This window comes from Larkinella sp. (genome assembly GCF_965227735.1).
Classification (GTDB): Bacteria; Bacteroidota; Bacteroidia; order Cytophagales; family Spirosomataceae; genus Larkinella.
Map to the genome: position 1 here is coordinate 3,748,390 of NZ_OZ245776.1, position 57,671 is coordinate 3,806,060.

The 57,671-nt window shown below is 52.2% G+C and carries 42 protein-coding genes (2 of these 42 only partly in view); 13 read left to right on the forward strand and 29 right to left on the reverse strand.

Features of this window, described 5'->3' with window-relative positions; translation table 11 throughout:
* Window positions 1–3,307 carry the 3' portion of a VCBS repeat-containing protein gene (locus ACO064_RS14580; protein ID WP_421828007.1) on the forward strand. Its footprint begins 5 nt before the window's first position, so only the last 3,307 of its 3,312 coding nucleotides appear in the window; the start codon falls outside the window, past its left edge; its stop codon occupies window positions 3,305–3,307.
* Here ACO064_RS14580 and ACO064_RS14585 read toward each other — a convergent pair.
* Window positions 3,304–3,645, reverse strand: a complete 342-nt coding sequence (locus ACO064_RS14585; RefSeq protein ID WP_421828008.1) for a winged helix-turn-helix transcriptional regulator — start codon at window positions 3,643–3,645, stop codon at window positions 3,304–3,306. The two genes, ACO064_RS14580 and ACO064_RS14585, sit on opposite strands and share 4 nt — an antisense overlap.
* A 100-nt stretch (window positions 3,646–3,745) precedes the next feature.
* On the opposite strand from ACO064_RS14585, the gene ACO064_RS14590 reads away from it, so the two are divergent.
* The 3 genes from ACO064_RS14590 to ACO064_RS14600 all read left to right on the forward strand — a co-directional run bounded on the left by ACO064_RS14590 (window position 3,746) and on the right by ACO064_RS14600 (window position 8,911).
* A complete protein-coding gene (locus ACO064_RS14590) occupies window positions 3,746–4,495 on the forward strand; it encodes an SDR family oxidoreductase (RefSeq protein ID WP_421828009.1) in 750 nt (249 codons plus the stop codon).
* 113 nt (window positions 4,496–4,608) lie between these two features.
* The gene (locus ACO064_RS14595; RefSeq protein ID WP_421828010.1) at window positions 4,609–7,395 is read left to right on the forward strand and encodes a DUF1553 domain-containing protein; all 2,787 of its coding nucleotides are present in this window, start codon (window positions 4,609–4,611) and stop codon (window positions 7,393–7,395) included.
* A 1-nt stretch (window position 7,396) separates the two neighbouring features.
* Complete coding sequence (locus ACO064_RS14600; protein WP_421828011.1) at window positions 7,397–8,911, forward strand: DUF1501 domain-containing protein; 1,515 nt, start codon at window positions 7,397–7,399, stop codon at window positions 8,909–8,911.
* On the opposite strand, the gene ACO064_RS14605 is transcribed toward ACO064_RS14600, so the two are convergent.
* The 11 genes from ACO064_RS14605 to ACO064_RS14655 form a co-directional block, all read right to left on the reverse strand.
* Window positions 8,892–10,190: an aspartate kinase gene (locus ACO064_RS14605; RefSeq protein ID WP_421828012.1), complete on the reverse strand. Its 1,299-nt coding sequence runs from the start codon at window positions 10,188–10,190 to the stop codon at window positions 8,892–8,894. The genes ACO064_RS14600 and ACO064_RS14605 overlap by 20 nt on opposite strands.
* Before the next feature lie 138 nt (window positions 10,191–10,328).
* Entirely contained in the window at window positions 10,329–12,263 is a 1,935-nt protein-coding gene (gene dxs / locus ACO064_RS14610; protein WP_421828013.1) for a 1-deoxy-D-xylulose-5-phosphate synthase, read from the reverse strand.
* A gap of 284 nt (window positions 12,264–12,547) precedes the next feature.
* Complete coding sequence (locus tag ACO064_RS14615) at window positions 12,548–13,468, reverse strand: rhomboid family intramembrane serine protease (protein ID WP_114407557.1); 921 nt, start codon at window positions 13,466–13,468, stop codon at window positions 12,548–12,550.
* Between the two features lie 3 nt (window positions 13,469–13,471).
* On the reverse strand, window positions 13,472–14,248 hold the full coding sequence (locus ACO064_RS14620; protein ID WP_114407558.1) for a rhomboid family intramembrane serine protease: 777 nt from the start codon (window positions 14,246–14,248) through the stop codon (window positions 13,472–13,474).
* Window positions 14,249–14,281: 33 nt separating this feature from the next.
* A complete protein-coding gene (gene mutL, locus ACO064_RS14625; RefSeq protein ID WP_421828014.1) occupies window positions 14,282–16,231 on the reverse strand; it encodes a DNA mismatch repair endonuclease MutL in 1,950 nt (649 codons plus the stop codon).
* Window positions 16,232–16,767: 536 nt separating this feature from the next.
* Window positions 16,768–17,493 (reverse strand): RluA family pseudouridine synthase, encoded by a 726-nt coding sequence (locus ACO064_RS14630; RefSeq protein WP_138992890.1) that lies wholly within the window; start codon window positions 17,491–17,493, stop codon window positions 16,768–16,770.
* Between the two features lie 70 nt (window positions 17,494–17,563).
* Window positions 17,564–18,382, reverse strand: a complete 819-nt coding sequence (gene panB, locus ACO064_RS14635; protein WP_421828015.1) for a 3-methyl-2-oxobutanoate hydroxymethyltransferase — start codon at window positions 18,380–18,382, stop codon at window positions 17,564–17,566.
* Window positions 18,383–18,515: 133 nt separating this feature from the next.
* Window positions 18,516–19,907: a murein hydrolase activator EnvC family protein gene (locus ACO064_RS14640; protein ID WP_421828016.1), complete on the reverse strand. Its 1,392-nt coding sequence runs from the start codon at window positions 19,905–19,907 to the stop codon at window positions 18,516–18,518.
* Between the two features lie 72 nt (window positions 19,908–19,979).
* Window positions 19,980–20,831, reverse strand: a complete 852-nt coding sequence (locus ACO064_RS14645; protein WP_421828017.1) for a DUF4292 domain-containing protein — start codon at window positions 20,829–20,831, stop codon at window positions 19,980–19,982.
* Window positions 20,824–22,581: a tetratricopeptide repeat protein gene (locus tag ACO064_RS14650; protein ID WP_421828018.1), complete on the reverse strand. Its 1,758-nt coding sequence runs from the start codon at window positions 22,579–22,581 to the stop codon at window positions 20,824–20,826. Before ACO064_RS14650 ends, ACO064_RS14645 begins: the two co-directional genes overlap by 8 nt.
* Before the next feature lie 284 nt (window positions 22,582–22,865).
* Window positions 22,866–23,510, reverse strand: a complete 645-nt coding sequence (locus ACO064_RS14655) for a helix-turn-helix domain-containing protein (RefSeq protein WP_114407565.1) — start codon at window positions 23,508–23,510, stop codon at window positions 22,866–22,868.
* 204 nt (window positions 23,511–23,714) lie between these two features.
* On the opposite strand from ACO064_RS14655, the gene ACO064_RS14660 reads away from it, so the two are divergent.
* Window positions 23,715–24,158, forward strand: coding sequence for a beta-carotene hydroxylase (locus ACO064_RS14660; RefSeq protein ID WP_421828019.1), 444 nt, complete (start codon window positions 23,715–23,717; stop codon window positions 24,156–24,158).
* Between the two features lie 79 nt (window positions 24,159–24,237).
* Here the strand turns inward: ACO064_RS14660 and ACO064_RS14665 are convergent, their stop codons facing one another.
* Window positions 24,238–24,459, reverse strand: coding sequence for a DUF2795 domain-containing protein (locus ACO064_RS14665; RefSeq protein WP_009284883.1), 222 nt, complete (start codon window positions 24,457–24,459; stop codon window positions 24,238–24,240).
* 197 nt (window positions 24,460–24,656) lie between these two features.
* Here ACO064_RS14665 and ACO064_RS14670 point away from each other — a divergent pair, with 197 nt between their 5' ends.
* A complete protein-coding gene (locus ACO064_RS14670) occupies window positions 24,657–25,382 on the forward strand; it encodes a copper homeostasis protein CutC (RefSeq protein WP_421828020.1) in 726 nt (241 codons plus the stop codon).
* 103 nt (window positions 25,383–25,485) lie between these two features.
* On the opposite strand, the gene ACO064_RS14675 is transcribed toward ACO064_RS14670, so the two are convergent.
* The 4 genes from ACO064_RS14675 to purU all read right to left on the reverse strand — a co-directional run bounded on the left by ACO064_RS14675 (window position 25,486) and on the right by purU (window position 32,117).
* The gene (locus ACO064_RS14675; protein WP_421828021.1) at window positions 25,486–27,150 is read right to left on the reverse strand and encodes a sodium/sugar symporter; all 1,665 of its coding nucleotides are present in this window, start codon (window positions 27,148–27,150) and stop codon (window positions 25,486–25,488) included.
* Between the two features lie 136 nt (window positions 27,151–27,286).
* On the reverse strand, window positions 27,287–28,360 hold the full coding sequence (locus tag ACO064_RS14680) for a DUF4421 domain-containing protein (protein WP_421828022.1): 1,074 nt from the start codon (window positions 28,358–28,360) through the stop codon (window positions 27,287–27,289).
* Entirely contained in the window at window positions 28,357–31,191 is a 2,835-nt protein-coding gene (locus ACO064_RS14685) for an AsmA-like C-terminal region-containing protein (protein ID WP_421828023.1), read from the reverse strand. Before ACO064_RS14685 ends, ACO064_RS14680 begins: the two co-directional genes overlap by 4 nt.
* 86 nt (window positions 31,192–31,277) lie before the next feature.
* On the reverse strand, window positions 31,278–32,117 hold the full coding sequence (gene purU, locus ACO064_RS14690) for a formyltetrahydrofolate deformylase (RefSeq protein WP_421828024.1): 840 nt from the start codon (window positions 32,115–32,117) through the stop codon (window positions 31,278–31,280).
* A gap of 108 nt (window positions 32,118–32,225) precedes the next feature.
* Here purU and ACO064_RS14695 point away from each other — a divergent pair, with 108 nt between their 5' ends.
* Window positions 32,226–34,040: a glycosyltransferase gene (locus tag ACO064_RS14695; RefSeq protein ID WP_421831025.1), complete on the forward strand. Its 1,815-nt coding sequence runs from the start codon at window positions 32,226–32,228 to the stop codon at window positions 34,038–34,040.
* Window positions 34,041–34,140: 100 nt separating this feature from the next.
* On the opposite strand, the gene ACO064_RS14700 is transcribed toward ACO064_RS14695, so the two are convergent.
* Complete coding sequence (locus ACO064_RS14700; protein ID WP_138992878.1) at window positions 34,141–35,511, reverse strand: DUF349 domain-containing protein; 1,371 nt, start codon at window positions 35,509–35,511, stop codon at window positions 34,141–34,143.
* Window positions 35,512–35,582: 71 nt separating this feature from the next.
* Between ACO064_RS14700 and ettA the strand changes: the two genes are divergently transcribed.
* A complete protein-coding gene (gene ettA, locus ACO064_RS14705; protein ID WP_421828025.1) occupies window positions 35,583–37,250 on the forward strand; it encodes an energy-dependent translational throttle protein EttA in 1,668 nt (555 codons plus the stop codon).
* Window positions 37,251–37,354: 104 nt separating this feature from the next.
* Window positions 37,355–38,179, forward strand: coding sequence for an aminotransferase class IV (locus ACO064_RS14710; RefSeq protein WP_421828026.1), 825 nt, complete (start codon window positions 37,355–37,357; stop codon window positions 38,177–38,179).
* Between the two features lie 82 nt (window positions 38,180–38,261).
* Here ACO064_RS14710 and ACO064_RS14715 read toward each other — a convergent pair whose 3' ends face one another.
* Entirely contained in the window at window positions 38,262–38,816 is a 555-nt protein-coding gene (locus tag ACO064_RS14715) for a KdsC family phosphatase (protein WP_421828027.1), read from the reverse strand.
* A 209-nt stretch (window positions 38,817–39,025) separates the two neighbouring features.
* Between ACO064_RS14715 and ACO064_RS14720 the strand changes: the two genes are divergently transcribed.
* Window positions 39,026–40,237 (forward strand): AGE family epimerase/isomerase, encoded by a 1,212-nt coding sequence (locus tag ACO064_RS14720; protein ID WP_421828028.1) that lies wholly within the window; start codon window positions 39,026–39,028, stop codon window positions 40,235–40,237.
* 7 nt (window positions 40,238–40,244) lie between these two features.
* Here ACO064_RS14720 and ACO064_RS14725 read toward each other — a convergent pair whose 3' ends face one another.
* From ACO064_RS14725 to ACO064_RS14755, 7 genes are all read right to left on the reverse strand, one after another.
* A complete protein-coding gene (locus ACO064_RS14725; RefSeq protein ID WP_421828029.1) occupies window positions 40,245–41,039 on the reverse strand; it encodes a Rossmann-like and DUF2520 domain-containing protein in 795 nt (264 codons plus the stop codon).
* A 278-nt stretch (window positions 41,040–41,317) separates the two neighbouring features.
* Window positions 41,318–42,667 (reverse strand): Gfo/Idh/MocA family protein, encoded by a 1,350-nt coding sequence (locus ACO064_RS14730; RefSeq protein WP_421828030.1) that lies wholly within the window; start codon window positions 42,665–42,667, stop codon window positions 41,318–41,320.
* A 9-nt stretch (window positions 42,668–42,676) separates the two neighbouring features.
* A complete protein-coding gene (locus ACO064_RS14735; RefSeq protein WP_421828031.1) occupies window positions 42,677–43,384 on the reverse strand; it encodes a 3-keto-disaccharide hydrolase in 708 nt (235 codons plus the stop codon).
* Window positions 43,385–43,389: 5 nt separating this feature from the next.
* A complete protein-coding gene (locus ACO064_RS14740; RefSeq protein ID WP_421828032.1) occupies window positions 43,390–44,898 on the reverse strand; it encodes a RagB/SusD family nutrient uptake outer membrane protein in 1,509 nt (502 codons plus the stop codon).
* Window positions 44,899–44,924: 26 nt separating this feature from the next.
* Complete coding sequence (locus ACO064_RS14745) at window positions 44,925–48,353, reverse strand: SusC/RagA family TonB-linked outer membrane protein (RefSeq protein ID WP_421828033.1); 3,429 nt, start codon at window positions 48,351–48,353, stop codon at window positions 44,925–44,927.
* A 206-nt stretch (window positions 48,354–48,559) separates the two neighbouring features.
* A complete protein-coding gene (locus tag ACO064_RS14750; RefSeq protein ID WP_421828034.1) occupies window positions 48,560–49,648 on the reverse strand; it encodes a FecR family protein in 1,089 nt (362 codons plus the stop codon).
* The gene (locus tag ACO064_RS14755; protein ID WP_421828035.1) at window positions 49,645–50,250 is read right to left on the reverse strand and encodes an RNA polymerase sigma factor; all 606 of its coding nucleotides are present in this window, start codon (window positions 50,248–50,250) and stop codon (window positions 49,645–49,647) included. Before ACO064_RS14755 ends, ACO064_RS14750 begins: the two co-directional genes overlap by 4 nt.
* Before the next feature lie 346 nt (window positions 50,251–50,596).
* Between ACO064_RS14755 and ACO064_RS14760 the strand changes: the two genes are divergently transcribed.
* Together ACO064_RS14760 and ACO064_RS14765 are read left to right on the forward strand one after the other, a co-directional pair.
* Window positions 50,597–51,598 (forward strand): type I glyceraldehyde-3-phosphate dehydrogenase, encoded by a 1,002-nt coding sequence (locus ACO064_RS14760; protein ID WP_421828036.1) that lies wholly within the window; start codon window positions 50,597–50,599, stop codon window positions 51,596–51,598.
* A 60-nt stretch (window positions 51,599–51,658) separates the two neighbouring features.
* On the forward strand, window positions 51,659–52,132 hold the full coding sequence (locus ACO064_RS14765) for a Dps family protein (protein ID WP_421828037.1): 474 nt from the start codon (window positions 51,659–51,661) through the stop codon (window positions 52,130–52,132).
* Between the two features lie 127 nt (window positions 52,133–52,259).
* Here ACO064_RS14765 and ACO064_RS14770 read toward each other — a convergent pair whose 3' ends face one another.
* Window positions 52,260–55,166, reverse strand: a complete 2,907-nt coding sequence (locus ACO064_RS14770; protein WP_421828038.1) for a gliding motility-associated C-terminal domain-containing protein — start codon at window positions 55,164–55,166, stop codon at window positions 52,260–52,262.
* A 122-nt stretch (window positions 55,167–55,288) separates the two neighbouring features.
* On the opposite strand from ACO064_RS14770, the gene ACO064_RS14775 reads away from it, so the two are divergent.
* A complete protein-coding gene (locus ACO064_RS14775) occupies window positions 55,289–55,594 on the forward strand; it encodes a hypothetical protein (RefSeq protein ID WP_421828039.1) in 306 nt (101 codons plus the stop codon).
* Window positions 55,595–55,705: 111 nt separating this feature from the next.
* Here ACO064_RS14775 and ACO064_RS14780 read toward each other — a convergent pair whose 3' ends face one another.
* A complete protein-coding gene (locus tag ACO064_RS14780) occupies window positions 55,706–57,391 on the reverse strand; it encodes a hypothetical protein (protein WP_421828040.1) in 1,686 nt (561 codons plus the stop codon).
* A gap of 216 nt (window positions 57,392–57,607) precedes the next feature.
* Window positions 57,608–57,671 carry the final stretch of a dihydrolipoyl dehydrogenase gene (gene lpdA / locus ACO064_RS14785; protein WP_421828041.1) on the reverse strand. The gene runs 1,337 nt beyond the window's last position, so the window shows 64 of its 1,401 coding nt (coding positions 1,338–1,401); its start codon lies off the right edge, out of view; it ends in the stop codon at window positions 57,608–57,610.

Sequence of the window (57,671 nt, forward strand, 5' to 3'; positions counted from 1 at the left end):
GTACCTATTCCTGCTGCCGGTTTTCCTATGCATCCTGGCTTGCGAGCAAAAGACGAAGACACTCTTCACTACCTTGCCAGTCTCGCAAACCGGCGTCCATTTTCAGAATACCGTTACCGAAAACGACTCCTTTAACCTGGTCGATTATTATTACGTTTACAACGGCGGGGGCGTCGCCGTTGGTGATTTGAACAACGACAACCTGCCGGATCTGTATTTCACCGGCAATCAGGTGGGTGACCGGATCTATGTGAATACCACCAAACCCGGTTCGGGTTCGCCCACCTTTGAGGACGTGACGGACAAGGCCGTTATTCAGAAAGGCGGCTGGTCGACAGGCGTCACGATGGCAGATGTGAACGCCGACGGACTGCTGGATATTTACGTCTGCAAGTCGGGCAATTACGAAGGAAGCCGCCGGAAAAACCAGTTGTACATCAACAAAGGAAACTTTCGCTTCGAGGAAAGCGCCGAGCGCTACGGTCTGGCCGATACCAGTTACACCAACCAGGCTACCTTTTTTGACTTCGACAAAGACGGCGATCTGGACCTTTTCCTGCTGACCAGCACGAATCTGATTCGCAATCCGAATCAGGTGACGCCGGTCATTGCCGACGGTTCCGGACTGGCCAACGACAAGCTGTTCCGCAACGATTCGGAGGCATCGGGACCCCGGTTTACGGACGTGACCAAAGCGGCCGGTATTCTGCACGACGGTTTCGGGCTGGGACTCACGATCGCCGATTTTAACCAGGACGGCTGGGAAGATATTTACGTCGCCAACGACTTTCTGGCGAACGATTTTCTGTATGTCAACAACCAGAACGGGACGTTCAGTGAAGTCAGCAAAACGTATTTCAAGCACCACAGCCAGTTTTCGATGGGCTGCGATGCCGCCGATATCAACAACGACGGCTTACCGGATCTGGTCGTAGCCGACATGCTGCCTGCCGACAACGAGCAGCGTAAAAAAATGGCGGGACCGGCTAATTATCAGCAATTTGAAAGCATTACCCGCCAGGGGTACCACCCGCAATTTATGCGGAATATGTTGCAGGTGAACGGCGGAAAAGCCCCCGACGGCCGGATGGTTTTCTCCGAAATCGGGCAGTTCGCCGGAGTTTCGGCCACCGACTGGAGCTGGTCGCCCTTGCTGGCCGATCTGGACAACGACGGCTGGCGGGATCTGGTCATCACCAACGGCTATCTGCGTGACATCACCGATCTGGATTTTGTGTCGTTCAACGACTCCTTCGCGCAGGGAAACCGGACGCCCGAAGAAATTAATGCGTATTTGCGGCAGGGCGCACCCAAAATGCCGAGCATCAAAAAGGCCAACCGGTTTTTTCGAAACCGTCGCGATCTGACCTTTGATGATGTGACCGCCACCTGGTTTGGCGCGGAAACCTCCCTGTCGAATGGTTCAGCCTACGCCGATCTGGACCGCGACGGTGATCTGGATTTAATCGTCAACAACATCAACCAGGACGCGTATATCCTGCAAAACAATACCGCCAACACGCATTACCTGCAAGTGAAACTACGAGGCCCGAAACAGAATCCGTTCGGCCTGGGCGCGGGGGTGACCCTCTTTAGCAAAGGGTTAACGCAAACGCATCATCAGGCTGTTACAAAAGGCTATCAATCGTCCGTCGATTACATCATTCATTTTGGCTTGGGTGCTAACAAAACCGTTGATTCCCTGCGGATTGTCTGGCCGGACGGCAAATCGCAGACGCTGAAAAAACCGGCCATCGACCGGCTTTTAACACTGAATTATCAGCAAGCTGCCAAAACCGTTCAGCAACCTGAAAACCGCCCGCCAACCTTACTGACCGACATCACCCGAACATCCGGGATTCAGTTTACCCATCAGGAAGAGTCCTATCTGGATTACAATCAGGAACCGCTTTTGCCGCACAAACTCTCGCAACAAGGCCCGAAACTGGCGGCTGGCGACGTCAACGGCGACGGTCTGGAAGATCTGTTCGTGGGCGGTTCGTTCCGGCACTACGGAAAATTGCTGATTCAGACATCGGCGGGGCGGTTTATCGAAAAACCGTATACCGATGAATCGTTGCCGAAAGACGAAGAGGATGTCGGGGCGCTGCTGTTCGATGCCGACGGCGACGGCGACCAGGATTTGTACATTGTCAGCGGCTCGAATGAATATTACGACGGTTCGGAATTTTATCAGGATCGGCTGTATCTCAACGACGGAAAAGGCAAGTTTACGGCGGCAACCGACCAATTGCCAGCCATCCGGCACAGCGGTTCGTGTGTGCTGGCGGTTGATATTGACAAAGACGGCGACCTCGACCTGTTCCGGGGGGGGCGATTGAAAGCGTTACAATATCCGCTACCCGGCGAAAGCTATGTATTGATCAACGATGGCGGACGCTTTCGGGATGCGACGGACGAGCTGGCCCCCAACCTGCGAAATGTCGGCATGGTAACCGATGCGGTTTGGGCCGACATCGACCGCGATTCATGGCCGGATCTGGTGGTGGTGGGCGAAATGATGCCGATTACAGTTTTCAAAAATAACCGGGGAAAGTTGGCTCAACAACCGATGGATGCGCTGAAAGGCTCGGAAGGATTCTGGAATTGCATTCGTTCCGGCGATTTTGATCACGACGGCGATGTCGATTTTGTGATTGGCAATCTGGGGCTGAACAGCCGTTATCGGGTGTCGCCCAGCCAGCCCATGCGCGTTTACGCGGGTGATTACGACAACAACGGTCGGCTCGACGCCATTGCTACGTATTACCTGGACGGGATTGAATACCCGATTGCATCCCGCGACGAACTGGGTCGGCAGTTGCCCCTCATCAAAAAACAGTTTACCAATTACGCCCTGTACGCCAAAGCCAAAGTCACCGACCTGCTGACGCCCGAACGGCAAAAAATCAGCACGGTTTTGCAGGCCTGCTGGCAGCAAAGTGTGTTGCTGGAAAATACCGGCGGCAGTTTCCAGATCAAACCGTTACCAGCTCTGGCCCAGTGGGCGCCCATCCAGAGTTTGCTGGTGGAAGACATCGATCAGGATGGCCATCTGGACGTGCTGGCGGTTGGAAACGCGTACGATGCCGAGTCGGTGGCCGGACAATACGATGCCATGACGGGACTCGTTCTGAAAGGGGACGGAAAAGGCGGTTTTCAGCCATTGCTGTTTCCGCAAAGCGGTTTTCTGGCGGATGGGGATTGCAAATTCATCGTTGGACTCAACAACAGTCCGGCCCAACGGCTGATTGTGGTGTCGGCCAACAAAGGCGCATTGCAGGTTTTTCGTCCCCGGAAGAACTAGATTACGGTTCTATGGTGCTTCGCCCAGCTAATCATTTCACTCAGCAACGGCCACAACGTTTTGCAATACTCCGTGATTTCATATTCGATGAGGACGGGCGTTTCATTATGAACCGTTCTGGTTACTAACTTATTCATCTCCAGCTCTTTCAGCTCTTTTGAAAGCATCCTGAACGTGATATTCGGGATGCTTTTGGCAATTTCCCGGTAGCGCTTGTGGCCGCTGCTTAGCGATACGATGATCAATACTTTCCATTTACCGCTGATGACATACAAGGTGTCCTGAATGTATTTCAGATCGGTTGGGCAACTGAAGTTGCAGACGTATTCCTCTTTCATTTTGTGGGTGCTATTCCCGATGATAGCGCTATACCTTAGTATACTGCACACAAATGTATAGCAACTGGCGCATACTTTTGCAGCCATACTAAAAACGAACATGAAAAAGTTAGCAAACAAAGTCGCCGTGGTCACCGGTGGTAACAGCGGGATTGGTTTATCAACCGCCATACTATTTGCCGAACAGGGGGCCAGCGTAGCCATTACAGGCCGCAACCCGATTTCTTTAGACAGTGCCGTAGAAGCCATAGGCCACGGAACGGTCGGCATCGTCAGTGATGTTTCCGATGTAAACAACATCACAAAAGCGTATGAAAAAGTAAGCGAAGTGTTTGGCAAGATTGATGTACTGGTCGTCAATGCGGGTGTAAATCATGCCGGGCCGTTGGCCGACTATACGGAAGAACAATTCGATCAGATCAGCGACATCAATTTCAAAGGGGCCTTTTTTTCGGTGCAGCGCGCGTTGCCGTATTTAAATGATGGAGCTTCCGTTATTCTGACTTCCAGCGCCGTAAACGAAAAAGGATTCAGCAATGGGGCGGCTTATTCGGCAACAAAAGCGGCCGTCCGGTCGTTAGCCCGAAGTTTTTCGACCGAATTGATGGACCGAAATATCCGGGTGAATGTTCTGTCGCCCGGCGCGATTGACACCCCATTTTTCGGTAGGGGTGGGGCCTCACCGGAGGAAGTCGATGGCACCAAAGCATACATGGCTACCATCATTCCCGCGAAACGGTTGGGGACGGTTGAGGAAGTTGCGGAAGGATTTCTCTATTTAGCCTCCGACGCTTCGAAATATATGGTCGGTTCCGAACTCGTCATGGATGGTGGTGTAAAAACGCTGTAACAAGTTACCAAAACCGTAAAATTATCCATGTAAAGCAAAATTTGCTCCATTCCGATTAGGATTATGGCTGACTAAATTTGTGTAGAACCAATACCGCCCGGTTAGGGCCGCGTATGAACACAAAAGTCATTGTCGTCAGTGGAGCCCTGGTCGGAGTGGGCCTGTTGTTGTCGTCCTTCCTGGGCTGGTTCGAGGAGCGCGTCGACTTCAACACCCAGGTCAAACCGTTGCTGAATAAAAACTGCATTGCCTGCCACGGGGGCGTCAAAAAAGCCGGGGGTTTTTCCGTCTTGTTTCGACACGAAGCCGTCGCACCGACGAAATCGGGCAAACCCGCGATCGTTCCCGGTGATGCCGACGCCAGTGAAATGATTCGTCGGTTAACGCTGACCGATCACGACGAACGGATGCCGCTGGAGGCACCTCCCCTGAAACCCGAAGAAATTGAAACCCTCCGCAACTGGATCGATCAGGGCGCGGAATGGGGGGATCACTGGGCGTATACCCGCATTGAAAAACCGGAAATTCCTCAAATTGGTACGTTCTGGAGTCGGTTAGGAATATCCATTCCGGGATTAGCCAAAAATGACGAAACTGACTGGGTCAAAAACGAGATCGATCCGTTTGTGCTCGAAAAACTCCGGGGCCAATCGCTGAAACCGTCACCGGAAACCGACCGCGCTACGCTTATCCGGCGCGTTACCCTTGACCTGACCGGGTTGCCGCCCACCCAGCAGGAAGTCGCTGATTTTGTGAAAGATCAATCGCCGAATGCGTACGAAAAGGTTGTCGACCGGCTTCTGGCTTCACCGGCGTATGGTGAACGCTGGACGGCGCTCTGGCTCGATCTGGCCCGGTATGCCGATTCGAAAGGCTACGAAAAAGATACCGAACGAAAAATCTGGCGGTACCGCGACTGGGTGATCAAGGCCTTCAACCAGGATATGCCCTACAACCAGTTCACCATCGAACAACTGGCTGGGGATTTGCTACCCAACCCGACTGACGATCAATTCATTGCGACCGGTTTTCACCGCAACACGATGACCAACGACGAGGGCGGCACGCAGGACGAGGAATTCCGGGTTGCTGCGGTGCTGGATCGGGTCAACACGACCTGGGACGTGTTTCAGGGAACGACGTTTGCCTGTGTGCAGTGTCACAGCCACCCCTACGACCCGTTTGTTCACGATGAATATTACAAGTATCTGGCCTTTTTCAATAACACCCGCGACGAGGACGTTCAGACCGATACGCCGACTTTGCGGTTTTTCAAGGATCAAGATTCGGTGAAGGTAGCCGAGTTGAAAAACTGGGTTTCGTCGCATACGAAGCAGCCCCAGCCGGTGCAGGAACTGGTGAATTTTGTCCGGCTGACGGAGCCTAAAATCAACTCACACGATTTTGATCAGTATGTCAATGCGTCGCTGCTGGATGCCAAGTTTTTCGGTGTGCAGCACGGCGGATCGGCGCGAATCAAAAGCGTCAACCTGAACGGAACCAACCGCCTGATTATGGCGATTGGAACGAATGCCGAAAAGGCGGTTTTGACACTCCACCAGGACAGCCCGACCGGCCCGACGCTGTTGACGATTCCTGTACCCAAAACCGGTAGCCAATGGCGCGATACGGTGATGATTTACGCGCTGCCGACGGTTTCGGGGCGTCATCATGTGTATCTAACAATGGACAGCCCGAAGCAACCGAAGGATTGGACGATGATCAAATGGGTGTCGTTTCGACCGGCCTTGCCGGGAACTTCGGCAACGGTTTTGAGCGATATGGATCACAAACTCCAGGCGGTGCTGAACGCCAAACCGGAATCGACGCCGGTTTTGTTCGAAGGGAAAGGCGATTTTGCCCGGAAAACGCACGTATTCGACCGGGGCAACTGGCTCGTGAAAGGAAAACCGGTGCAACCCGACGTCCCCAAATCACTGCCACCCTTGCCCACTGATTCAACCGGAAAACCAGTTCCCCGCAACCGCCTGGGGCTCGCGTTGTGGATGGTGAATCGCGATCATCCGCTAACCGCGCGGGTAGCCGTCAACCGCTTCTGGGAGCAACTTTTCGGAACCGGGCTCGCCGAAACCGTGGAAGATTTAGGGACGCAGGGCATTCCGCCTACCCACCGGGAATTGCTGGATTATCTGGCCACTGAATTCATGGAAACCGATCACTGGTCGGTGAAACGCCTGCTAAAACGCATGGTTCTGTCAGCTACCTACCGCCAGCGTTCGGAAGCTTCGGCAGATCTGGTCGCAAAAGACCCCTTCAACCGCTGGCTGGCTCGGGGTCCCCGCGTGCGGCTGACGGCCGAGCAGGTCCGCGATCAGGCGCTGGCCACCAGCGGCTTATTGAGTTCGAAACGGTTTGGGCCGAGTGTGAAACCGTCGCAGCCCGACGGCATCTGGCAATCGCCCTACAACGGCGAAAGCTGGAAACTGAGCGAGGGCGAAGATAAATATCGCCGGGCACTCTATACGTACTGGAAACGCACCTCTCCCTATCCGTCGATGATCACCTTTGACAGTCCGAGCCGGGAGTTTTGTCAGGTTCGGCGCATTCGGACCAACACGCCTTTGCAGGCCCTCGTGACACTGAACGACCCGGTTTTTATCGAATCGGCGCAAACGCTGGCGGCTATGATGCAGAAACAAGGAAAAACCGCCGACCAACAAATTCAGGCCGGTTTTCGGCAAGTCATGCAGCGGAATCCGGCCCCTCAAAAATTGGCTGTGCTGGTGAAGCTGTATCAAAAAGCAGAGACCTATTACCAACAGCATCCGACCGATGCACAGAAGTTAGTGGCAAGCAAAGAGGCTACTCCGCAGTTGGCAGCCCTCCTAATCACCGCCAATACAATGCTCAATCTGGATGAAGTGATCACCAAAGAATAACATGAAAAAGCTCATCAACGAACTACAACAGGCGGCTGTCCAACGCGAAACCCGGCGGCATTTTTTGCATACGTGTTCCACCGGTTTGGGTGCGATGGCACTGAGTTCCGTTCTGGCTAGCTGCGGTTTTTTGGGGAAATCCGACGATAAAAACGCTTCTGCAACCAGTGCGCAACCGCTGGGCAATGATGACCGATCCCCGACGGCGGTGCGTCCGGCGCAGTTTCCAGGAAAAGCCAAACGGGTGATTTACATCCACATGGCCGGGTCGCCCTCGCAACTGGAATTGTTTGATTACAAGCCCGAACTGGCAAAATACAACGGAAAAGACTGTCCGCAGGAATTGCTGACGGGGAAGAAGTTTGCCTTCATCCGGGGCGTTCCCAAAATGCTGGGACCGCAGGGAAAGTTTGCGCAACACGGACAGTCGGGGGCTTGGGTTTCGGATTATTTGCCGCATTTGCAGGGTGTGGTGGACGAAATTACGTTTCTGAAAGCCATGCACACCGACCAGTTCAACCACGCTCCAGCACAGTTGCTGATGCACACCGGTGCTGCCCGACTGGGACGCCCCAGTATGGGTTCGTGGGTGACCTACGGTTTGGGAACGGAAAACGATAATCTGCCCGGTTACATTGTGCTGGCGTCGGGCGGCAAACAGCCCGATGCGGGAAAGTCAGTCTGGGGGAGCGGTTTTCTGCCATCGGTGTATCAGGGCGTTCAATGCCGGACGGAAGGCGACCCGGTTTTGTACGTTTCCAACCCGGACGGCATGTCGCGGGATATGCGGAAAAACACCATAGATGCGATCTCGGAAATCAATCAACAGCAATACAACGACGTAAAAGATCCGGAAATCCTGACTCGAATTGCCCAATATGAGCTGGCGTTCCGGATGCAGATGTCGGTGCCGGATGCGATGGATATTAAGGGCGAACCGCAGTATATGCTTGATCTGTACGGCGTTGACCCGAACAAAGGCTCGTTTGCCCGGAACTGTCTGCTGGCCCGGCGGCTGGTCGAGCGCGGAGTGCGTTTTGTCCAGTTGTTCGACTGGGGCTGGGATTCGCACGGCACGGACACGAGCACGGCAATCGATCTGGGACTTCACGAAAAATGCCGCCAGTCGGATCAGGCCGTGGCGGCTTTGCTCCAGGATCTGAAACAACGCGGTTTGCTGGACGACACGCTCGTGGTGTGGGGTGGCGAATTTGGCCGGACGCCGATGCAGGAAAACCGCGATGGACAGACGCTGCCGTTCATGGGCCGCGATCACCATTTGGATGCGTTCACGGTCTGGATGGCGGGCGGTGGCGTCAAACGCGGTTTTTCGTTCGGCGAAACCGATGACATCGGCTATTACGGCGTGAAGGATCAGGTCCACGTCCACGACTTACAGGCCACGATTCTGCATTTGCTGGGATTCAATCACGAAAAACTCACATACCAGTTTCAGGGCCGCCCGTTCCGGCTGACCGACGTGGCGGGGAAGGTAGTTAAACCGATTCTGGCGTAAGTTCCGGGGCCGGGCTATTGGCTTCGTCTTTCACCACCAGTTGCACGGTATACCGGCTTTTCTGTTCCAGCAGCAGCTTTTTATGGACCAGAACCCGGTCGATGGTTTTCTCGTCGTAGTGGCGAATGGTGATAAGTTCAAGCCCCTCGTTGTAGGTAATCCGAAAGTTTTCCTGCAAGTGGGGCATCAGGCGCGTCAACCGCTCCGGCCGGTGGTCGACCACGACGGAAAAGCTGATGGCGGTATTTTGCATCAGGTTGATTTTCACGCCGTATTCCGCAAAATGACCGAAAATCTTACTCAGATTTTCTTCCGCGATAAACGAAAAGTCTTTCGGATGCAATGAAATCAGCGTCTGGTTCATCTTGAAAATGAACGACGGAACAGACAGGTGCTTCTCAAAATGTCCAATCACCGTTCCGGACTCCTGCGGTTGCAGAAACGACCGGACATACAACGGAATGTTCTTGTTCTGTAACGGTTTGATGGTTTTCGGGTGAATAACCGTAGCGCCGTAATAAGCCAGTTCGATGGCATCCTGGTAGGTCAACTGGTCGATTTTGACGGTTTCGTCGAACCATTTCGGATCGGCATTCAAAACGCCCGGCACATCTTTCCAGATCGTAACGCGCTCAGCGTTCAGGCAATAGGCAAAAATTGCCGCCGTATAGTCCGAACCATCCCGGCCCAGGGTCGTGGTGTAGCCTTCGCCCGTGTTGCCAATAAATCCCTGCGTAATCGCGACGCTGGTTTCGATCAGATCGGCGAGGGTGTCCGTAATGTGTTCACCGGTTCGTTCCCAGTCTACCTTTCCTTCGCGGTAGGTATCATCCGTTCGAATCAACCGCCGGGCATCCACCCAGTAAGAGTCCAAACCGGATTGGTTCAGGTGGGCATTGAGAATGCGGGTCGACAGCAGTTCACCAAAGGAAACCAGTTGGTCGTATACTTTATCCCGATGTGGTTCCGGCTCCTCGGCAAGCAGGGCTTCTACGTCGGAAAACAGCTCGTAGACGCCCTCAAAAGGTTCGCGGTTATCACCAGCCAGGTTATCGATCACTTGTTCGTGACGCGCCCGGATGTGCTGCCAGATCGTGTCTTTGGCCGCTTCCCGGCCGAGGTAGGCCCAGGTCAGCTTTTCCAGTTCATTCGTGGTTTCACCCATGGCCGACACCACCACCACCAGTTGTTTCGGTGGCTGCTGTTGAATGATTCCGGCCACGTTGCGAATTCCCTGCGCATCTTTCACCGATGCCCCGCCGAATTTAAATACCTGCATTGTCAAAAAATAGAAATGAATACGAACATGGCCGGATTACCGCTGCGATTGACGAGAGAAGGTCGGTTGTTTTCCGCGCCCATCCATCGGTTCAATCACACTGGTAACCCGGCCACGTTGCTGAGTAAGGGTTATCGGTTAAGCAGTAATGATGCGCTCGGCATAGGTCAGTTCCCGGACGGCATCGGCAATTCCTTTCGGATCGAAACCGCATTCGCGGTGAAGGTCGATCTGTTCGCCATGTTCGATCACCGCATCCGGAATGCCCAGCCGCTTCACGCGGGCCACGTAGCCGTGGTCGGTCATGAATTCGATCACGGCGCTGCCAAAACCGCCCATCACGCAGCCATCTTCAACGGTCACTACTTTATCGTACCGCTGAAATATTTCGTGCAACATCGCTTCGTCGAGCGGTTTTACAAACCGCATGTCATAATGTGCCGGGTGAATCAGCTCGGTTTCGAGGAGGTCACAAGCGGTTGTCACGTAGTTACCAATGGGGCCAATGGTCAGAATGGCAACGCCTTTTCCGTCCCGGATTTTGCGGCCTTTTCCCACTTCGATCTGCTCGAGGGGAGTTCGCCAGTTGGGCATCACGCCTTCGCCCCGCGGATAGCGAATGGTGAAAGCCTGTTTTCCGTGCTGAATGGTGTCCGACTGGGCCGTAAACATCAGGTTGCGGAGTTCCTGTTCATTCATCGGGCTGGCCACAATCATATTCGGAATGCAGCGCATGAACGACAAATCGTAGGCTCCGTGGTGCGTTGGGCCATCGGCACCGGCAAAACCGGCCCGGTCGAGGCAGAAAATAACCGGTAGTTCCTGAATACAGACGTCATGGATCACCTGATCGTAGGCCCGTTGCATGAACGTGGAATAGATATTGCAGAAAACCACCTGTCCCTGCGTGGCCATTCCCGCCGAAAAGGTGACGGCATGTTGTTCGGCAATGCCGACATCGAAAGCCCGGTCCGGGATGGCTTTCATCATGATGTTCATCGACGATCCCGACGGCATGGCGGGCGTTACGCCCACAATTTTCTCGTTCACTTCGGCCAGTTCAACCAGCGTATTCCCGAAAACATCCTGGTATTTAGGCGGTTGCGGTTTATCGTAGACTTTCTTTTTGATTTCGCCCGTCACCTTATCGAACAAACCCGGCGCGTGCCATTTGGTCTGGTCTTTTTCGGCGGGGCCATACCCTTTGCCTTTCACCGTCAGACAGTGCAGCAGTTTGGGGCCGGGAATGTCCTTCAAATCGTTCATCACGCTCACCAGATGATCGATGTCGTGGCCGTCAATGGGGCCAAAATACCGCAGGTTCAGCGATTCGAACAGGTTGCTCTGGTGAAGCAGCGACGCTTTCAGTCCCGTTTCAATTTTAGAAACGATGTCCTGCGCGCTCTTTCCGAAATTGCTCATCTTGCCCAACAAATTCCAGACTTCGTCTTTCATTTTGTTGTAGGTCGGCGAGGTAGTAATATCCGTCAGGTATTCACGCAAAGCACCCACGTTCGGGTCGATGGACATGCAGTTGTCGTTCAGGACAATGAGCAGGTCGGCTTCCGTTGCGCCGGCGTGGTTCATGCCTTCAAAGGCCAGTCCGGCCGTCATTGCACCGTCGCCAATGACAGCGATGTGATGTCTCTTGGGGTGATTTTGGAGTTGCGAAGCGACCGCCATACCCAATGCCGCCGAAATCGACGTCGAAGAGTGACCAACGCCAAAAGAATCATACGGACTTTCCTTCCGTTTCGGAAAACCGGAGAGCCCTTTATAAAACCGATTGGTATGAAATGTATCCCGTCGTCCGGTCAGAATTTTATGGCCATACGCCTGATGGCCAACGTCCCAGACCAATTGATCATCCGGTGTGTTGAAAACGTAATGCAGGGCTACCGTCAGTTCGACAACGCCCAGGCTGGCCCCGAAATGCCCCCCATAAACCGATACGTTATCGACAATGAATTGCCGAAGTTCGGCACAGACTTGTGGAAGATCGGTTTGATTCAGATTACGGAGGTCGTCCGGACTGTCAATCTTGGCGAGTAGCCTGCCGGGTGTGATCAACATAGTAGGTTGGATGCTATAGAATGTTTTTCATAAACTGCGTGTGGTAACAAACTGTTTCACAGCGTCGATTCATGAAATGAATATCGGGCAAAAGTACAAAAAAAATACAAACTGTATAAACATCGTCCGGAATCCGGACAAACGAGTCATAGGGTTGATATAGGGTCAAAAAGCACGCTAAAACCGTATTCCAGCGTGCTTTTAACTAAAATGTATTGAATTGTATGCCTTCTTTCCTGCTAAAAACACCCCCGAAATTCCGCAAGAAAAATACAATTTAGATTCTATCCACGCTGGCTCGCCCGGAAAAGTTTCTGTTTCTCTTCACGGGTCAGACTTTCGTAGCCCGAACGGGAAATTTTATCCAGAATCGCGTCAATTTCGTCCTGATCCGGCATCGCAACCGCCGAAGGAGACGACGGAGCCGCGTAGGCTCCGGTGCTTAGGCTGGCACTACTGCGCTGACGGTAAGACACTTTGACCGGCGGTTTTTTCCGAAACAGACTTTGCCATCCATCCATCACCCAATAAATGGGCTGCCCCAGATCCGTGCCATTCTGAAGCATTTTGATGAACAGAAAACCGACTAAAGCCCCCCCCAAATGGGAAAGGTCGCCCCCGGCATTCGGACCAATGGACCGGGCCAGCGACAGAACAATGTAGAAGAAAGCAATGTATTTGATCCGAACCGGACCGAAAAACAGCAGATGAAACGTATAGTTCGGCAGCAGCGTTGAGGCTCCGACTGCCACGGAAAAAGCCGCAGCCGACGCGCCCAGCATCCGGGAGTCGCCCACCTGTTCCTGAAAATAGGGGAGGAGGTTGTAGATGGCCATATAGGCCAGACCGCCCGCCAAACCGCCCAGCATATAGAGCGCCACCAGCCGGCGATTCCCCAGGTATTCGTCGATCAACCGTCCAAACCAATACAGAAAGAGCATGTTGAACAGAATGTGAAAGACGTCTTCGTGGGTAAAGAAGTACGTGATCATCGTCCACGGCTTCGTGATGAAGGTTCCCAGGGCAGCCGGTAACCGCAGTTGATCGACAATCAGATTGTAGACTCCCGACATTTCTGCCAGCGTCAGAATGACTTTCAGGATCAACAGCAGCAGAAAGACAATGGTATTAACAAGAATCAACTGCACCAACGTGTTGTTGGGCTTGTTGAATTCGCTCCGGAAGTCATCTAACAGTCCACTCATTACTCAATAAAAATTATTTCGTTGCTTCCCCCAATATTTCACCAATATAAAAGCAAACAGCATACCGCCAATATGAGCAAAATGCGCCACATTGTCGGACTGTGCCCGATAAATGCCCGAATACAATTCATATGCACCATAAAACGCCACCAGGTATTTGGCCTTGATGGGTATCGGTGGAAATAAAAGGAAAAGTTCGGTATTTGGAAATAATAATCCAAATGCCATCAGGATTCCAAAAATCGCGCCCGACGCCCCAACCATCGGTACCGCCAATTGCTGCTCGTAATACGTTTGAATCAGTTGCACGGCCCCTCTTCGATACGCCGGATCCGTGGGGTTGTCTTCAAACACACGTAAAAAATTATCGCCCTGGCTCAACAAGCCCCGATCCGACAGAAACAACTCCAGCGACTCGGGTGTTGGGTTGCTTTGAAAAACAGCCACTGCATCTCGTAACTGGCTGGCTTCAAAATAGTTTATGCCCAGAAATAATAATCCGGCTCCAACGCCGGTAATAAAGTAAAAAATCGTAAATCGTTTGCTCCCCCAAACCTGCTCAAGCATCGGGCCAAAGAAAAATAAACCCAACATATTACTGAAAATGTGACCAAAATCAGCATGAAGGAACATGTAGGTTACAAACTGGTGGGGTGCAAAGGCCGGTGAAAGAAACGAATAGAGTCCAAACGTACTGATCAGGTCGATTCCCAACGCTTTTACAATAAACAAACCAACATTAATGAGCAACAGCGTCCTGACGACCGGCGTAAGATTCATAAAAATGTAACGTTTTCTTGCATAATAACCATATCAGGACCGAAATAATCCCGCTAATTTATCTAACGCCAATAACGTCGTAATCGGTTCACCGCCGGGCGTATAGGATGGGTTTGATGACGCAATTAATTGGTCGACCAGGGCCCGCTGCTCCGGTTCGGACAGTTGCTTCTGGTGCCGCGCAGCCGACCGCCGGGCCAGCGAACGGGCGAGGATTTCGGCCCGCTCCAGTTTCAACCGCCCCGTATCTTCGCGGAGTTGCGCCAGCAGGTTGGCAAACAGTTCTTCTTCATTCTCGCCCACCGAAAGCGCCGGAACGCCCCGGATCATAAAGGCATTCTGCCCGATTTCGTCGAACAGAAAACCCAGACTGGTCAAATCATCGCGCAGTTCGAGGGCCAGGTTGTAATCGACCGGCATCACCGTCACCGTTTTCGGAAACAGCAGTTGCTGCGAGACGCCGTTCCGCTTGGTCAGTGCGGCCTGGTATTGATCATACAACACCCGTTCGTAGGCCCGGCGCTGGTCGATCACCAGCATACCGGCCTGAACAGACGTTACCAGATAGCGGTTGTGTACCTGAAGAATGGGACCAGCCCCTTCCAGGGCAACCGCTGACGTGATGAGTTTGTTCACCCGGCTTCCCAGCGTTACCGACTCGATTTCGGCCTGCGAATCGGCTGATGCGTTGTTTTCAAAAAGATTCTGCGCTTCCGTCGCCGGGGTTTCATTGGTTTCCAGTCCTTCAAACAACGCCTGCCAATTGGCGGCCGACTTGCGTGGAAAGTCAAAACTGGTGGCCGCTTTGTGTTCCGCCGGTTCGGTCGACCAGGCGGGTGACATCGGGCGCAGGGACGACCGGCTTTGCGCATCCGACTGGCCACTTCCATTTCCTGTCTGTACTTCAGACGTACGACGGGGGGTCGGGGTCACAGGCAGGAAGTTTACATTGGAATCAAAATCGAGCGAAGGGGTCAAATTATAGACGCCGACGGCCTTTCGAACAGCCGCCATGACGATGGCATACACCGAGCGTTCATCGTCGAACTTAATTTCGGTTTTGGTGGGATGGATGTTGATGTCGATGTGCGACGGGTCGATTTCGATAAACAGGACGTAGAAAGGATGAAAACCGTCCTGAATCGTTCCTTCGTAGGCACCCACGACGGCGTGGTGCAGGTAGTTGTGCTTGACGAAGCGCGAATTGACGAAGAAAAACTGTTCTCCGCGCGTCTTGCGGGCAAATTCGGGTTTGCCGATATACCCCCGGACGTTCACATACGGTGTTTCTTCTTCGCAGAAAGCCAGTTGTTCACGGTATTGTTTTCCAAACAAATCGACAATCCGGCGGCTTAGCTTTCCGGCCTGAAGGTTGTAGACTTCCGAATCGTTGTGGTAGAGTGAAAATGCCACCTCGGGGTGAGCCAGCGCGACACGCTGAAACTCATCCAGTATATGACGCATTTCTACCGAGTTGGTTTTCAAGAAATTGCGCCTGGCGGGAACATTAAAGAATAAGTTTTTTACCAGAATATTAGTTCCCGGCAAACACGACACCGTCTCCTGGGTTTTCAGTTCGGAGCCTTCCATCCGAATGAGCGTTCCCAACTCGTCGTTGGTGCGGGATGCATCGGACCGGCGGGTGCGCAATTCAACCTGGGCAATGGCGGCAATGGATGCCAGGGCCTCGCCCCGGAAACCCATCGTCCGGATGCGAAACAGATCGTCGGACGAACGGATTTTTGAGGTCGCATGTCGTTCAAAACTCATCCGGGCATCGGTTTCCGACATTCCGATGCCATCATCTATAATCTGAATCAGTGTTTTCCCGGCGTCCCGAATAATAATTTGTACGGTTTTTGCTTGGGCATCTACTGAGTTTTCCAGTAATTCTTTGACCACTGATGCCGGGCGTTGCACCACTTCCCCTGCCGCAATCTGATTGGCAATCGAATCCGGTAACAGTTGAATAATATTCAACATTTTGTATTTATCTACTATTTCAGACCTTTAATGGAAGAACAAATTACTATTTTTCCACGACATACGGAAAAGCAATCAGACCAGCTTGGGTAATTTAGTAAATCTTTTTTTTTGAATGTTTGTTATAGAAATAATTCAAGAGTAATTTTGAATATAAGCAGAAAACAAACGTTTCTTTCTTTGAATACAGTACAATAGAAATAGGGGTTTTAATACCCTGCGTTCCGTTAAAAGTGGCACCCTTTTACCCAAATACCGAGATGAAGAAGGTCAAATTGAACATGATTTTGCACTGGGTCGTTTTCTTCCCCATTATTCTGCCTCTATGTATGATTTTTGGCGCTTTTCAGGGAGCGATTCAGATGGCAGACAAAGTGCTCAACCAGTTTTGGTCTGATGTAGCACCCACCGTTGAATAAACGGTTTGTAAACCCCATTTTCCGGCTCGAAGACCGGTTTTTCTTCGTTCAAATAGCTACGCCATTTTAACGAATTGTAGGATGATTCCACGTTGGCCTTTCCGCTGACCGAAGTGATCAATAAATGAAATCCAGGTTTTTATCCTTGTAATCTTCCGGATCAAGCGCTAAAAACTCTTCCCAAAACGGACTGTTTGGAACCCCGGCTTTACAGATCAGGGGTTCTTTTTTTATGGGATGAATAAAATAGAGCCGTCTGGCATGCAAATTGATGCTGCTGTCCTGATTCGGCCGCGGGAAGCCGTACTTGATGTCTCCCCGAATCGGACAGCCCATACTCGCCAATTGCACCCGAATCTGGTGCGGCCGCCCCGTAATCGGATTGACTTCCAGCAAATAATGATCGTTGATTTTTCCGAGTAAACGGTACGTCAATTCGGCCTTTTGCGAACCCGGCACTTCGTCGTCATAGGCTTTTACGGTGTTCGTCGCTTCGTCTTTGAGCAGAAAATGCGTCAGGCGGCCTTTCTCCTCCCGGGGTTTTCGCCCCACCACAGCCCAATAGGTTTTCTGAACCTGCCGTTTTCGGAAGATTTCGTTCATTCGTTCCAGCGCCTTCGACGTCCGGGCAAACACCACCAGCCCGCTCACGGGCCGGTCGAGCCGGTGAACGGTTCCCAAAAACACATCGCCGGGTTTATCGTATTTTTTCTTGATGTAACTTTTTATCATATCAAGCAGCGGCACATCGCGGGTTTTATCCGCCTGCACCAACACACCCGGCTCTTTATTGACAACAATCAGGTGGTTATCTTCGTAGACAACGACGTATTTCTGTTTCATTCGTTTGGAACGGTTTTCAAACCGTCTTTTGTGCCTTTCCAACAAGCCGGATTCCCGACCGTTCGTTCGGCTAATAGGCTTCTTCTTTACTCGGAAACTCGCGGCCTTTCACATCGTCGACATAATGCCCAATGGCCTGCGTAATCACCCCGTGCAGGTCTGCATACCGGCGCAGGAAACGCGGTTTGAATTCTTTGTTGATGCCCAGCAGGTCGTGCAACACCAGAATCTGGCCGTCGGCATCCGGCCCGGCTCCAATGCCGATCGTCGGAATGGTCAGACTTTCAGAAACCTGTTTGGTCAATGCGGCCGGAATTTTCTCCAGAACGACGGCAAAGCAGCCAATGTCTTCCAGCATTTTCGCGTCTTCCAACAGTTTCTGAGCTTCGGTTTCTTCCTTCGCCCGAACGGCATACGTCCCGAATTTATAGATCGACTGGGGAGTCAAACCCAGGTGGCCCATCACGGGAACACCCGCACTCAAAACCCGGATAATCGACTCCCGAACCTCCAGACCACCTTCCATTTTCACCGAATGCGCACCCGATTCTTTCATGATCCGGATGGCCGATCGCAGGGCTTCGGACGAATTTCCCTGGTAGGAACCAAACGGCAAATCGACCACGACCAGCGCCCGCTTCACGGCCCGAACAACCGAGGTAGCGTGGTAGATCATCTGATCCAGCGTAATCGGCAGGGTGGTTTCGTGGCCCGCCATCACGTTGGAGGCCGAATCACCCACCAGGATGATTTCGACACCGGCGGCATCGACCAACCGCGCCAGTGAATAGTCATAGGCAGTCAATGCCGAAATTTTCTCTCCCTTGCTTTTCAGCTCCTGAATAACATGGGTAGTGATCCGTTTGATGTCGGGGTTATGAACAGACATTCCTTAGGTAAACCGTTTTAAATAGTCAGTGAGCAGGATTAGCAGGCAATCTACGGGTATTCGTAGGTAATAAAACCACGATGGCAACAAAATGATTCTGTTGCAGGTGAACGGTTTGCGGTTTGGGTTAAAATCAACGATCGATCAGCCAGGATTCGGGGTTCATCCGGCTGGTGCTTTTCCAGACCTGGAACTGCACTTCCGCCACGCCATCCTTGTCGGTGGCCACCACACCAATCACCTCGCGGGCTTTGACCCGCTGCCCGACCTGCACCGAAACGCTTTTCAGTTTGGCATAAACCGTGTAATAATCCCCGTGCTGAACGGCCACGATGTTGTGCATCCCGGTTACGTAGGTTGTGTACTGAACAATTCCGTCATAAACCGCCCTCACCACCTCGCCGGGGCTGGTCTGAATATCGATGCCGGGATTATCCTGCATAACGCCTTTCAAAACCGGGTGCGGTTTTACGCCGTAATGATCCGAAATGAAGCCCCGCGTGACGGGCCAGGGAAGCCGGTTTTTGGAAGAAGCGAACGAAGACGCCAGGGCCGCTTCTTCGTCATTGAGCAAATTATTTCGGCGCTCATCGGGCTTGCGGGCAGTTCGTTCCGACGCTTCTGCGGCCGATTCGGTGGCCTTGGGTTCAACAGCTTTCGGTTCAGCCGTCTCCGGTTCGTCCGATTCTGCTGCGGCAGCGGCCCGTTCAGCTTTGGCTTTAGCTGCGGCAACCGCAGCCGCTTTTTCACGGGCAATCCGCTCTCGTTCGGCTTTCAAGCGGGCCAGACGCGCCAGGCGTTCCCGCTCTTCCCGTTCGCGAATTTCCCGGCGAATCATTTCCGTAATGGCCGATTCCAGCCGGTTGACGGCCTTCCGGCTTTCGGCCAGTTCAGTCCGCAAGTCCTGTTCTTTCTCGCTCAGTTCCTCGGCAACCCGGTTTTTCTCATCTTTCAGCCCTTCCAGTCGCTTCGATTCGTTGACCTGCACGGCCAGCGTTCCCTGCTGCTGTTTCTTTTTACGCTCCACGTCCTGCTGCTTCGTGAGCATTTCCTGCCGTACTTTCTCCATCTGCCGCACCTGTCCCTTCCGGGCCTCAGAGTATTGCTGGAGGTACTTATACCGCGCTACCAACTGATTGAAATTTTCGGCCGAAAACAGAAAGCCCAGCGGATTGACCTGCTGCCGGCGTTTGTCGGCGGTATAAATCATTTCGCCGTATTCTTTTTTAAGCTTTTCCAGATTATTCTGCAACTGGTTGCTGGTCCGGCGCAGGTCCTGAATTTCGGATGTCATCAGCTTAACATCTTCTGTCAGCAGATTGATCTGTTTGGATTGGGCCGCAATTTCCTGATTCAGCGCTTTCAGTTGGCCGAGGGTCGCCTGTTTCTGCGAAGAAGTTTTTTTCAGAATCGTCCGGATCTGCGAGACCTTCTCGATGTTCTGCTTTTTCTCTTTTTCTAACTGCTGACGACTCCGCTGCTGGGCCATTACGCTCCCGCCAGCCAGCCAGCATAAGGTAAGCATAAGGATCAATTCCCTCCAATCGGTAGCCCGAACCACTCTGTACTTCATAAGCATCTTGCAATACCGGGGCAGTTACGGTCTCCGCTGGTATTTTGGCGGAATGCTGAACGGAAAGCCCGGATTTTTATCGGTAAGCTCTACTTTATTGTGTCGTATGCGTAAGACGGTCTGGTAAGGTTGACCATCATTTTTGGATTTATAATCGACGGTTACCAGACTGGTGTACGGAAACAGGAAATTATTCAATACCGTGAAGTCTTCATAATCCAGCGTCAGCGAATTCCGGGTGGGTTGTTCCACCACCAGCAGCTTTTTTAGCTTCCGGTTTTCTTCTCCAATGTAGTTGTCGACCATCACCTTGCCTTCGCGCTGCCGCAGCAGGAGGTAATCTTTCTCGTTTTTAACCCGTTGGGCCGGTTCCTGGGGTAGCGGCAGATTTCCGATCAGCAGCGACTGGATTAGCCCAAAAGTCAGGTTAAAATTAAACCGCTGACTCAATGACGTATAATCATACACGGAATATTCGCGGTGAATGCGATCCATAATCACCACGGAATCTTTCGTAATCAGCGCCCGTGCCACTTCCACCCCGACGCCCGACACCGACAACCAGATCAGGCTGTCTTTATCGATGCGGAGGTTTACGTTGGCGTTGTTGATATCCTGGTCTTTGCTCTTGAACGAAACCTTCGATTTGGCCGTCAAATAGGCGAAATCAACCTGGTCGACGGTGGCCTTGGGGTCGACGGCAGACACGACCGGGGCGGTGGCAATCGTATCGGTACGGATTGGGGTTTGGGCTTGCACGGAAACCGTATCGGCTGTGGGCGAAGGCGGGGCGTTGCGGAACAGTTTCCGCCGACGGCATCCTTCCGATGTACACAGCATGATGACGCACAAAATTCCAATAAGGTGTTTACTCATAGATTTTTCCGGTTGCAATTTTCTTGTCCAACCGCTCGGTCGTTTCGCCTTTTAGTTTGGCCCGTTTCCACTGTTCAACCGCCTTGTCGCGCTCACCAAGCTGGTATAACACGTCGCCGTAGTGTTCGATAATGGTCCCACTCACGTTTTGGTCGGCTTGAATGGCTTTTTCGAGGAAAGTCCGGGCCTTGGCGTAGTCCTTCATGACGTACAAAACCCAGGCGTAGGTGTCCAGATAGGTCGCGTTGGTCTGGTTTTTTTCCACCAGTCGCTCCGACATTTGTAGCGCCAACGGCAGTTTTTCTTTCCGCAGGGATAAGAAATAGCTGTAGTTATTCAAAACGTGATCGTTGTCCGGGTCTTCTTTCAACACCAGTTCGTAAGCTTCGTCCGACTTCTGATGGTCGCCCATGCCGTTGTAGACATCGCCCAACTGTGCGTTCACGCTCTTCATCAGCTCGGCGTTGGTGGCCGACAGCCGCCGGGTTTCCTCGTAGGCTTCAATGGCTTCTTTATACCGCTTTTTGAAATAATTGGCCGATCCGTTAAATGCCCAGATAACGCCCTGATTTGGAAACAATTCCAGTGCCTGCTCGGAGTGAACGAGCATGCTGTCCATCTGATTCAGTTCGCCGTCGAGTTGCAGAATGGCTCCCCAGACTTCATAGGTGGCTTTGTCCAGACGGGCAGCTTTAACGTAATAATCCCGGGCCTCGGCTTTTTTGCCCTGTTGCACCAGCAAGTCGGCATAAATGGCTTGCGAACGGGCGTCTTTGGGATGAGCCGTTGCCAGCTCTCTGGCCAGCTTCACGGCACTCTGCCTGGCTCTATCGTCTTTACCAACCACGCCGATGTAACTTGACAAAATCCGTGCTTTAATGTCGGCTTCCAGATTCGGATTCGAAAAGACTTTGTCGAGTTCCTGGCTGCATTTTTCCAAATCACCCTGCTTGCGATACAGATCGGCCAGCATCACGTGGGCCTGGGGCAAATCCGTGTTGACTTTCAACGCCCGCTGGAGCCAGTCCACCGCCTGATCGTTCCGGTCGTTGGCAATCAGTAGTTCTGCCCCTTCGAGCAGGTAGTCGGTTTCGCCGGGTTCGGAAGCCACCAGCTTTTCAGCTTCCTGAATGGCTTTTTCCACTTTATTTTGCTTCAGGTAAATCCGCTGTTTCTGCCGGATGATCTCTTCGTTCATGCCGGTGGCCTTCTCCACTTTGTCGTACATGTCGAGGGCCTTGTCCGGTTTTTCATCGAAGAGGTAAATAGCCGCCAGTTCAACGCCGTACTCGATGTTTTCGGGGCTTTTCTTAATCAGCTCTTCATACAGATTTTCGGCATCGGCGTAGCGTTTCTGCTTCACCAGCAGTTCAGCCAGTTGCAGCACATAGTATTTGTTGGTGCCTTTATCCAACTGAACGGCTTTCTGGGCAAAAGGAAGAGCCTCTTCCGGTTTGCTCAGTTTCATCAGGGCCGTTGCGGCTGCGTAGTTGGCCGCCGGGTTTTCGGGATCAAGCTGGATGACTTTCTGGAATTGCGGTACTGCTTTGGCCGGTTCGTCCATCATCATGAACTTCATCCCTTCCGTAAACAGGGATTCCTCCACGCCCCGAACGCCCTCTTTCGGCTTCTGCTGCTCCTTTTCCTTGGATTTACGTTGTGCCTCAGCGGGTGTGATGCTCCACACCATCAGGCAACCGATACCGGCAACCAGCCATTTCCGCCAATTGGGTTTTACCAGATAGTGCATCTGTATGAGTTACTTAAATGAATTGAACGACTCTGAATGCCCACCGGGCTTCTCCTGTTCAAACGTGTCAGGCACAGTCTCTATTGCAACCGGATGCAACCAATGGTCACAATATGCAAAGGTAGTGGAAAACATCGGATAGTCATCCGACAAAGGCGGGTTGATCTCAAGTGGCCAGCACTAATATCAAATACTGAATATTGAATAACAAATAATGAAGTTAAAAACCGAAACCCTGGCCCTCACTTCGTTATTCGATATTCAGTATTCGATATTAAAACCCTTCACCCCATCCGCGTCGTAAACCGATCTACGGTTTCATGGGGATGGATTTCCAGCACATTGGCCAGCACAAGCAAGACCAGGGTTCGGGAGGCCATTTTGCGGGGAATGTTGGCGATGTTGGCAAACAAATCGACGGTAATGCTCTGGTTGCGATCCAGATGCTGCATCAGGGTCTGCTCTTTGTCGCCATACGTAAACCGCACCGCCCGCTCGGCGGTTTCGCCTTTCATGATCTCGCGAACCTCCTTGCTGGCTTGAACGGCCTTGTCGTCAACCCGAATGTAGGCCCGCCGGAAATCGTTGAGCGGATCGTCGACGTAATGCGGTTTTCGCTCACTTTCCGGAACCGTAATCACCAGCACTTCCCGTTCGTTGGCGAGCAGCACGCGTTCCATGGAGTAGGTGATGGTGGGTGTACAATACCGTTCGATGGCGCGTTCCAGCAGGTATTCGTCTTCGTCGACGTGCTTAAGGCCCTGGATACTTTTGTCGTCGCCGATGCCAATGAGCAGTTTTCCGCCTTCGGTGTTGGCAAACGCCACAATTTCACGAATAATCCGTTCGGGGTGATTGGACTTTAATTTGAATTCAAGATGCGTTCCCTCACCCTGTCTAACCAGTTCCTTGAGCGCCCTGTAGTCCATCCGTCAGTCGGCTGTGTAGGTATCAGGAAGGATGTCAGCCCCTCCCTTGCTTTTAAATATAACCGTTTTAACCCATACGAACCAAAAGGTTGAACAACTATTTTACCGGAAATTGCCGTAATTTTGTCCGTTGTTCTCAGTATTAACCATTTAAACTAGTTGGCGGTTTTACCTTTTGGCAAGATCTGATCTAGTAACGAAAAAATGCTGGTAAACGTTGTTATCGTCCTGGTTACGTTTGTGGGAATGGAAGGTGTCGCCTGGTGGACACACAAATACATCATGCACGGTTTCATGTGGCGCTGGCATCATTCGCACCACAACCACCATGCCGGTTTTCTGGAGCGAAACGATCTGTTCAGCGTAATTTTTAGTCTGGCCGCAGTCGGAACGGTGGTAGTAGGTTTCGAAGTCGAATCGCTCTGGTTTCTGGCACCAATTGGCATTGGCGTGACTTTATACGGTATCTTTTATTTTATTTTCCACGATGTCATCGTCCACCGGCGGATCAAAATCCGGTTCAACACCCGAAATTCGTACCTGAAACGCATCATCCGGGCGCACTACATTCATCATAGGGTTCACAAACGCCAGGGAGCCGAGGCATTCGGTTTTTTGTATGCGCCGAAGAAATACCGGAATCGCTGATTTCCCGCAAATGGCAAAACCCATAAAGTCACAACGTTTGCGCTGTACCTTTATGGGCCAAATTCATGGAAACAACCGGCTAATACTCGTCTTCGTTGAAGAAGAAATCGTCCTTGGTTGGGTAATCAGGCCATATTTCCTCGATACTCTCGTAGGGCTGACCGTCGTCCTCCAACTCCTGCAAGTTTTCAACTACTTCTAAGGGAGCGCCAGAGCGGATCGAGTAATCGATCAACTCATCTTTGGTAGCCGGCCAGGGGGCATCTTCCAGATAGGATGCCAATTCGAGTGTCCAATACATACGCGTTGCTGCTAAAATATGACGACTGATTGTCGTAAAATTGTGCAAAAGTAAAAAAATATGAATATCCTATACATGTCGCTGAAAATTCTTTCAGAAACGATACGGATGCCGTTCAGGCCATTTAACCGAATCCCGGTTGAAAATGTTTGTATTCTTTCGTCAAACTTCTTCTTTTTCTAACCGTCTATTAATCAATGAACATTGAAATTTGCGCGTTTTCCCTGGAGTCCTGCCTGATTGCACAAGCCAACGGTGCCACCCGGATCGAGTTGTGTGGGGGAGCAGGGGAGGGCGGCACCACACCAAGCTACGGCCTGATCGAATTGGCCCGCCAGCAGGTAACGATTAACCTTTACGTTATGATACGTCCCCGTGGGGGCGATTTTTTATACAACGACACCGAACTGGCGGTGATGCGCCGGGATATTGAAGCCGCAAAGCAAACCGGTGCCGATGGCGTCGTACTGGGTTTGCTAAAACCGGATGGTACTGTCGATGAAGAAAAAACCGCCGAACTTATTCAGTTGGCCCACCCCTTGCCAGTTACGTTTCACCGGGCGTTCGACCTGACGCGCGATCCGGAAGAAGCCCTGGAAGCGGTCATCCGAACGGGTGCCAAACGCATTCTGACCTCGGGGCAGCAAGCCAGCGCAGAAGCCGGTATTCCGCTTCTCCGGCAGTTGGTTCAACAGGCTGACGATCGGATTGAAATTATGGCCGGAGCGGGCGTGACAGCCACGAATGCCGCCCGCCTGGCCGCGACGGGTGTCCACGCGCTTCATCTGACGGGCAAGCAGGTGATGGATAGCGGCATGGAATACCGTAACCCCAACGTACCGATGGCTTCGGTAGCCATGAGCGAATACGAATGGCTCAGTACGAGCAGCGAAGTCGTCCGGGCGGTGGTCGACGCAGTTTGAGCTATTACACAGAGTTAATCAGAGAGCATCAGAGGTTATCAGAGAAATACTCTGTTTAACTCTGATGCTCTCTGATTAACTCTGTGTAATAACTTCTCCTTTTCTACCAGAAATACCCATATAAAAGGACGATAATCGCCAGCACAACGGCGGCTCCGATGGCGAAGCTGGAAGAGGTTTTGAACATGCTGCTGTCAATCTCCAGCCCTTTGTCGCTGGGTTTCTGAAGACCCAGCACCACCATCACCGCCACACAGATCAGGAAGACAAATCCCATCGTATCGAGAAATGGAATGGTGTAGATACCATCCGGGTTCGGGACGGCAAAACCGGTTGGGGCCAGAAATTGCAGATCCACCAGACCGGGCAGCATATACTTGAAAAACAGCGACAGCAGGAACCCGCCAACAATGGCGAATAAGGCCCCGGACGAGTTGGTTTTTTTCCAGAAGAAACCCATGATGAAGGCGGCAAAAACGCCCGGCGACACCAGACCCGTCATTTCCTGAATGAATTGAAAACCGCCTTTTTTGTCGATTCCCATAAACGGCGAAATGAAAATGGCCATCAGCATCGACACCCAAATGGCAATCCGACCCACCCGAACCAGTTTCTTCTCACTGGCATCCGGCGAAATGTATTTCTTGAAAATATCGAGCGTAAAAATGGTTGAAATCGAGTTGGCTTTCCCGGCCAGAGAAGCCACGACCGCAGCCGTTAGGGCCGCAAATGAAAGTCCTTTCAGACCGGCGGGCAGCAAATTGAGCAAAACCGGATAGGCGTGGTCTTTATTCACCTCCCCGGTAGCATCGAGCATTTCCTGTTGAAACAAGCCCTGCTGATACAGCGTGTAGGCGGCAATCCCTGGCAAAACCACGATAATCGGCATCAGGAGTTTCAGAAAAGCCGCAAACAGAATGCCTTCCCGGGCAGTTTTCAGATCGGCCCCCAGCGCGCGTTGCGTGATGTACTGGTTACAGCCCCAGTAGTTCAGGTTCACAATCCACATCCCGCCGATCAGCACCGTCAAACCGGGTAGCGACGCGTAATGTGGGTGACCCTTCGGAAAGATCATGTGAAAATGGTCTTCGGATTTCGCCAGCATGTGGTTGAAGCCATTCAGGATTCCGGTGGTGCCATTCTCTGACGAGACCAGATTAACCGCCAGATAGGTGGTGGCCAGCCCGCCCAGAATGAGAAAAAACACCTGAATCACATCCGTATACCCAATCACTTTCATACCACCCAGGGTGATGATAACCGCAAAAACGGCCAGGGCGAACATGCAGAACGTAAAATTGAGTCCTGAAATGGTGGAGACCGCCAGCGCACCCAAAAACAAAATCGACGTCAGATTGACCAGGATGTAGAGAAACAGCCAGAAAATGGCCATGATCATCGCGACGGTGTTGTTATACCGCTTGGTCAGGAACTGCGGCATCGTAAAAATCCGGTTCTTGAGGTAGATCGGCATAAAAAAGACGGCGACCACAATCAGCGTAGCAGCCGCCATCCATTCATAGGTGGCAATGGCCAGCCCCATTGCAAAACCGTCGCCGGATGCACCGATAAACTGTTCCGCCGAAATGTTGGAGGCAATCAGCGACGACCCGATGGCCCACCAGGTCAATGACCCTTCGGCCAGAAAAAAATCGGTAGAGGAGGTCTCTTTGGTCTTTTTTCGTTGGTAAATCCAGTAGCCGTACGACGCTACAATGATGAAATAAATGAAGAAAACAACGTAATCGAGAGTCTGTAATTTTTGCATGACGGCAACTGTAAGCGGGGGAAGAAATAAGCTTAGGATTATTACGACTCGAAAGATAATAATTTACAGAACATATTCTTGCCAATCTTCGTCTCCCGCGTAGATTATTGTTGCAAAGCGATATTCACCAGAATAATCAGATTTTGATGGTCTCCGGCACGATTTTCCGCAACCGGGGATTGGCTTTAAAGCGATGGGCAAGGGTCAACCGGTAGTTCCCGGTATGGATGGTGTAGTTATAGACGGGCGTTACGACCGACACCGAGCCGTTGACCCAGCCGAGCGTTACACACCACAGATTGCTGTTGTAGCCCGCAACGATCCTGAAAAGGAGATCCGGACGCAGTGTGCTGTAGGTCAGTTTGCCCGCGCCAAAGGTTTCTTTACTGAAAGTGACATTCAAATTGGTCGTCAGCGAGCCCGTGGCAAACCAGTGTTGCCGGTACACATAGGTGTAGGCGTACCCCCCACCGGGGCCAAATTTCACAAACCGCATCCGGCGCACGTCGGCTTCCGGGAAGGCGGGCCGCAGAACGGCCGGATACAGCGCACTGTCACCCCGCATGATGCCATAATACAATTGAAAGCCCGCCAGAAACGTGCCTGCCGACTTCTTCTGCCACTCATTTTGCACCAAAGCCGCCCGGAACGAAAACCGCCGGAAGTTAAACACCCGCCGAATCGATGCACCCACCAGATAAATGCCCAAATCGGGGCGTTGATAGTATTGATCGGGGCTGGGTGACGCGTTGCCCCGGGGGGCGAGGTAGTACCCTTCATAAAATTGCCCAAATCCGTCGATAACCCATTTTCGCATGTAAAGGTGCGTTTGAAGGTCAATGTCGCGGGTTTTGCCTTTTCCTTTGTTATTCAGAAACGAAAGACCATACGCCAGGTTCAGCGTCAGGGCGTTGAAAGTGGCACCAATGCCTACATCCAGCGACGAATTGGGTTTAAAACGCAGCGTAGGACTCGGAATAACCGGCGTCGACAGCACAAACGAGGTGTATTTTTGGGAAAGATACAGTCGCCCCGTCAGCTTTCCGGGGAACGTTTTCACGTACGTCGAGTCCAGCCCGCGGCCCAGGAGGCTTTGTGTCAGCGCTGGCAAAGCCGTTCCGAATACCAGACAGACAACCGGAAAAGCGAAAGAAAACGCCCGGTTTACGGAGCTGACAAACCCACGATTACCCTCCAAACGTCGCTTCATCGGGCAAAGGTGGTGTCAATTTTGTGGCGGCTCAGTTCTTCGTGCCATTCCGAACGGAGGGTTTGCTTCTGGGCTTCGAAATCTCTTCGGCCGAACATTTTCATCCGGTATTTTCCAAGATCGCGCTGCAACAGCAAGTGGTTTTTCAGACCCCGTGATGTTCGGGTCGAATCCGGCTCCTGAATCTGCCGAATGCGTCGTTTGTTGTTGCCAAAGATTAAATCCGTCAGACTGATTTCCACCAGAAAAGCCGCTTTTTTGTTGAGTGTATAATCGCCGTTCAGATGCAGATACGACAGGTTGCTGGACAGGTTCAGATCCGGCATCAGAATCCGGTTGTCGTGGAGTAAAAACTGGGCGTCTACGTCCTCAAAATAGATGTGGCTCGTTTTGGCTTTCGGCAAAAATCGCAGGGCCTGCTGGATGGGCTGAACTTCGATGAGTTCCATTTGCCGGATCGAGGCTCTGGTATAAGCGGTTATTTTCTTGATATCCGGTAAAAAATCGTTGTCTAATTCCGTCCGGAGCGACATGGCACAATCCACATTACCCCGGATGTTCTCGCTCTTCAGCACATCAATTCTCATCTCCTCGGCCGCCCGGAAAAGCTGGTGCAGATCCATCTTCTGGAGCGTTACATTGAGCGTTACCGGAAATCCTTCCGGACGCCCCAGTTTCATCAGGCCGTGGGAACCCAGCCGCCCGCCAAAAACATTCATCGTGAGCCTTTCCAGTTGCGCGGTTTCGTCTTTGATGACGGTTTTCAGACCAAAGTCGTCGCCTTTCAGCGTTTGGTAATCCAGCTTGCGGGCCTTCACTTCCACATCGAACTGGTAGTCATTCAGCGTGGACTTCTTTTGCTGCGAAGCGGGTCGTTTATACGTCGCCTGCATGCTGTTCAAACCGGCCAGCAGGCCCACCAGCCGTTGCAGATCCAACCGTTCATACGACAGACTCAAGGCCGCATACGGCGCCTGAATCCCGTCCGGACTCAATTGAAAATGGCCTAATCCGGCGATTGATCCGCCTAACGTAGTGCGGCAACGAAGCTGCGGAACCCGAACCTGCTCGCCTTTTTTGTGAACGACAAACGACATATCGCTCAAATCTTCCCGGGACGGCAATCGGATGCGGTCAATCCGAATGACGGCGGAGTACTCGGTCCCGAATAGCAGCCCGGCCAGTAAACTATCGGTCGAAGTCGGTATTTTAGGAGGAGCCGACCGCCGGGTTGGCGGGGGCAGCGGTTTCGAGAAATCCAGTTCCTGCCAGTGTGCGGCCAGTTTGGTCCGAACCGGGTACGTAGCCCGATTGCCGCCCAGGGCATACCGGAGCAGATTGGTGATTTCACCGTTGATTTTGAAAAACCGGCCATCCAGTTTCCCCACCACTTCCCGAATCCGGAGCGTGTTATTTTCCGGGATAAAATGAATATCCGCATTGAGCGCCGTACACCGACCCGACGGTTTTGGAAAATGAAGACAGCCGTCTTTAACGCGAAGCGTTCCTTTCCAGAAGGGTTCATTGGGAGCGGGTTTAACCACAGTAGAATACAGCAGCGGGCTGCGAACGGCCAGGTTGATGGCGGCCGTTCCGGAATAGAGCGAGTCGCCGGGCCAGTTCATCAGTTGGGCCAGTTGTTGCAGCGACAGGTTTCCCTGAATGGTGGCATCGGCGACCGGCGACACCAGATTGGCCAGCGTACCGCGCACCACGAGTGTATCGTCGCCCGACTGAACCCGGAACTGCTGAAGTGTCAGTTTGGTGGTTTCGCGGGCGTTCCGGGCGCCGTTGTTCCAGTTTCCCCGAACCTGCACGGTTTGAAAAACCACCGGCGTTTTGGGCCAGTGGTAATTTTGGGCCTGAAGCTGAAAGCTGATGTCATTGTGGGGCCGCACCGTCGCGCTGCTCTGTCCGCTCATTCGAAACCGGAAAGCGACTTTTCCCTTCATGGCCGCATCACCGGCATACCGTTTGAGCGAGTCAGGCAACAAAGCAGCCAGAAACTCGTGAGCCGGTTGCAGGCCGTTCAGACCGACGTTCAGATCCATGCCCTGGTTTTCGGGGAGTTTGCGGTGGCTGCCCGTCAGATGAATGGGCGAACCGTTGACCATTAGCTGGCTTTTGCTGAACATCCCGGTTTTGGTCGTCGGGTTGTATTCGTAATGCACGTTGGCCGTGAAAGCCTGCGCCCGAAACAGCATCAGGTTCCGGTTTTTAATAAAGTCGATGGCGCCCTCGATGGTTCCCTGCAATTGCAGCGTCGGATGGTTGAGGTGACCACTCAAATCGGCATTCCGGATGGTCATCGAAAACGCATTCTGTTTGTAGTCATTTTCAACGACCACCGTGGCGTCTTCAATCCGAATTTCGGGAATGGCAACTGAATGCATGTGGCTGGTGTCCGACCGGGTTTCGGCTTTCCAAACCAGCCCGGTTTTTTGCCCGGTCGAGTCAACCCGCTGGTGATACCGAACGCCTTTCAGCAGGATCTTCTGTACAGCTCGGCTTTCCCGGAAAATATCGGAGAGCCTGATCACCAGATTGGCCTGATCGACGCCCACAATCTCCATCGGTTTTGGCCCCTGGTTATCATGGATGGATACATCGTCGAGCTGAATGGCCAGATTGGGGAAGTGACTGAGCAATGAAAAATTTACGCCGAAATCGGCCAGCCGCTGTTCGGAATGGCTGGCAAATTCATTGCGAACGGCCAGAATGACTTTTTCTTTGTAAACGGTTGTCAGCAAAAGCGGAATCAGCAAGCCCACCACCAGCAGAACGCCAGCCAGCGCGGCTCCTATTTTTATCCAGTGGGAAAACCTCGCCATGCTTTTACAGACAGATCGTTGAGCAATCGAAACCGGCAAAATAGCCGGTTATACCTAAACACCCATCGGCGGCACACTGTTCGATCCTACAAAATGATCGTCCGATTCTGGTGAATGAAAACGCGGTCGTTGAAAACCAGTTTCAGCGCCTGCGACAATACGATTTTTTCCACGTCTTTTCCTTCCGTAGACATATCGGCCGCCGTGTGCCGGTGGTCGACCTCCTTGATGTTTTGGGCAATAATCGGGCCTTCGTCCAGATCGTTGTTCACAAAATGAGCGGTGGCACCAATGATTTTGACCCCCCGTTCATACGCCTGCCGATACGGGTTGGCGCCCATGAAGGCCGGCAAAAACGAATGGTGAATGTTGACAATCCGGTTCGGAAACTTTTTCACAAACGCCGGTGTCAACACCCGCATGTATTTAGCCAGCACGATGTATTCCGGCTCATAAATCGACACGATCCGGCTAATGGCCTCTTCGTGTTCTTCCCGGGTTTTGTGCTCGTGGGTTACATAATGAAAGGGAATACCGAACTTACTGACCAACGGTTGAAGCGTATTGTAATTGCTGACTACGGCCAGAATATCGGCATCAAGTTCATCAAAAGCGTATCGAATCAGCAGTTCGGCTAAACAATGGTGCTCTTTTGTAACAAAAACAATACTTTTTTTCTTTTTTTTGGGATTAATACGGAGATTGATGCCCGGTGGTAAGGTCTGTTGTAAATTATCAGACAAAACGGATGAATCGTAGTTACCTTCGAACTCGGTACGCATAAAAAACTGCCGGTCGGGGCTTACATATTCGTCGTTTCGGATGATATTCAGATTGTAATGCGCCAGTACGCCGGTGACGCGGTGAATGAGTCCCGTGCTATCGGGGCCGTCCATTAACAGAATGTGACGTGTTTCGGTTGCCATGAACGAATTGATAATTTGAAAGTTAGTGTAAAAGTAGTAAAATCACCTCGCGAATCGCCTTTCCCGCGTGAATAAGGCAGGCTAGCCACCCTAACAAATTGTATGGCATTGGAATCGATGTTCTCTGCATCTAAGCGAAAATTACTGATTGAAGTGGCCTGGGAAGTTTGTAACCAGGTCGGCGGTATCTATACCGTCATCCGGTCGAAGGTGCCTTCGATGGTTGAAAAATGGGATAATGACTACATCCTGCTTGGCCCGTACTTTCCACAACGGGCCGCCGTTGAATTTGAACCGATTACGCACGACGACGGCACCGAAATCGGCCGTGTTGTGCTGAACATGCGCTCGCGGGGGCTGGATGTTCAATACGGCCACTGGCTCATTACGGGCAAACCGCGCGTGGTCCTTTTCGGAATTTCCAGTCTTGGCCCCACCATTGAGCAGGTGAAATACCAGCTTTGGGAACGTCACCAGATTTCGACGCTGGGTGTCGAGGACCTGGTCAATCAGGTGGTAGGTTTCGGTGAACTGGTGCGCATTTTCCTGACCGAATTGGCCGCAGAAAGTGCCAAGCACGTCGATATCGTGGTTCATTTTCACGAGTGGATGGCCAGCAGCGGTTTGCCCGATTTGCGGAAAGACAATGTGAAAGTCGCAACGGTTTTCACCACCCACGCCACCATGCTCGGTCGCTACCTGGCGCAGAACGAATCCGGTTTTTACGGTAAACTGCCGTTTTTCGACTGGCAGCGCGAAGCCAAACATTACAACATCGAGGCTCAGGCAACCATCGAGCGGCTTTCGGCCCAGCTATCCCATACTTTCACGACGGTCAGCGACGTTACGGCCCGCGAGTGTGAAGTGTTTCTGGGCCGCGTCCCCGATCTGATTCTGCCCAACGGGTTGAATATCGTCCGGTTCACGGCGGTACACGAGTTCCAGAATCTGCACGTCAAGTTCAAGGAGCGGATTCATGAGTTTATCATGGGCCACTTCTTCCAGAGTTATTCATTCGATCTGGAAAAAACGCTGTATTTTTTCACCTCGGGCCGGTTTGAGTTCAGCAACAAGGGATACGACATAACGCTCGAAGCGCTCGCCCGGCTGAACTGGAAAATGCGCGAGGCCAATATGGACATGACCGTCGTTATGTTCATGATTACCAAGCAACCCTTCAAGTCCATCAACCCCGACGTGTTGCACAGCCGCGCACTGCTGGACGAAATTCAGGAAACCTGCAAAGCCATTGAAAATCAGCTTGGTGATAAGTTGTTTTTGAATGCGGCTTCCGGCGAAGACATCAATTTGCCCGACCTGAATCAGTTTGTGGATGAATACTGGCGGCTCCGGCTCCGGCGAACCATCCAGAGCTTCAAGACCAAGCAACTGCCGCCGTTTGTAACCCACGATCTGGTTGAAGAAGACGACATGGTGCGGTTTATCCGACAGGTTCAACTGATCAACAATGCCCACGACCGGGTGAAAGTCGTTTACCACCCTGACTTCATTTCCTCCACCAATCCGCTTTTCGGGCTCGATTACGGCCAGTTTGTGCGGGGTTGCCACCTGGGCGTTTTTCCGAGCTACTACGAACCGTGGGGCTACACGCCCCTGGAATGCGTCGTTCGGGGCATACCAACCGTCACCAGCGACCTGTCCGGTTTTGGCGATTTCATCATGCAGATCATGCGGGATTACGAAAACCGGGGTATTTATGTCGTGAACCGGAAAACGCAAACCTTCAACGAAGCCGCCGATCAGCTTGCCAACATCATGTTCCGCTTTGTCCGGCTTTCACAACGCGACCGGATTACGCAGCGCAACCGCGTGGAGAACATCGCGGAAGTCTTCGATTGGACCAACCTGCGCTCGTATTACGATACTGCCCACGATCTGGCGTTGAAGCGCCGGAAGCCGTGAAATAGCAAAAAGACGATTGACCATCGACCATTGACGATAGTTTGCATAGGAAGCTATCGTCAATGGTCGATGGTCAATCGTCTTTTTGCTCTACTCTATCTCAATATTGACTCAGTTCTTTGTTGAACTCGCTCAGTATCTGTTCTTTCATCGCAATTTTCCGTTTTTGCGTGTTCATTTTGCTCATCATCATTTTGTCCGCGTCTTCGTTGCCGGGACGCCCCATGGTGTCCATGCTGCTCATCGACATGGCCAGGTCGCTTTTTTCGCGACGAACGAGGTACTCCAGTTCCCGAACTTTCGTGCGTATCTGCTCGGAGCGGCTTTTCAGTTCGAAGGCGGGGTATTTGCGGCTGATGACGCGTTCGAGGTAATTCAATTCGAAAATCTTATCACACGACGACCGGAAACGCTCCGAAACCGCCTTGTCGACCAGTTTGAATGGAATTTTGATTTCTTTCCACTGGTTCAGCAGTTCTTTGGCCCGGTCGGCAGCCGCCGGAATGTTCGACTGTTTCGCCAGTTTTTCGGCTTCGTCGGCCATTTTCATTTGCTGCTCCACGCGTGGGTCAATCCGAACTTTCGGCTGGATTCCGCGCGCCAGGTTGTAGCGGTCGAAGATGGTTTTGGTGGCCCTGCGGTATTTTTTGAGGATTTTTCCGGATTTCTTGATCGGCACTTCGCCCACCTCTTTCCAGTCGTTGTTCAGATTGCGAACGAGGTGATAGGCTTCCGTCAGCACTTTCATGTACCGTTCTTCGGCGACATTGGCCCGTTCGAGGGCTTCGCCTTCCAGTCCATCGCGTTTGAAGGGACGGCTGCGGTCGGCTTCGTAAATACTCCGCACGGCCCGTTCGGCCTGCCAGATCAGGTTATCATAGCGATCCATGCGCTCCTGAATCACCTTGTTCTGTTCATTGAAGAATTCGCGCCGACGCTGAAAAAAGCCATCAAGGGTATCGCTGAAACGCGTCTCGATGGTTTCGTCCAGTTCTTTATCGACCGGCCCGGTTTTTATCCACTTTAGCTTGATTTCCTGTAGTTTTTCCGCCGTTTCACGCCATTCCGTGCTGTCGGCAACCTGTTCGGCTTCTGCCAGCAAAGCGTGCTTGATTTCAAGGTTTTTGAGCTGGTTCGTCCGAATCAGTTCGACCAGGACCTGTTCCTGTTCATCAAGCCGGTTCAGCAGCGGAATGAAGTTTCCAATCGCGTCGAAACTCAGTAATTTTTTTCGCAGTTGAACGAGTTTCGTCAGGTACGACCCCTTGTTCTGGGCCTCCTCAACTTCCTGCTCTAACTGGTTTACTTTGTTTTCGGCAATTGTAAACCTATTTTTGAAATAATCGAGCGCTTCCTGTTCTGTGCGTTTCACTTCACCGATTTGTCGGTCCGGATAGCTGAGGTAGCTCGATAAGAATACCTTTCCGTCTTTGACGTAACCGTATTCGTCTACCAATTGAGCTTGTTCCATTATTTTACTCTTTAAGACTAAGCTATGGGTTTAATTGTTGATATTTGCCACCTAAAAAAGTAATCAAACCAATGAGTCAGGAAACGATCATTTTTTCCATGGCGGGTGTCAGTAAAATTATTCCGCCAAACCGACAAATCCTAAAGAATATCTACCTTTCCTTTTTTTACGGTGCAAAAATTGGCGTTTTAGGCTTGAACGGCTCCGGGAAATCGACGCTATTGCGCATCATTGCCGGTATTGACAAGAACTTTCAGGGTGACGTTGTGTTTTCTCCTGGCTATTCGGTGGGCATGCTGGAGCAGGAACCGAAGCTTGATCCGACTAAAACCGTGAAGGAAGTGGTGGAAGAAGGCGTGCAGGAGACGGTGGATTTGCTGAAAGAATTCGATCAGATTAATGAAGCGTTCGGCGATCCGGACGCTGATTTTGATAAGTTAATTGCCAGACAAGGTGAGGTACAGGAAAAGCTCGACCACCTGAATGCCTGGGAACTGGATAACCGGCTCGAAAAAGCCATGGACGCCCTTCGTTGTCCACCTTCCGATGCGAAAGTGGCAAATTTATCGGGCGGAGAAAAACGCCGGGTGGCCCTCTGCCGCCTGTTGCTCCAACAACCCGATGTCTTGCTGCTGGATGAACCGACCAATCACCTCGACGCCGAATCGGTGCTGTGGCTCGAAGAACACCTGCGCCAGTATGCCGGAACGGTCATCGCCGTAACGCACGACCGGTATTTTCTGGATAACGTCGCGGGCTGGATTCTGGAGCTGGACCGGGGCGAAGGCATTCCCTGGAAAGGCAATTATTCATCGTGGCTTGACCAGAAGCAAACCCGCCTAGCCAAAGAAGAAAAACAGGAATCGAAGCGGCAGAAGACTTTGCAGCGCGAACTGGAATGGGTCCGGATGGCACCCAAAGCCCGTCAGGCGAAGTCGAAAGCGCGATTGGGTGCTTACGAAAAATTGCTGAGTGAAGACAACCGCCAGAAGGAAGACAAACTGGAAATCTTTATTCCGGCGGGACCGCGTCTGGGTTCCAAGGTCATTGAAGCGCACGACGTTGCCAAAGCATTTGGCGACCGGCTGCTGTTCGAACATCTTGATTTTCAGTTGCCACAAGGCGGTATTGTCGGTATTATTGGCCCGAACGGTGCCGGTAAAACGACCTTGTTTAAACTCATAACCGGAAAAGAACAACCCCAAAACGGCACGTTCGAAGTGGGTGAAACCGTGAAATGGGCGTATGTCGATCAGGAACACGACGGGCTGGAAGGCGACAAGACGGTTTTTCAGACCATCGCGGGCGGTAACGAATGGGTAATTCTGGGCGGCAAGCAAGTGAACGCCCGCGCCTACGTCAGCCGGTTCAACTTCACGGGTTCCGATCAGGAAAAGAAAATCGCCAACCTGTCGGGCGGGGAGCGCAACCGCGTTCACCTGGCCATGATGCTGAAAGAAGGCGCCAATCTGCTGCTGCTCGATGAACCAACCAACGACCTGGACATCAATACGCTGCGGGCGCTGGAAGAAGGGCTGGAAAACTTCGCCGGTTGCGCCGTCGTCATTTCCCACGACCGCTGGTTCCTCGACCGCGTAGCCACGCACATTCTGGCGTTCGAGGGTGATTCGCAGGTCTACTGGTTTGAAGGTAACTTCTCCGAATATGAAGAAAACCGCAAAAAACGGCTGGGCGGAGATGCCACGCCGAAGCGAATTAAGTATAAAAAACTGGTTTGAAAATTTTGATAGGAACGCGGATTGAACGGATGTAACGGATTTTCACGGATGATATCTGTTTTGATCCGTTCAATCCGTGTTCCTGTCAAAGCTTGCTACTCATTATGTCCTATTACGGCTATTTCAACGGCTCCATTCTGCCAGTCGAGCAAATCTCGATTGGCATCACCGACCTCGGGTTGCTGCGCGGTTTCGGGCTGTTCGACTATTTCAGGACCTACAACGGACGCCCGTTTCAGTGGGACTGGTATTGGGAACGGTTTGCGAACTCGGCCACCAAAATGCATTTGCCGGTTCCGATTCAGAAAGAGGAAGCCTACCGGGTTGTGATGGAGTTGGTTGAGAAAAGTAGTCTGCCGGATGTTGCTATACGCTTTGTGATGACGGGCGGCTACAGCCCCGATAGCATCAGCGTGGTGAATCCCAATCTGATGATGATCACGGAGGAAATCCATCCGACCCCACTCAGCCAGTTTGAAGAGGGCATTAAGGTGATTCTGGACGACTATGTCCGCGAAATGGCCGAGGTTAAAAGTACGGATTACAAGCGCGTCATTCTGCTCGCCCAAGCCATCCGGTCGGCGCGGGCGTCGGATGTGTTGTACCACCAAAACGGCGAAATCAGCGAACTAAGCCGTAGCAACTTCTTCATTTTCAAAGGCGATCGACTCATTACGCCCAACCGGCATATTTTGCACGGCATCACCCGCCGAACCGTTATGAACCTGGCGCAGAACGATTTTCAGGTGGAAGAACGACCGGTTTTGCTCTCCGATCTCTACGACGCCGACGAAGCCTTTACAACCAGTTCAACCAAGCGAGTATTGCCCATCGTTCAGATTGGCGAGTTGACGGTTGCCGACGGAAAACCGGGCAAACGGACGTTGTTTTTGCTGGAAGAGTTTAATGAATTGGTGAAGAATTGGTAAGTCAGGCCGGTTCTGACACCGACACCTGTCAGGTTTTGAAAACTTGACAGGTGTCGGTGTCAGAACCGGCCTGAAGCTCAGCTTACCGCTCGTTGTGGAGTTTGAACGGTTCCACATCCGTCAGCCACGACAGCCATTTGCCCTGCGCTTTCATCACCTGCTCAATCACATCGCGAACCGCTCCACGGCCACCCGGCACGGGCGAGATGTAATCACAGACCGCTTTGATTTCGTCAGCCGCATCGGCCGGGCAGGTGCTCAGGAGGGTGGGGCGGGAAAGCACCTGAAAATCCGGAATATCGTCACCCATATACAACACTTCAGCTTCGTTGATCTGATCACGGTTCAAATACCCCAGATAGGCATAGATTTTCTGCTCCGTGGGACCGCCCATAAAGATGTCTTTGATTTTCAGGAACTCCAGCCGCTTGCGAACGCCCACCTGGCTTCCGGCGGAAAGGACAGCCACCCGATAGCCGGAATGGACCGCCCGCTCGATCGCATAACCGTCGCGAACATTGAACGTCCGGAATTGTTCCCCCGACTCCAGGGCGTTCACACTGCCATCCGTCATGACACCGTCGACGTCGAAAATAAAGGTCGTTATTTGTTTAAATCGTTCCTGTAAAGCGTCCATACTGGTTTGAATTAATGAGTCTTTGATGGAAACGCAGATTGAACGGATGAAACCGATTACAAACAGATTTCAATCCGCGAAAATCCGTTTCATCCGTTGAATCCGCGTTCCCATCAAAACGGACGAAAGTACGCGTTCAATCGGTTTAATTTCCATTTACTCCGATTTTCTTATAGTTTCGGGAATGCCAATGAATGCAGATACGTTGAATGGATTTCAGTAAACTGGCTGCTCAGTACCAGGAAAGCCTTTTCCGAACGATCATCCCTTTTTGGACTAAACACAGCCGCGACACGCTCTGCGGAGGATACTTCAATGCGCTTACCGACCAGGGAGAAGCCTTCGATACCGACAAAGTCATCAAACTTCAGGCGCAGCAAATCTGGGCCTTTGCCTTTTTATACAATCAGGTCGATGCCATTCCGTTGTGGCTCGATCTGGCCCGACACGGTGCCGATTTTTTGCTGACTCACGGGCAACACGAAAACCGCTGGCTGGGTGTGGTCGATCGGCGGGGGAGGGCGGTGACACCAGCCGCGAACATCGAAACGGACTGCTCGGCCGCGATGGCTTTTGCCCAACTATATATGGCTACGAATGAACCGAAATTTGCGAGCCTCACCCGACAAACCATGCTCTCCGTCATCACCCATCGTCTGAAGCAACGGGAACAATGGGAAAGTCAACTGGGTGGTTTCCGGGAATTTAAACACCTGGGCGAACCGATGCTGCTTCTGAAAGCCTTACTGGAAACCCGTGCGTTGCTGGACCCGGATTTGTATAAACAGGCGTATGAAGCGGTTTTGAGCGAAATTCAAAACGAGTTTTTTGACAAACGCATCACGGTTCTGCGAGAGCATGTGTTGCCGGGCGGTTCATTTTGCGACAGTGTAACCGGTCGGCGGCTCCACGGCGGCTACGGATTTGAAACCGCGAATTACCTGCTGGATGCCGCCGATCTGACCGGCAACCGGCGACTGGCCCAGCAAGCCATGCAGATGGCACTTCATCTGGCGGATATTTGCTGGGATGAACCGGCCGGCGGTTTTTTCCAGTATGCCGATTTGAAAGAACGGCCCAGTGTCTACAGTGAATGGGACCGGAAACTGTGGTGGATTCACTCCGAAGCGCTGTCGGTTTTTTCGAGAGGCTACGTCCGCACGCGGCAAAACGATTGCCAGAAGTGGTTTCGGAAAGTCCACGATTACACCTGGTTACATTTCCCGGATAAGGTAAACAAGGAATGGTTCGGCGTTCTTGATCGGAAAGGGGAGCCTGTGTCGACGGTGAAAGCCACGCCCGAAAAAGGGTGTTATCATCTTGTCAAAGGTCTGTACGAAACGTGGCGGGCATTGGAACAAAGTGCTGCCATGACAGACCAATCCCGCCTGGAAACCCGGCTGGGTCGCCCGTTGCGCTAAGTCGGTTCTAACGCCGGGTTTGAATCCCATCCGACAACATTCGGTACAGTTGCAACAGTTCCGGTCTGTCCGACAAATAAGCCCGGTGGAGGCTCAGCGTAGTCACATCACCGCGCCGGGCCGGGCCGGTTTGCACCTCGGCCGGATGCCGGGCATCGAGTGCTTTCTGAACAGTTTCTTCAATCAGCGGTTTCAATAAATCAAACTCCAGGTTTTCGGAATCGGTCAGGTCTTTGGCAATGCCGAAGAGGTAATTGGTGAAATTGCAGGCAAACACCGCGGCTATGTGCAACACCTTTCGTTCGTGCGAATTGACCAGATACACAATCTGGCTCAGTTCCTGTCCCAGCGCAATAAGTTGTTTTTCGGTGCTTTTGTCACTGGCTTCAATGCAGAGCGGAATGGTTTCAAAAGGGAGAGGATTAATGCCTTTGGTGAACGTTTGAAGCGGGTAAAAAACACCCGTCCGAACCGGTACGTCGCTGTAAATGTCCATCAGTTGACGCAGGCTTTCCAGTGATTTGCTGCCGGATGTATGAACCACCAGTGCATTTTCGGGCAACACCAACTGGGCGGTCACTTCTTCCAAAGCATCGTCCGGAATGGCCAGAACAAACAGCTCGGACTCACTTTCGGCAAAGTTCAGATCAGGATTTAACCGGGCGTCATATAGCATCGAAATGAGACGCCGGGCATTTTTTTCGTTGCGGCTATACACCTCACAAATAACATTACCGGCATTTTCGAATGCCATTGCCAAATGCCAGGCCAAATTTCCGGCACCAATAAAGGAGAGCTTCATCCAATCCGTTTCGTTTTAAGTATACCAATCTAGAAAAACAGTAACTATCTCATTATCAGTTAACAGTGTTAGATAGCAAGACTTTACCAATCCCGCCATCAATCTCTGTTTTAAATACAAAGAGGGGCACTGGACTCTAATGAAATACAGAAAATTCAATTAACCTAACACTGTTAGATGCACACGCAAATATAATAAACACAAAATAATGCCCCGATCAAGTAGTTTTCTGATCAGGACGTTATTTCATTTCCAGAATGACGACCGGCGATACCGCTTTACACTTTCGGCTCCCAGCCTTTTTCGTAATCGCGGCTCCAGAGTTTTTGGGCCTCTTTATCCCCAATGATGTGGCCGTTTTTGGGGTCGATTTTCAGATCGCGGCCCACACGCCAGGCAATGTTGCCCAACTGCATCGCCACCACACTTTTATACCCCAGCTCGACATCGCAGTTCGGACGGCGATTGTTCTTGATCGCATCCAGAAAATCGGCAACGTGGAGATTGTCCATGCCTAAACTCGGGCTGGCTGTGTTTCGTCCCTGCACATCGCCTTCTCCATCACCGACGGATTTGATCTCCTTCACCAGCTTGCCTTCCAGATCATAGACTTTGTAACTATCGCCACCAGTGTCCAGACTGCCGTTTTCGCCGTAGAAAATAATACCGCGATCCAGTCCTTCGATTTTCCGGCCGTTCGAGCTTCGGGATTCCCACATCAGCGACACACGACCGGGATAATCCATCGTAATCACCTGCGTATCGGGCGTTTCCCAATCGTCTTTGAATTCATAGCGACCACCCACGGACGTAACCCGCGTTGGGAAGTCGACGTTCAATCCCCAGCGGGCCACATCGACTTCGTGGGTTCCGTTGTTCAGCGCTTCACCGGTTCCCCAGTGCCAGAACCAGTGCCAGTCGTAGTGAATCAGCCCTTCCTTGTAGGGCATCCGCGGAGCCGGGCCTTGCCACAGTTCGTAATCCAGCCAGGACGGAACCGTGCCGGGTTTTAAAACCGTGGCCTTGCGCTTGTTGGTATACCAGGCTTTGGCCAAATACACGCGTCCGATAATCCCCTTGTGCAACTGCTGAATGCCTTCCGTCAAAACCGGTGCCGACCGGCGTTGCGCGCCCATCTGCACCACTTTGTTGTATTTTCGGGCGGCCGCAATCGCCAGTTCGCCCTCGTGCGGATTGTGGCTCAGCGGTTTCTCAACGTACACATGCTTGCCGGCCTGACAGCCCATGATCGTCAGCGGAGCGTGCCAGTGGTCGGGTGTGGCGATGTAGATCGCGTCGATGGATTTATCCTCCAGCACTTTCCGGCAGTCTTTTTCAGATTTCGGGCTGGCCGTCGATTTGACCTTTTTGATGGTGGCAATGGCTTTCGGAATGGTGCGTTCGTCTACATCGCAAACCGTGGCCACTTCGGCGTTTTTCTGTCCGGCAATGGTGCCGCCCATGCTGTTTCCCCGGCTGTTGACGCCAATCGTAGCCACCCGAACCAGTTCATTGGCCCCGATGATGCGGTTGTAGCTTTTGGCACTGAATCCGAAGGCCGTTCCACCGACGGCCAGACTGGCCGAACCGGCGGCTATCTTCTTGATAAAATCGCGTCTTTTTTCCATACGAAGAAATTATAACTCTTTGATTTTTATATTTTTAAACGAAACCTCACCGCCATGTTCCTGCAACAGGATATGGCCTTTTTCAACCGTTCCAAAGGCGGGTTCGGCTTTGTTGAACTTACTCAGTGCCACCGCATCCGTAAACGCCTGACTGCCGCGCGTAAACTCCAGAATCTTCACGCCGTTCAGCCAGTGTTCCACTTTTTTGTCTTTCGAAACGATGCGCACGGTATTCCACTGACCCGGCTCATGGGTCTTTTTCAGAGTCGCATTGGGCGGTATCACATCATAAAACGAGCCCGTCAGGTGGTTTTCCTTCTTGTTGTCTTCCGCCAGTTTATCATCCAGAAGCTGGTATTCCATGCCCAGATTGCCGCCTTTATCGTATTTCGTATAAAAATACTTGACGCCACTGTTGCCAGTCGGTTCAATATTGTAATCGAATCTCAGATCAAAATCCGAATACTGGTTTTCGCTGACAATATCCCCACCTTTGCCGCCCTTTTTAGCAGTCATCGTTCCATCTTTGATTTCCCAACCCGCCGGAACAGGCTTTCCCGATGGCGTTTTCCAACCCGCCGAACTCGTGCCGTCGAACAGCAGAACCCAGCCGTCTTTTTTCTCTTTTGCCGTCAAGGTATTGGCCTTCTGACAAAAAACCGCCGTTGGCACCACCAGCAGGCACGCCAAAAACAATCGTATGGTTTGAACTTTCATGGGTCTTAATAGCCAGGGTTTTGCTTGATTTTATCCGGATTCGATTGAATAACCGACAACGGAATCGGAAACAGCAGCATGTTGTCGCTCCACGAAGCCGGGTTAAATCCGTTCTGTTCTTTCTGCTCCTGCGACATCACGGTTTTGGCCCGCTCCGTTCTGACCAGATCGAACCACCGGTGGTTTTCGAAAGCCAGCTCGACCCGACGCTCTTTCTCGATCGCCAGCAAGAACGCTTCATTGGAGGTAAAAGGCGGATAATCAGCCAGTATACTTGCCGAACCGCCGGTGCTGTTCCGGGCGCGCTGGCGGATTTTATTGAGGTAAACGAGGGCGGTTTCGGGCTGCTTGCCCTGCCGCACCAGCGCTTCGGCGTAGAGCAGATAAATGTCGGCCAGTCGAAGTTCGATCCAGTTGTTGTCGTTGTCGGAACCCGCAAACGAGACGTCGTAGTATTTCCGGACGTATTTTTCGTTCACCGTATTACCGCCCGGCACCGCCACGTAGTTATCGCTCATAGATATGGTTTTCCGCGGATCACCGGTTTCATAAGCCGCCGACATCGACGGAGTGGGGGCATTAAAACCGCTCTTGTCACCGACCAAAACCACTTCTCTATTCGAAAACCGGGGCGCAAAATCATTGTTCCACGGGCTGCCCGTTGTCGTTCCGCCTTTTTTGTACTGAATCTCGAACAACGACTCGGCCGTGTTTTCATTTTTCACGTCGAACAGCGCCTTGTAATCCGGCACCAGCGAATAGGTCGGCATGCTGATCACTTCCAGTGCTTTGGCTTCCGCCAGGGCGTAATGCGATGCCCCTTTTTTCAGGGGAAAACCGGCCATGGTCATGTACACTTTCGCCAGCAGCCCTTTGGCACCGCCCACCGTGACACGTCCTTTGTCGACCGTTGCGTACGAAACCGGCAGATTGGCTTCGGCGAATTTCAGATCGTCGACGATAAAGTCATACATCTCCTGCGTCGAAGTGCGCCCGACGGCGTAGGCTTCCGAGACGGACAACTGCTTGTCGACTTTCGGTACATCGCCGTAGACGCGAACCAGCCAGAAATACATCAGCGCCCGGACGAATTTAGCCTCTGCTTTGTACTGTTCTTTCAGTTTTGGATTTTTGAACGGTACGGCGTCGATTTTATCCAGCACGATGTTGCACCGCAGAATGGTATTGTAGACGTTGTTCCAGAAGTTCAGCACGAACGTATTGTCAGACAGCATCACATCCCCGAAATTGTCGATGGACGTCATGTTTTTGGAGTCGCCCGGAACCCAGGAAAAGGTCGTGTTGTCGGAACGGACCTCGCCCATGTAGATAAAAAGCTGGTTGTAAACATTCCGCAGCGACGCATAAGGCGACATAACAGCCTGATTCATATCCTGTTCGGTTTTGTAAAATACGCCCGCGTTCATGTCCGAAATGGGCTGTAGGTCGATAAATTCCTCCTTGCAGGAGAAAGAAACCGCAATGAGCAGGACGAGTATAAGAATTCGTTTCATGTTCCAGAAGTTTGACGATCAGGTAATTAAAAACTTACGTTAAGACCAGCGATGATGGTGCGGGCGGCCGGGTAGCCCAGGTAATCACCGCCCCGCGACAAACCGTCGCCCTGGCTGCTCGTTTCCGGATCGAAGCCCGGATACTTCGTGAACGTGTACAGGTTCTGTCCTGTCACGTAAACCCGTAAGCCCTTGACGTGCAGGCGCTGGGTGAGGGCCGGGGCAAAATTGTAGCCCAGCGACACATTCCGGATGCGCAGGAACGAGCCATCTTCCACCCAGTAGCTGGAAGGCTCTTTCTGCAAGCCTTTCGGATCGCGGTTGGCCCGCAGAATCTCGCCCGATCCTGGCTCACTTTCCGAACGCCAACGGTCGATCAACTTGGTCAGCCCGTTCCGGTCGCCGTGATAAATACCCACCATCCGGTTGAAAAAACTGAACAGTTTAGCACCCTGCGAACCGGTCAACTGCACATTCAGATCGAAGCGGTTATACGAAAAATCGTTGCTGAAACCGTACATAAATTTCGGCTGGTTGTTGCCCAGATAGGTTTTGTCGGCCGCACTGATCACACCGTCTTTGTTGATGTCGATGTAGCGCGGATCGCCGGGGTGGTCGTTCGCCAAATGGGGCGCGGCATCCAGCTCCGACTGGTTTTTGAAGACGCCGTCGTACTGGTAGCCGTAGAACGTGGCAATGGGCTGACCAATCGTCGTGATAAAGGTATTGTTGGCATTAGGCGCACCGGCATAAATTGGCAGTCGATCCGGCCCCAGCGCCAGCACTTTATTTCTGTTGAAAGAAATGTTGAAATCCGTCGACCATTTCAGTTTGCCGATCAGGTTGCGGGTTCGCACCAGGTATTCCATCCCTTTGTTTTCCACCTGCCCGATGTTCTGAAGCTGCGTGGCATAACCGGTCAGCGTCGGAACCGGCACGTTCAGCAGCAGATCGACAGACCGGCTGTTGTAGAAATCCGCTTCCACCTGAATCCGTCCGTTCAGTAGGCCCAGGTCAAAACCGAGGTTCCACTGCCGGGTTTTTTCCCAGCCCAGATCGGGGTTGGGGTAGTTGATCGGATTGACGGAATTGACCAGGCTGTTGTTCAGGATGTAATAATTGGAACTGGTGCGGGCAATGGCGTCGTAATTTCCGATGCGGTTATTGCCGACCAGCCCCCAGCTCGCCCGCAGTTTCAGATCCGTAATTTGCCGGATGTCCTGCATGAACGGTTCGCTGCTCACCCGCCAGCCGACGGAAAGCGACGGAAACGTCCCCCATTTGTTGTTGGCCCCAAATTTGGACGAACCGTCGGTCCGGATGCTGGCCGTCAGCAGGTATTTTTCATCGTACGCATACGTAAACCGGCCTAAATACGAAATCAGCGAATTGCGGAATTCCGTATTCGTTCCGCCCACGATTTGCCCGGCATTCAGGGTCCGGATCACGTCGTTGGGGAAATTCTGGGCCATCACCTGTGTGTATTCACCGAAGGTTTTCTGGGCTGTATACCCGGCTAACAGGCCAATGGCGTGCTTGTTGAACAGCGTTTTGTTGTAATTCAACGTATGTTCGATCAGCCAGTTGCGGTCCAGCCAGGTTTCATTCCGGGCATCGGCGGTTCTGGGCGCGCGGGAGCCGTCGGTGTCGACAAACGAAGGCCGGTAGTATTTCAACCGTTTGTTTTCCAGCGAGCCGTTGAGACTGATCCGGTATTTCAGGCCTTCGATGATTTCATACTGGCCGTAGACCGAGGCAATCAGTCCGTTTCTCGTCGTAAAATTGGTGATGTTTTCGGCAATCCCGACCGGGTTGGCAACGTCGCCCGCCCAGATTTCCGGATTCCGGACCTGCGAACCGTAGGTGCCATCGGCGTTTCTGAGCGGATAAATCGGCGGCAGGTAAACCGCATAGGCCAGCGGACTGTCTTTGCCATCATCGACGTTGTTGTTCTCCGAATAATATGCGCTGATCGTGGTGCCGATTTCCAGCTTTTTACTCACATTCGACGTAATGTTCGCCCGCAGATTGTACCGTTTGAAGTCGGTTTTGATCTGAATACCTTCCTGATTCGTATACCCTGCGGAAATGGCATACCGGGTTTTTTCAACGCCCCCGGTTACAGAAAGCTCATGCCGCTGCGTTGGGGCAATCCGGAAGATTTGGTCCTGCCAGTTGATGTCCGCAAACTGGCTCGGATCATTGAAACGTTCGGGAATGACGTAAAAACCGGAGTTGGTATATTTTTCACGGACGGAATTGGGATCGTTGATGGTATGCGGGGCATTGCCGGGCATCGGCGCCCGATCCAGCCAGGCCTGGTTGTGGCCGTCTTTAAAAAACTCAATGTATTCGCGGGTGTTCATGACGTCCATTTTTCTGGCGACCTGCTGAATCCCGTAAAAGGCGTTGTAAGAGATGGTTGGAGTGCCGATGCTTCCTTTTTTCGTGGTAACAATAATAACGCCATTGGAGCCCCGCGACCCGTAAATGGCGGTAGAAGAGGCATCTTTCAACACCTGAATGCTTTCAATATCGGAGGGGTTCACCAGCGAAAACGCACTGCCTTCGATCGGATAACCGTCAATCACGTAGAGGGGCGTATTCCCCGCCGTAATCGAACCCGTTCCCCGCACCCGAACCGATAGCCCTTCGCCACCCGGAGCGCCGTTGATCTGCTGCACCTGCACACCCGCCATCTGGCCCACCAGCGCTTCACCGTACGAAACCGCTGCCTTGTTTTTAAATTTATCCGCCGAAATGGTCGCAATCGCGCCCGTCAGATCGGCTTTTTTCTGCGTGCCGTATCCCACAACGACCACTTCACTCAGCGTTTTGTCGTCGGACTTCAGCGTGATCGTAAACGTGGTCTGGCTGTTGACGGGCACTTCCTGATTCATAAATCCAACGTAGGAAAACACCAGCACCGATTTGGTATCCGGCACCGAAAGGCGAAAAGCGCCTTCGGCATCGGTGGATGTTCCTTTGGTTGTGCCTTTCACCACCACGCTCACCCCCGGAAGGGCCAGCCCGGCTTCATCCCGCACGGTTCCGCTGACGGTTTGCTCGACCGAACCCACAAAAGCCGTGTTTTCACTGGCTACCGGCAGAGAAGACTCGGGTTTGGAAGGCTCCGGAATTGGTGAAATAACAATCTGACGACCAATGACTTCGTACCGAAGCCGGAGTGGTTTTACCACTTTATCCAAAACCGCCCCCAGCGATTCGTTGGACACAATGAGGGTCGTTTTGCGGTCGAAGGGAATCTCCCGGGGTCGGAATGCAAACCGGATGTTGGTCTGGTTTTCGATTTCTTTCAGCACCTTGCGTAAGCCCTGATTTTCAAACCGAAAGCTTACCCGCTTATTCAATACTTCCTGGGCGGTGGCGTCGTAGGCCAGCGAAACACCCGTAAAAATCATGGCCAGAATGACCTGGGCCAGCGAGAGTTTCATGAGTAATAGCAGGGTTTGGATTGGTATTGGTTTTTTCATTAGCTTTAAAGGTTTTGTTAAATTTTTGGACAAAACAACCCTCTTCATCCTGAAAAGGACGACGGCAAATCCAGCGCATCGAGGGGGAATCGGCATCAGTGGTGTTACGAGCACCACTGATGTTTTTTGGGTAAAAGCTTATCGGATTGGCATACCGGCCGGGGTTTTTACAGGGGTTTAGGACAGCCTTTGCTATAGATTACAATTTGTGCATTGAGCAGTTTGTACCGGGCGTCGAGCACTTTGCAAATGACATCCAGTTTCTGAAAAAGATCTTCATTGTCGATGCTCATCGTCAGCGTACAATGCTGCATCACTTCTTCGTCGAAAATAATATCGATCCCGTAAGCCCGTTCGATGGCCGTAAAAACCCGGTCTACGGAAGCATCTTCGAACACAAACCGCTGCATTTCTTTTTTGGGAATCAGCGGAAGCGGTTTTTCCACTACCAGTTTGTTGAGCGTTGCAGCATCGCGCTGAAAAACGACTTTCTGGTTGGGCGTCAACACCATGCCTTTTGACTCCGGATCATGGACGCGGCTCGGTTGATTGGGATAAACCGACACCCGCCCGGTTTTGACATCCACTGTCACCGTGGGCGCATCCGCCGGAGCCTTAATCCGGAAACTGGTTCCCAACACCTTCGTTACCAATCCATTGGCATACACGACGAATGGTTTTTTAGGATTTTTTTGCACATCAAAAAAAGCCTCGCCGGTTAGAAATACCTCCCGCTGGGTGCCAGCCAGTTCTTTCCGGTAACGAAGACGGCCGCCTTTTTGCAGATCGACCCGGCTCCCATCCGCCAGTTGAATGTGCATGATCTGGCTGGCTTCATTGAGTGTTTCCACCCATTCATTCGCAGTCAGCGAACGTTCTGCCGACGAAAAACCGGCCTTTCCCAACTGCTGACGACCGAACCAGCCGACGCCCAGCATCAGCAAAACCGCTGCCGCCACTTTCCAGGCCCGTGGGCCGGTCAGCCAGCGTTCCACCGGCATCGGTCGGCTACTTTCGAGTGTGTTTTCGATTCGGTTCCAGATGGCATCTGCGTTTTTCGTGAGCGCGGGCTGGTGCTGAATGTCCCGCAAACCGCTCACCAGTTGCCGGGCCTCCGCCACCTGGTAATACCGTTCCGGATACTCCCGCAGGAACTCCGTCCAGAAGGCCTCCGTTTCGGGACCGGGCGAGCTGACCCACTCCTTGAAGTAGTCGTCAGCCGCCAGATCCTCCGTGCTGAATTGATAATAATTCATGGTTGTATATGCGTTAAGAATCCTTCCAGCCCAATCCACCAAAGTCCCCAGGAAAAAATCCGAACGGCTTCCCGGAGGGTTTTCAACGCGGAGTAAATAAACCGGCAGGCCGACTGGTAGTTGACGCCCATAATCCGGGCGATTTCTTCGTTGCTGAAATGTTGGTAAAATCGAAGATTCAGGGCTTCCTGCTGGCGGGGTGTCAGCAGCTCGTAGCTTTTGCGAAGCTGCCGGTGTACCTGTTCCCGTTGTTCGTGCTCAATGAGCGTATTTTCAATGATAAAGTCGTCCGCCGTATGAACGGTATCGATGTCCGAAGCCTGAAAAAACGGATCGCGGTGGCGGGTTTTGTTGATCTTATTGCGCAACGATCGAAACAGATAGAACCGGATCGAATCCGTGTCGCTCAGGTTGGCCCGGCTTTGCCACAGTTCGATGAACAGGTCGTGGATGCTGTCTTCGATGAGCGGCACATCGTTGGTTACTTTGTAGCCATAATTGAGCAGATCGCGCGCATACAACCGGTAAATCTGTTGGAAAGCCGCTTCATCCCCCTGGCGGAAGGCATACCACAAATCCATAGGGGGATGATGAGTCAGCACAGTGTTAAAAAGTCGGGTTAGGAATAGTTGAACAATGGTAGGATTTATCTGCCCAAAACCATGTCCGTTTAATTACTAATGCCGAGTCATATCGATTTTAATCCTTTTTTTTCTAAAAATAGTTGAAAACATGGGCTGAAAGCTTAGAAATACCGGTGTGATGGTATTCTACCCTCGCTGAACAGCCTTGTAAGCACAATTTCATGGTTCGTATATTTATTACAGTTCACTGAACTTTTTGAAGGCTCCGCTTCCTTATCATTTTGTAGGAGCGTAAAGATCAGTCGTGCCGTTGTAGCACGGATTTACGCCCCATCCTTCGTTTGTTCAACAAATCATCTTTCGTATGGCAACTATTGCATTGTATGGATTCGGTCGCATTGGGCGGCAGTTTCTGCGTGTTGGTTTGAGCAATAATCTCTTTGTTCCCGTTTCGATTTCCGACATCCGTGATGAGCCTACCCTGGCGGCTCTGTTTGCGGTCGATACCAACTATGGCCGCTGGCCGGAGCCGGTTTCGGGCAGCGAAGGTCAGTTGACCATTGGCGACCGGACCATTCCGTATATCAACTCCGCCAAAGAAGTCCCCGACTGGAAGGCGTTGGGCGTCGATCTGGTAGTCGACTGTACGGGCCGGGCCACCACGCGCGCCGGAGCACAGGTTCACCTGGACCGGGGCGCCAAATACGTGCTCATCAGTGCGCCCAGCAAATCCCTAGCCGACTGCGACGCTGTACTGCTGAAAGGCATTAATCTGGATACGTTCGATCCCGAAAACCACCGCATCATCAGCATGGGAAGCTGCACGACCAATGCGCTGGCGGCTGTGGTGAAAGTGATTCGGGAGAATTTCGGCATTCAGTACGGTTTATTTTCGACGGTTCACTCCTATACCAATACCCAATCGCTGACGGATCAACCGATGAAAGACCGGCGGGATTCGTGGGCTGCTGCCGAAAACATCATTCCGTCGTCGTCGGGAGCCGCCCGCGCCTTGCAATTTATCTGGAAAGACCTCAAAATCACCGGAAAAGCCTATCGTGTACCGACGCGCACCGGTAGCATTGCCGAGTTGAACCTGATTACCGAAAAAGACTGTAGTGTGCAGGAAGTCAACGACGCGTTCCGCAAAGCGGCCTCGGAAGGGCCCTTGAAAGGCGTTCTGGATGTGCTGGAGCAGGAGTGGGCTTCGTCGCGGATTGTGGCCGACCCGCATTCGTCCATTATCGATCTGCCGCTGACGGCGAAAGAAGGGAATCTGCTGTCGGTAGCCGCCTGGTACGACAACGAGTGGGGATTCTCAAACCGTCTGGCCGAAGTGGCAGCCCACCTGGCCGAACGGATTTAACAGCGTATTCTCTACATTGCCCTTCAAGCCACTCAGTTACCGTTTTAACACACACAACAGATGAAAACAAGTATTGGTATTTCTGCCGAAAACCGGGAGGTTGTCGCCCACCAACTGGCCAAATTGCTGGCCGATGAATTTGTATTGTACACCAAAACCCTCAATGCCCACTGGAATCTGGAAGGCATGGATTTTCATTCGGTCCACCTGTATTTTGAGGAGTTATACACGCAATCGGCGGAGATTGTGGACGAGGTCGCGGAACGGATTCGCCAATTGGGACATTATGCGCCCGCCACGCTGAAAAGCTTCCTGGACCTGACGCACTTAACCGAACACGATGCTGGTGGAAACGACAGCCGCAGCCTGATTAAAAAACTACTGGCCGACCACGAAAGCATCATTGCGTTCATCCGGGGCAATATCGACGAGTTTGCCGACGCCCACAAAGATGCAGGAACGAGCGATTACATCACTGGTTTGATGGAAAAACACGAAAAAATTGCCTGGATGCTGCGGGCGCATATTAAATAAAAGGGAATACTAAATGTAAAATGATGAATGTTAAATGTAAAAGTGCCAGATCAGGAAGTACTTTTATATTTAGAATTCATCATTTTACATTTCAAATTCAGGTTCTTTAAACACCGGAACCGCTTCATTAATTCGTTCCGCCGGATTCTCTCAGAATCTCCACCCAGCCTTTGTAGATTTCCTCGGGTGCCGCGCAATTCAGCCGCGTGAATTTCACCCGAATCTGGTAGTAATACAAACCGCCCGGCAATTCCTGGCCGCGGCTGTTGGTTCCATTCCAAGTCAGCGCACCATCGACGCTGTTGTTTTGATAGACTTGCGCACCCCAGCGGTTTACAATGATCAATTCGGCCGTCTCCACAAACCGGGGGCATGGCATGGGCTGAAACTCATCATTTTTGCCATCGCCGTTGGGCGTAAACACATTCGGCATCATCAGATACGGGCAATTGTCTTTGCAAACCCGGTTGGAAGCCACACTTTCCTGACCACTCCGATTCACCGCCCGGACTTCATAACACCCCGCAAAAGAAGTCAGATTTTCGTGTCGATAGGTCGTCGTAGACGCGTTCACCGACGCCAGTAAAACCAGCTCCTGGCCTTCGCAGGGCGCATAATAGATATTGTATTTAACCACGTTTTGGTCGCATTCGCCCGTTGTCGGCCTTTGCCACGTCAGGGTGTTGGCAAAAGTCGTCTGATTGCAGAACGCTTCGGGTGTCAGACTGGCGCAATTGAGCGTATCAATGGCCAACTGCGGAGGGCATGGTCTGGTCGTGTCGATGGGCATCGCACACACGCCCTGTGAGAAATTGTTCAGCAACACCGTCGTCAGCGGAGCCGAATACCGGCCTACGGTTTCCACGCGATAACAATAATTACTATCGACCGACATCGTGACGGGCTGAACGCCATCGGCCGCGTAGGTATCAGCTCCCTGATCGGTATACGTGTAGCTATTCGCCGTGGTCACCGGAACCACCGCTACCAGATTGAACGGCCCGTTGGGACCGGTTTTGCTGCGATATACGCGATGTTGCTGGTTATCGTTGCTCCAGGGCACGTTGGCTTCCCAGGCAAGCTGAACGCGTCGCGTGCCGGGGGTTGCCGTTAATCGAACCGAACTGGCATTTTCAGTCGCATCAAGCCGCTGCAACTGGCCGGAAGCCGGGTCGGTGAAATAGAATTCGATGCGGTAGCGGTAGGCATTCGCCACGGTATTCAGTCCGCGGTCGGTATACACCGTATCGGCAACACCAGGTTGTAGCGTGGTGTTGATGGCGGCAATCTGGGTAAAGTTGGCCCCGGTCAGGCCCGTAGCCCGGAACAGACGATATTGAAACGGGCCGGTACCATCGTTGGGATTGACACCGGGTGGGCGAGTCCAGCGAACCGTGACAACGCCCCGGGTATCATAGGTACTGTCGACCGTAACGTGGGTAATCAGCGGTACCTGTTGGGGCAGCGTCACGCAAATCTGCTCCGAAACCGCACTTTGGCCGTTGTTAGGACGCGGTAGAATAACCACAATCCGGTAGCTATACTGCACACCCCGCGGTAAGCCCTGACTGGAATTGTTATCCGTAAACGTGGTTTGGTCAATCGGTACTTCGCCAATTTTCATATAGCCGGTCGACGCCAGCAAACCGGCATCGGTACAGGGGTCGAGGGTGATATTTTCACAGCCTTCCTTACGATAAATAGCCATTTGGGTGCCCGACGGCAGTGCCGAAACCCCGCAGGCATAAGCCGCCCAATTGAGAAGGATGGCGCGTCCGGCCGGATCTGTGGTTGGTCGTGCCATGAGATTCTGCGGTTTGGGGGCATAAATCCTGATTCGGAACGATTCGAGCGTTGCCAGTTGGGTCTGACCCGCTCTTTGCGGGAAATCGACAACGCGGAAAATGACATCGTACGGTTCGGCCCGAACGTGGGCGCAGTTGGTTTGCCAGCGAAAAGTCGATGTTGCGGGACTGTTCTGAACGCCCGCTGGCGTCAGTGTAGCGGCTGGTGGGGCCACCAGTTGAACGGTAGCATTATTAGGACCCTTGTTGAAAGGGCCGCCGTAGCCGGTCAATTCGAGACGGTTTCCGTCGGGGTCGGTGGCCGTAATGGTCTGGTTGATGAGCGTTCCGGCCTCCACACAGAGGTCTTCCGGCACCTTCAGTTCCGGACGCTTGTTGATGGAAGGCGTCACAATGATTTGAATATCCCGGACAATTTCGCCGATTTTGACACCATCCCGCCATTCTTCCACAATGAACGCAATGTTGTATTGCCCCACTTCGGCCGGAGCGTCCCAGCACACATCGCCGGTCAGGGCGTTGACCGTCAGGGTTGCCGGGCCGGTGTTGGCTTCATTGACCCGGTTAAGGCCAATCGTGGTCGGGTCCGAATAACCGGCCACAAAACCCAAATCACAGTTAGCGTCATCGGTCTCGTTTATCTTTCCGGAAGGTGTGTAAAGCCGGTAGGCCAGACTATCGCCGTCGGCATCGAAAGCAGCCGGGTTGTGGCACCATTTCTGGCCAACGCGGGCCGAATCCAACGGGGGGTTCAACAAAACCGGGGTGCTGTTGAGACCCAGATTGGCATTCACCACAATGGTGGTCCGCAGTTTAAAGCTGGTATTGATCGAAACGGGAATATTCCGGGTTCCTTCGTTCCGGTTAACGATGGTGCAACTGATGTCGTAGACACCTGGCCCCGAATAGGTATAGGTGGTTCGGTAAATATTGATGGTTGTATTGGCATTGATGTTTCGGGTTTCGGCATCGACCCGGGGCACCCGGCGCATTTGCTGTCCGACGCCGAAACAGAAGTTGACATCGCGTTGGGCAAGAGCGGCATCGTAGCCTCCGCCCGGACCGCGTGTGACGTCGTAATAAACCGTTAAAGTGATTTCGTAGGTCAACGACGTAGACGACACCCGCCGGGTCGTAATTTCACCCGCCCGAACGTGGGTGGCCAGCGCATTCGAAACCGCTACCAGATTCAGTAATGCCCAGAAGATCAGAAGTAGATACCTTTTCATAGAGCCCGTCGTATTTCATATAAACGGCTCATCATCTGGTTTTTGCATACCCATCCATCGCTTTTGCGAGAAAAAAAACGGCGGTGCTGCTTATATTGCGCTATAAAATTCAATTCCCAATCATGGATACAACGATCGAAAAAGTGTATAAACGCATCCGGCAGCTCTGGAACGATGAATTTGAACTGAATCCCGGCCACCGGACTATTCAGTCGGTAGAGATGAGCGACGACGAAAAAGTCGAGGTAGAACTGCTGGATTTCCGCTTTTCCTTAGCGGCTGAAAAGGATCATCTCACGGCGACCTTCGAATCAATACCGCATGTTGACGCGCCCTCGGCCGAAGACATGAAAGCCGTTGTCGTTCACGTAGCGGATCTGGTCAAAAACCTGACGGGTGATCTGCCGGTTGAAATCACGCCGGCCTGACGGTTTCGTTCTTTGGGCTTTTCTGGTTACTTATAAGCTAACAGCGTTTGGCAGAAACGATCGACGAAAACCGTTTCTGCCAAACCCTTTACAGGAGGTGTGGATTGTGTATTAATTCGATACGCAGTTCCGGATCAACTGCCTGAAGGCTTCGGCCACGTAGCGGCCTTTTTCAATATCACCCAATTGAATTTTTACGGTGTGGACATAGTCCGAAGGCTTTCCGTCTTTGAAGGTTTTCACCAGTTTTTCTTTGCCTTTGGTCACCAGGCTGACGTAGACCGTTTTGCCGTCGACATCGAAGCTGGTGGCATCCGCATTCAGGTCTTTCAAGGCCAGGTCATAGACGAGTTCCGACACTTTCCGGCCGCCTTGTGCCACCGTTAGCTTTAGATCACAGGTGCCATTTTCAGCCGCCAGTGTATACGTAACCGGTTCTTTTTCACCGGATTCCTTAGGAAGTTGCTGCGAAATCCAGTCCAGCCGGGCTTGTTGGCCAGCCGTTGGCACCGGGCTTTTCCGGGATTGCGCACAGGCCTGAACGGCTTTCTCAAACGCCTGCGACATGTATCGGACGTTCTCCAGATTGTCGGACGCCAGTTCGATCTCGGATACGTAATTCTGACGAACACCATTCTTCGTATACCCGATAAACCGGCGGTTGTCGCGCGTTTTCAGATCGATGGTGTACAGCTCTTTATCGACGCCCAGTTTGGCCCCTTTCTCCGCCAGATCGGCCAGATTGAACTCATAAACCTCCTCGGTATTGTTTTTATTGTAGGTTTCACGCCGGGTGTACGTACAGATGCAATCCGGTTTCAGGCTCTGCTCAATCGTGCGGTCGTTCGTTTTGGCCGGTTGGATGCTCGATTCCAGGTATTTCTGAGCCGCGGGCATAGCGGCAAAAACCGGTTTTTTAGATTCCAGTTGCTTAACCGCCAGCGGAATCAGCTTGCGCCAGGCAGCAGCCACATCCCGGATTTTGTCGGCATCACCACTGATGATTTCAAACGTCTGAACGACGTTATCCAGTTTTCCGTCCTTCGCGTAACCCATCAGTTTCTGCTTTTGCTGAACCACCAGCGACAGCTCAAACCGCTTGCCTTTGGTTTCAACCTGTAAACCTTCCAGACCCAGATCACCGAGGTTAAACGAGAATGTTTCGGAAGAGGCTGATCCTTTCGCGCCCACTTCGCTCCGGCGGAAAACCGCCCGCAGCGGATTGTCGAAATCAAAGGTGAGCGCCTGTTCGTATTTGTCGGAACCGATGGCTTCGTTGCCGATGTTGGTTTTCAGCCACTGCCGCAAATCGTCCAGCGTCTCGGGCGTCCGGGCGGGTTTGTAGGCTTTTTCGGCGGCCAGAATTACCTTCTTCAACGACTCGACCAGTGCCTTGGCAATGTCCGGATTATCGGCGTAGAGTTTAACACGGTCGGTCAGGTTTTTCAATTCGCCGTTTTCGCTGTAGCGGACAAATTTGCGGTGTTGTTTGGTATCGGCCAACACCGCAATCACGTCTCGTTCAACCTTATACGTTACGGTCGAGACATCCAGATCCGATAAATTCAGAAAATACGTATTTTCATCGCCTTTGCCTTTATCGCTGGTTTTGGTTACCGAAAACGTCGCCCGGTAGTTGGGTTGCGACGCTTCAATTTTCTGGATAAACTGCGCATTTCCGGTTTTGACGGGTTTCAGTTGGGTGGATACGCCGGAAAGCGGGCCGGTCATAAGGTCTTGGGCATTGGCCGCGACGCAAAAGGTGGCTGCCAACCAGAACAGTACTGGTTTTTTCATGAGTGTTTAGCGGTATTTGTTGTTGGTATGCCGGTTAAAAAACCGTTCGACAAAGATAGGTGCGCAGGGGCGGGTCGAAAGCAGACCAATCAGCAAACGGAAGTTCAGCCCGTTCAACTGCATATTTTGCTGACTGAATCGTAAAACAGAAATGCCGCCGGGAGAACGTTCTCCCGGCGGCATTTCTGTAAAAAACTAAAACTCTATTTTCCTGACTTAGAGGTGAATTGCTTCGCCGTAAGCCGCTTCCGTCGCGTCCTTGATAGATTCCGAGATGGTC

What these genes read in the sequence shown, in the direction of transcription:
- ACO064_RS14585 (WP_421828008.1), bottom strand. Translation starts at nt 3,645, where the DNA reads ATGAAAGAGGAATACGTCTGCAACTTCAGTTGCCCAACCGATCTGAAA.
- ACO064_RS14590 (WP_421828009.1), top strand. Translation starts at nt 3,746, where the DNA reads ATGAAAAAGTTAGCAAACAAAGTCGCCGTGGTCACCGGTGGTAACAGC.
- ACO064_RS14595 (WP_421828010.1), top strand. Translation starts at nt 4,609, where the DNA reads ATGAACACAAAAGTCATTGTCGTCAGTGGAGCCCTGGTCGGAGTGGGC.
- ACO064_RS14600 (WP_421828011.1), top strand. Translation starts at nt 7,397, where the DNA reads ATGAAAAAGCTCATCAACGAACTACAACAGGCGGCTGTCCAACGCGAA.
- ACO064_RS14605 (WP_421828012.1), bottom strand. Translation starts at nt 10,190, where the DNA reads ATGCAGGTATTTAAATTCGGCGGGGCATCGGTGAAAGATGCGCAGGGA.
- dxs (WP_421828013.1), bottom strand. Translation starts at nt 12,263, where the DNA reads ATGTTGATCACACCCGGCAGGCTACTCGCCAAGATTGACAGTCCGGAC.
- ACO064_RS14615 (WP_114407557.1), bottom strand. Translation starts at nt 13,468, where the DNA reads ATGAGTGGACTGTTAGATGACTTCCGGAGCGAATTCAACAAGCCCAAC.
- ACO064_RS14620 (WP_114407558.1), bottom strand. Translation starts at nt 14,248, where the DNA reads ATGAATCTTACGCCGGTCGTCAGGACGCTGTTGCTCATTAATGTTGGT.
- mutL (WP_421828014.1), bottom strand. Translation starts at nt 16,231, where the DNA reads ATGTTGAATATTATTCAACTGTTACCGGATTCGATTGCCAATCAGATT.
- ACO064_RS14630 (WP_138992890.1), bottom strand. Translation starts at nt 17,493, where the DNA reads ATGAAACAGAAATACGTCGTTGTCTACGAAGATAACCACCTGATTGTT.
- panB (WP_421828015.1), bottom strand. Translation starts at nt 18,382, where the DNA reads ATGTCTGTTCATAACCCCGACATCAAACGGATCACTACCCATGTTATT.
- ACO064_RS14640 (WP_421828016.1), bottom strand. Translation starts at nt 19,907, where the DNA reads ATGCTTACCTTATGCTGGCTGGCTGGCGGGAGCGTAATGGCCCAGCAG.
- ACO064_RS14645 (WP_421828017.1), bottom strand. Translation starts at nt 20,831, where the DNA reads ATGAGTAAACACCTTATTGGAATTTTGTGCGTCATCATGCTGTGTACA.
- ACO064_RS14650 (WP_421828018.1), bottom strand. Translation starts at nt 22,581, where the DNA reads ATGCACTATCTGGTAAAACCCAATTGGCGGAAATGGCTGGTTGCCGGT.
- ACO064_RS14655 (WP_114407565.1), bottom strand. Translation starts at nt 23,510, where the DNA reads ATGGACTACAGGGCGCTCAAGGAACTGGTTAGACAGGGTGAGGGAACG.
- ACO064_RS14660 (WP_421828019.1), top strand. Translation starts at nt 23,715, where the DNA reads ATGCTGGTAAACGTTGTTATCGTCCTGGTTACGTTTGTGGGAATGGAA.
- ACO064_RS14665 (WP_009284883.1), bottom strand. Translation starts at nt 24,459, where the DNA reads ATGTATTGGACACTCGAATTGGCATCCTATCTGGAAGATGCCCCCTGG.
- ACO064_RS14670 (WP_421828020.1), top strand. Translation starts at nt 24,657, where the DNA reads ATGAACATTGAAATTTGCGCGTTTTCCCTGGAGTCCTGCCTGATTGCA.
- ACO064_RS14675 (WP_421828021.1), bottom strand. Translation starts at nt 27,150, where the DNA reads ATGCAAAAATTACAGACTCTCGATTACGTTGTTTTCTTCATTTATTTC.
- ACO064_RS14680 (WP_421828022.1), bottom strand. Translation starts at nt 28,360, where the DNA reads ATGAAGCGACGTTTGGAGGGTAATCGTGGGTTTGTCAGCTCCGTAAAC.
- ACO064_RS14685 (WP_421828023.1), bottom strand. Translation starts at nt 31,191, where the DNA reads ATGGCGAGGTTTTCCCACTGGATAAAAATAGGAGCCGCGCTGGCTGGC.
- purU (WP_421828024.1), bottom strand. Translation starts at nt 32,117, where the DNA reads ATGGCAACCGAAACACGTCACATTCTGTTAATGGACGGCCCCGATAGC.
- ACO064_RS14700 (WP_138992878.1), bottom strand. Translation starts at nt 35,511, where the DNA reads ATGGAACAAGCTCAATTGGTAGACGAATACGGTTACGTCAAAGACGGA.
- ettA (WP_421828025.1), top strand. Translation starts at nt 35,583, where the DNA reads ATGAGTCAGGAAACGATCATTTTTTCCATGGCGGGTGTCAGTAAAATT.
- ACO064_RS14710 (WP_421828026.1), top strand. Translation starts at nt 37,355, where the DNA reads ATGTCCTATTACGGCTATTTCAACGGCTCCATTCTGCCAGTCGAGCAA.
- ACO064_RS14715 (WP_421828027.1), bottom strand. Translation starts at nt 38,816, where the DNA reads ATGGACGCTTTACAGGAACGATTTAAACAAATAACGACCTTTATTTTC.
- ACO064_RS14720 (WP_421828028.1), top strand. Translation starts at nt 39,026, where the DNA reads ATGGATTTCAGTAAACTGGCTGCTCAGTACCAGGAAAGCCTTTTCCGA.
- ACO064_RS14725 (WP_421828029.1), bottom strand. Translation starts at nt 41,039, where the DNA reads ATGAAGCTCTCCTTTATTGGTGCCGGAAATTTGGCCTGGCATTTGGCA.
- ACO064_RS14730 (WP_421828030.1), bottom strand. Translation starts at nt 42,667, where the DNA reads ATGGAAAAAAGACGCGATTTTATCAAGAAGATAGCCGCCGGTTCGGCC.
- ACO064_RS14735 (WP_421828031.1), bottom strand. Translation starts at nt 43,384, where the DNA reads ATGAAAGTTCAAACCATACGATTGTTTTTGGCGTGCCTGCTGGTGGTG.
- ACO064_RS14740 (WP_421828032.1), bottom strand. Translation starts at nt 44,898, where the DNA reads ATGAAACGAATTCTTATACTCGTCCTGCTCATTGCGGTTTCTTTCTCC.
- ACO064_RS14745 (WP_421828033.1), bottom strand. Translation starts at nt 48,353, where the DNA reads ATGAAACTCTCGCTGGCCCAGGTCATTCTGGCCATGATTTTTACGGGT.
- ACO064_RS14750 (WP_421828034.1), bottom strand. Translation starts at nt 49,648, where the DNA reads ATGAATTATTATCAATTCAGCACGGAGGATCTGGCGGCTGACGACTAC.
- ACO064_RS14760 (WP_421828036.1), top strand. Translation starts at nt 50,597, where the DNA reads ATGGCAACTATTGCATTGTATGGATTCGGTCGCATTGGGCGGCAGTTT.
- ACO064_RS14765 (WP_421828037.1), top strand. Translation starts at nt 51,659, where the DNA reads ATGAAAACAAGTATTGGTATTTCTGCCGAAAACCGGGAGGTTGTCGCC.
- ACO064_RS14770 (WP_421828038.1), bottom strand. Translation starts at nt 55,166, where the DNA reads ATGAAAAGGTATCTACTTCTGATCTTCTGGGCATTACTGAATCTGGTA.
- ACO064_RS14775 (WP_421828039.1), top strand. Translation starts at nt 55,289, where the DNA reads ATGGATACAACGATCGAAAAAGTGTATAAACGCATCCGGCAGCTCTGG.
- ACO064_RS14780 (WP_421828040.1), bottom strand. Translation starts at nt 57,391, where the DNA reads ATGAAAAAACCAGTACTGTTCTGGTTGGCAGCCACCTTTTGCGTCGCG.